General features: G+C 65.9%; 57 protein-coding genes and 1 tRNA gene (2 of these 58 cut by a window edge). 22 read left to right on the forward strand and 36 right to left on the reverse strand.

The window, feature by feature from the left end:
• Window positions 1–236, forward strand: partial view of a sigma-70 family RNA polymerase sigma factor gene (locus ACZ1I2_RS11885; RefSeq protein WP_465174053.1) — the 3' end only. The gene continues 412 nt to the left of window position 1, outside the view; only the last 236 of its 648 coding nucleotides appear in the window; its start codon lies beyond the left edge, outside the window; the stop codon is at window positions 234–236.
• Window positions 237–255: 19 nt separating this feature from the next.
• On the opposite strand, the gene ACZ1I2_RS11890 is transcribed toward ACZ1I2_RS11885, so the two are convergent.
• On the reverse strand, window positions 256–486 hold the full coding sequence (locus tag ACZ1I2_RS11890) for a hypothetical protein (protein WP_465181645.1): 231 nt from the start codon (window positions 484–486) through the stop codon (window positions 256–258).
• Between the two features lie 36 nt (window positions 487–522).
• Here ACZ1I2_RS11890 and ACZ1I2_RS11895 point away from each other — a divergent pair, with 36 nt between their 5' ends.
• From ACZ1I2_RS11895 to ACZ1I2_RS11930, 8 genes are all read left to right on the forward strand, one after another.
• Window positions 523–3219 (forward strand): bifunctional [glutamine synthetase] adenylyltransferase/[glutamine synthetase]-adenylyl-L-tyrosine phosphorylase, encoded by a 2697-nt coding sequence (locus ACZ1I2_RS11895; protein ID WP_465174051.1) that lies wholly within the window; start codon window positions 523–525, stop codon window positions 3217–3219.
• A complete protein-coding gene (locus tag ACZ1I2_RS11900; RefSeq protein ID WP_465174050.1) occupies window positions 3219–3689 on the forward strand; it encodes a peroxiredoxin in 471 nt (156 codons plus the stop codon). Before ACZ1I2_RS11895 ends, ACZ1I2_RS11900 begins: the two co-directional genes overlap by 1 nt.
• A gap of 8 nt (window positions 3690–3697) precedes the next feature.
• Window positions 3698–4489 (forward strand): ferritin-like domain-containing protein, encoded by a 792-nt coding sequence (locus ACZ1I2_RS11905; protein WP_465174049.1) that lies wholly within the window; start codon window positions 3698–3700, stop codon window positions 4487–4489.
• A gap of 110 nt (window positions 4490–4599) precedes the next feature.
• Entirely contained in the window at window positions 4600–5793 is a 1194-nt protein-coding gene (locus ACZ1I2_RS11910; protein WP_465174048.1) for a peptidoglycan DD-metalloendopeptidase family protein, read from the forward strand.
• Between the two features lie 59 nt (window positions 5794–5852).
• Window positions 5853–6194, forward strand: coding sequence for an iron-sulfur cluster insertion protein ErpA (gene erpA, locus ACZ1I2_RS11915; RefSeq protein ID WP_465174047.1), 342 nt, complete (start codon window positions 5853–5855; stop codon window positions 6192–6194).
• 5 nt (window positions 6195–6199) lie between these two features.
• Window positions 6200–6970 carry an exodeoxyribonuclease III gene (xth, locus tag ACZ1I2_RS11920; protein WP_465177148.1) on the forward strand — a complete coding sequence of 257 codons (771 nt, stop codon included), beginning with the start codon at window positions 6200–6202 and terminating at the stop codon, window positions 6968–6970.
• A 6-nt stretch (window positions 6971–6976) separates the two neighbouring features.
• Entirely contained in the window at window positions 6977–7123 is a 147-nt protein-coding gene (locus tag ACZ1I2_RS11925) for a hypothetical protein (protein ID WP_465174046.1), read from the forward strand.
• Complete coding sequence (locus tag ACZ1I2_RS11930; RefSeq protein ID WP_465174045.1) at window positions 7120–7908, forward strand: transporter; 789 nt, start codon at window positions 7120–7122, stop codon at window positions 7906–7908. Before ACZ1I2_RS11925 ends, ACZ1I2_RS11930 begins: the two co-directional genes overlap by 4 nt.
• Window positions 7909–7939: 31 nt before the next feature.
• On the opposite strand, the gene ACZ1I2_RS11935 is transcribed toward ACZ1I2_RS11930, so the two are convergent.
• Window positions 7940–9100 carry an N-acetyltransferase gene (locus tag ACZ1I2_RS11935; RefSeq protein ID WP_465174044.1) on the reverse strand — a complete coding sequence of 387 codons (1161 nt, stop codon included), beginning with the start codon at window positions 9098–9100 and terminating at the stop codon, window positions 7940–7942.
• Between the two features lie 148 nt (window positions 9101–9248).
• Between ACZ1I2_RS11935 and ACZ1I2_RS11940 the strand changes: the two genes are divergently transcribed.
• Entirely contained in the window at window positions 9249–10355 is a 1107-nt protein-coding gene (locus ACZ1I2_RS11940) for a fatty acid desaturase family protein (RefSeq protein WP_465169481.1), read from the forward strand.
• 366 nt (window positions 10356–10721) lie between these two features.
• Here the strand turns inward: ACZ1I2_RS11940 and lptG are convergent, their stop codons facing one another.
• From lptG to ACZ1I2_RS11965, 5 genes are all read right to left on the reverse strand, one after another.
• Complete coding sequence (lptG, locus tag ACZ1I2_RS11945) at window positions 10722–11819, reverse strand: LPS export ABC transporter permease LptG (RefSeq protein WP_465169480.1); 1098 nt, start codon at window positions 11817–11819, stop codon at window positions 10722–10724.
• Complete coding sequence (gene lptF, locus ACZ1I2_RS11950; protein ID WP_465169479.1) at window positions 11816–13027, reverse strand: LPS export ABC transporter permease LptF; 1212 nt, start codon at window positions 13025–13027, stop codon at window positions 11816–11818. Before lptF ends, lptG begins: the two co-directional genes overlap by 4 nt.
• A gap of 93 nt (window positions 13028–13120) precedes the next feature.
• Window positions 13121–15061, reverse strand: coding sequence for an ATP-binding protein (locus tag ACZ1I2_RS11955; protein WP_465177089.1), 1941 nt, complete (start codon window positions 15059–15061; stop codon window positions 13121–13123).
• 54 nt (window positions 15062–15115) lie between these two features.
• Complete coding sequence (spt, locus tag ACZ1I2_RS11960; RefSeq protein ID WP_465169477.1) at window positions 15116–16378, reverse strand: serine palmitoyltransferase; 1263 nt, start codon at window positions 16376–16378, stop codon at window positions 15116–15118.
• Window positions 16379–16382: 4 nt separating this feature from the next.
• Window positions 16383–16625 (reverse strand): acyl carrier protein, encoded by a 243-nt coding sequence (locus ACZ1I2_RS11965; protein ID WP_465169476.1) that lies wholly within the window; start codon window positions 16623–16625, stop codon window positions 16383–16385.
• Between the two features lie 248 nt (window positions 16626–16873).
• Here ACZ1I2_RS11965 and ACZ1I2_RS11970 point away from each other — a divergent pair, with 248 nt between their 5' ends.
• A complete protein-coding gene (locus ACZ1I2_RS11970) occupies window positions 16874–17335 on the forward strand; it encodes a Pycsar system effector family protein (RefSeq protein ID WP_465177088.1) in 462 nt (153 codons plus the stop codon).
• Here ACZ1I2_RS11970 and ACZ1I2_RS11975 read toward each other — a convergent pair whose 3' ends face one another.
• From ACZ1I2_RS11975 to ACZ1I2_RS11995, 5 genes are all read right to left on the reverse strand, one after another.
• Window positions 17336–18235 (reverse strand): NAD-dependent epimerase/dehydratase family protein, encoded by a 900-nt coding sequence (locus ACZ1I2_RS11975; protein WP_465177087.1) that lies wholly within the window; start codon window positions 18233–18235, stop codon window positions 17336–17338.
• Between the two features lie 115 nt (window positions 18236–18350).
• A complete protein-coding gene (gene proB / locus ACZ1I2_RS11980; protein WP_465177086.1) occupies window positions 18351–19481 on the reverse strand; it encodes a glutamate 5-kinase in 1131 nt (376 codons plus the stop codon).
• Between the two features lie 45 nt (window positions 19482–19526).
• The gene (locus ACZ1I2_RS11985; protein WP_465177085.1) at window positions 19527–20396 is read right to left on the reverse strand and encodes a hypothetical protein; all 870 of its coding nucleotides are present in this window, start codon (window positions 20394–20396) and stop codon (window positions 19527–19529) included.
• A gap of 69 nt (window positions 20397–20465) precedes the next feature.
• Entirely contained in the window at window positions 20466–21512 is a 1047-nt protein-coding gene (obgE, locus tag ACZ1I2_RS11990) for a GTPase ObgE (RefSeq protein WP_465169471.1), read from the reverse strand.
• 47 nt (window positions 21513–21559) lie between these two features.
• Window positions 21560–22144 (reverse strand): TetR/AcrR family transcriptional regulator, encoded by a 585-nt coding sequence (locus ACZ1I2_RS11995; protein ID WP_465169470.1) that lies wholly within the window; start codon window positions 22142–22144, stop codon window positions 21560–21562.
• 67 nt (window positions 22145–22211) lie between these two features.
• Between ACZ1I2_RS11995 and ACZ1I2_RS12000 the strand changes: the two genes are divergently transcribed.
• Window positions 22212–23072: a metal-dependent hydrolase gene (locus tag ACZ1I2_RS12000; protein WP_465169469.1), complete on the forward strand. Its 861-nt coding sequence runs from the start codon at window positions 22212–22214 to the stop codon at window positions 23070–23072.
• A 33-nt stretch (window positions 23073–23105) separates the two neighbouring features.
• Here ACZ1I2_RS12000 and ACZ1I2_RS12005 read toward each other — a convergent pair whose 3' ends face one another.
• From ACZ1I2_RS12005 to hspQ, 6 genes are all read right to left on the reverse strand, one after another.
• Window positions 23106–25574 (reverse strand): TonB-dependent receptor plug domain-containing protein, encoded by a 2469-nt coding sequence (locus tag ACZ1I2_RS12005; RefSeq protein ID WP_465177084.1) that lies wholly within the window; start codon window positions 25572–25574, stop codon window positions 23106–23108.
• Between the two features lie 177 nt (window positions 25575–25751).
• The gene (locus ACZ1I2_RS12010) at window positions 25752–26309 is read right to left on the reverse strand and encodes a GNAT family N-acetyltransferase (RefSeq protein ID WP_465177083.1); all 558 of its coding nucleotides are present in this window, start codon (window positions 26307–26309) and stop codon (window positions 25752–25754) included.
• A 169-nt stretch (window positions 26310–26478) separates the two neighbouring features.
• The gene (gene rpmA, locus ACZ1I2_RS12015; RefSeq protein WP_465177082.1) at window positions 26479–26748 is read right to left on the reverse strand and encodes a 50S ribosomal protein L27; all 270 of its coding nucleotides are present in this window, start codon (window positions 26746–26748) and stop codon (window positions 26479–26481) included.
• Between the two features lie 12 nt (window positions 26749–26760).
• Window positions 26761–27138 (reverse strand): 50S ribosomal protein L21, encoded by a 378-nt coding sequence (gene rplU, locus ACZ1I2_RS12020; protein ID WP_465173954.1) that lies wholly within the window; start codon window positions 27136–27138, stop codon window positions 26761–26763.
• Window positions 27139–27313: 175 nt separating this feature from the next.
• Window positions 27314–27973, reverse strand: coding sequence for a glyoxalase superfamily protein (locus ACZ1I2_RS12025; protein WP_465169465.1), 660 nt, complete (start codon window positions 27971–27973; stop codon window positions 27314–27316).
• A 123-nt stretch (window positions 27974–28096) separates the two neighbouring features.
• The gene (gene hspQ / locus ACZ1I2_RS12030; RefSeq protein WP_465169464.1) at window positions 28097–28477 is read right to left on the reverse strand and encodes a heat shock protein HspQ; all 381 of its coding nucleotides are present in this window, start codon (window positions 28475–28477) and stop codon (window positions 28097–28099) included.
• A gap of 149 nt (window positions 28478–28626) precedes the next feature.
• On the opposite strand from hspQ, the gene ACZ1I2_RS12035 reads away from it, so the two are divergent.
• Window positions 28627–28716, forward strand: a tRNA-Ser gene (locus tag ACZ1I2_RS12035).
• A 200-nt stretch (window positions 28717–28916) separates the two neighbouring features.
• Here the strand turns inward: ACZ1I2_RS12035 and ACZ1I2_RS12040 are convergent.
• The 4 genes from ACZ1I2_RS12040 to ACZ1I2_RS12055 all read right to left on the reverse strand — a co-directional run bounded on the left by ACZ1I2_RS12040 (window position 28917) and on the right by ACZ1I2_RS12055 (window position 32189).
• Entirely contained in the window at window positions 28917–29231 is a 315-nt protein-coding gene (locus ACZ1I2_RS12040) for a hypothetical protein (RefSeq protein ID WP_465169463.1), read from the reverse strand.
• Window positions 29228–30373 carry a class I SAM-dependent methyltransferase gene (locus tag ACZ1I2_RS12045; RefSeq protein WP_465177081.1) on the reverse strand — a complete coding sequence of 382 codons (1146 nt, stop codon included), beginning with the start codon at window positions 30371–30373 and terminating at the stop codon, window positions 29228–29230. The genes ACZ1I2_RS12040 and ACZ1I2_RS12045 overlap by 4 nt, the downstream gene beginning before the upstream one ends.
• Window positions 30373–31305, reverse strand: coding sequence for a VOC family protein (locus tag ACZ1I2_RS12050; protein ID WP_465177080.1), 933 nt, complete (start codon window positions 31303–31305; stop codon window positions 30373–30375). The genes ACZ1I2_RS12045 and ACZ1I2_RS12050 overlap by 1 nt, the downstream gene beginning before the upstream one ends.
• Window positions 31306–31433: 128 nt before the next feature.
• Entirely contained in the window at window positions 31434–32189 is a 756-nt protein-coding gene (locus ACZ1I2_RS12055; protein ID WP_465177079.1) for a GntR family transcriptional regulator, read from the reverse strand.
• A 71-nt stretch (window positions 32190–32260) separates the two neighbouring features.
• On the opposite strand from ACZ1I2_RS12055, the gene ACZ1I2_RS12060 reads away from it, so the two are divergent.
• Window positions 32261–32659, forward strand: a complete 399-nt coding sequence (locus ACZ1I2_RS12060; protein WP_465177078.1) for a GlcG/HbpS family heme-binding protein — start codon at window positions 32261–32263, stop codon at window positions 32657–32659.
• A 23-nt stretch (window positions 32660–32682) separates the two neighbouring features.
• Here the strand turns inward: ACZ1I2_RS12060 and ACZ1I2_RS12065 are convergent, their stop codons facing one another.
• The 7 genes from ACZ1I2_RS12065 to ACZ1I2_RS12095 form a co-directional block, all read right to left on the reverse strand.
• Window positions 32683–33534 (reverse strand): SDR family NAD(P)-dependent oxidoreductase, encoded by an 852-nt coding sequence (locus ACZ1I2_RS12065; RefSeq protein WP_465177077.1) that lies wholly within the window; start codon window positions 33532–33534, stop codon window positions 32683–32685.
• Between the two features lie 11 nt (window positions 33535–33545).
• Window positions 33546–35522 (reverse strand): oxidoreductase, encoded by a 1977-nt coding sequence (locus tag ACZ1I2_RS12070; RefSeq protein ID WP_465169457.1) that lies wholly within the window; start codon window positions 35520–35522, stop codon window positions 33546–33548.
• A gap of 14 nt (window positions 35523–35536) precedes the next feature.
• On the reverse strand, window positions 35537–35836 hold the full coding sequence (locus ACZ1I2_RS12075) for a hypothetical protein (RefSeq protein WP_332717809.1): 300 nt from the start codon (window positions 35834–35836) through the stop codon (window positions 35537–35539).
• Window positions 35837–35910: 74 nt separating this feature from the next.
• Entirely contained in the window at window positions 35911–38268 is a 2358-nt protein-coding gene (locus tag ACZ1I2_RS12080) for a TonB-dependent receptor (protein ID WP_465177075.1), read from the reverse strand.
• Between the two features lie 222 nt (window positions 38269–38490).
• Window positions 38491–39084, reverse strand: coding sequence for a glutathione S-transferase family protein (locus tag ACZ1I2_RS12085; protein WP_465177074.1), 594 nt, complete (start codon window positions 39082–39084; stop codon window positions 38491–38493).
• A gap of 8 nt (window positions 39085–39092) precedes the next feature.
• A complete protein-coding gene (locus ACZ1I2_RS12090) occupies window positions 39093–39908 on the reverse strand; it encodes an alpha/beta fold hydrolase (protein WP_465177073.1) in 816 nt (271 codons plus the stop codon).
• The gene (locus ACZ1I2_RS12095; RefSeq protein ID WP_465177072.1) at window positions 39908–41320 is read right to left on the reverse strand and encodes an FAD-dependent oxidoreductase; all 1413 of its coding nucleotides are present in this window, start codon (window positions 41318–41320) and stop codon (window positions 39908–39910) included. Before ACZ1I2_RS12095 ends, ACZ1I2_RS12090 begins: the two co-directional genes overlap by 1 nt.
• Before the next feature lie 214 nt (window positions 41321–41534).
• Here ACZ1I2_RS12095 and ACZ1I2_RS12100 point away from each other — a divergent pair, with 214 nt between their 5' ends.
• Window positions 41535–42485, forward strand: a complete 951-nt coding sequence (locus ACZ1I2_RS12100) for an alpha/beta fold hydrolase (RefSeq protein ID WP_465177071.1) — start codon at window positions 41535–41537, stop codon at window positions 42483–42485.
• Window positions 42486–42542: 57 nt separating this feature from the next.
• On the opposite strand, the gene ACZ1I2_RS12105 is transcribed toward ACZ1I2_RS12100, so the two are convergent.
• Genes ACZ1I2_RS12105 through ACZ1I2_RS12115 form a run of 3 tightly spaced genes read right to left on the reverse strand, consistent with a single transcriptional unit; the run spans window position 42543 to window position 45907 of the window.
• The gene (locus ACZ1I2_RS12105) at window positions 42543–43316 is read right to left on the reverse strand and encodes an IclR family transcriptional regulator (RefSeq protein ID WP_465169450.1); all 774 of its coding nucleotides are present in this window, start codon (window positions 43314–43316) and stop codon (window positions 42543–42545) included.
• Window positions 43317–43357: 41 nt separating this feature from the next.
• Entirely contained in the window at window positions 43358–44683 is a 1326-nt protein-coding gene (locus ACZ1I2_RS12110; protein ID WP_465177070.1) for an MFS transporter, read from the reverse strand.
• A 39-nt stretch (window positions 44684–44722) separates the two neighbouring features.
• Window positions 44723–45907, reverse strand: a complete 1185-nt coding sequence (locus ACZ1I2_RS12115) for a class I SAM-dependent methyltransferase (protein ID WP_465177069.1) — start codon at window positions 45905–45907, stop codon at window positions 44723–44725.
• Window positions 45908–46108: 201 nt separating this feature from the next.
• Between ACZ1I2_RS12115 and ACZ1I2_RS12120 the strand changes: the two genes are divergently transcribed.
• From ACZ1I2_RS12120 to ACZ1I2_RS12150, 7 genes are read left to right on the forward strand one after another with little or no spacing between them, the layout of a single operon-like run.
• Window positions 46109–47293: an FAD-dependent oxidoreductase gene (locus ACZ1I2_RS12120; RefSeq protein ID WP_465181646.1), complete on the forward strand. Its 1185-nt coding sequence runs from the start codon at window positions 46109–46111 to the stop codon at window positions 47291–47293.
• The gene (locus ACZ1I2_RS12125) at window positions 47290–48063 is read left to right on the forward strand and encodes a maleate cis-trans isomerase family protein (protein WP_465177067.1); all 774 of its coding nucleotides are present in this window, start codon (window positions 47290–47292) and stop codon (window positions 48061–48063) included. The genes ACZ1I2_RS12120 and ACZ1I2_RS12125 overlap by 4 nt, the downstream gene beginning before the upstream one ends.
• Before the next feature lies 1 nt (window position 48064).
• Window positions 48065–49531 (forward strand): aldehyde dehydrogenase, encoded by a 1467-nt coding sequence (locus tag ACZ1I2_RS12130; RefSeq protein WP_465177066.1) that lies wholly within the window; start codon window positions 48065–48067, stop codon window positions 49529–49531.
• The gene (locus ACZ1I2_RS12135) at window positions 49528–50895 is read left to right on the forward strand and encodes an MFS transporter (RefSeq protein ID WP_465177065.1); all 1368 of its coding nucleotides are present in this window, start codon (window positions 49528–49530) and stop codon (window positions 50893–50895) included. Before ACZ1I2_RS12130 ends, ACZ1I2_RS12135 begins: the two co-directional genes overlap by 4 nt.
• The gene (locus tag ACZ1I2_RS12140; protein WP_465177064.1) at window positions 50892–51803 is read left to right on the forward strand and encodes a hypothetical protein; all 912 of its coding nucleotides are present in this window, start codon (window positions 50892–50894) and stop codon (window positions 51801–51803) included. Before ACZ1I2_RS12135 ends, ACZ1I2_RS12140 begins: the two co-directional genes overlap by 4 nt.
• Window positions 51800–52276 carry a nuclear transport factor 2 family protein gene (locus ACZ1I2_RS12145; RefSeq protein WP_465177063.1) on the forward strand — a complete coding sequence of 159 codons (477 nt, stop codon included), beginning with the start codon at window positions 51800–51802 and terminating at the stop codon, window positions 52274–52276. The genes ACZ1I2_RS12140 and ACZ1I2_RS12145 overlap by 4 nt, the downstream gene beginning before the upstream one ends.
• Window positions 52273–53130: an alpha/beta fold hydrolase gene (locus ACZ1I2_RS12150; RefSeq protein ID WP_465177062.1), complete on the forward strand. Its 858-nt coding sequence runs from the start codon at window positions 52273–52275 to the stop codon at window positions 53128–53130. Before ACZ1I2_RS12145 ends, ACZ1I2_RS12150 begins: the two co-directional genes overlap by 4 nt.
• A 10-nt stretch (window positions 53131–53140) precedes the next feature.
• Here ACZ1I2_RS12150 and ACZ1I2_RS12155 read toward each other — a convergent pair whose 3' ends face one another.
• The 4 genes in view from ACZ1I2_RS12155 to ACZ1I2_RS12170 are tightly spaced (each overlapping or abutting the next) and all read right to left on the reverse strand, a layout consistent with a single transcriptional unit that may run on beyond the window.
• A complete protein-coding gene (locus ACZ1I2_RS12155; RefSeq protein WP_465177061.1) occupies window positions 53141–54064 on the reverse strand; it encodes a polysaccharide deacetylase family protein in 924 nt (307 codons plus the stop codon).
• Window positions 54064–54990 carry a polysaccharide deacetylase family protein gene (locus ACZ1I2_RS12160; protein WP_465169439.1) on the reverse strand — a complete coding sequence of 309 codons (927 nt, stop codon included), beginning with the start codon at window positions 54988–54990 and terminating at the stop codon, window positions 54064–54066. Before ACZ1I2_RS12160 ends, ACZ1I2_RS12155 begins: the two co-directional genes overlap by 1 nt.
• Complete coding sequence (locus ACZ1I2_RS12165; protein ID WP_465169438.1) at window positions 54990–55673, reverse strand: isochorismatase family protein; 684 nt, start codon at window positions 55671–55673, stop codon at window positions 54990–54992. Before ACZ1I2_RS12165 ends, ACZ1I2_RS12160 begins: the two co-directional genes overlap by 1 nt.
• Window positions 55670–55803 carry the final stretch of a hydroxymethylglutaryl-CoA lyase gene (locus ACZ1I2_RS12170; RefSeq protein ID WP_465173953.1) on the reverse strand. It continues 823 nt past the right edge of the window, so only the last 134 of its 957 coding nucleotides appear in the window; its start codon lies off the right edge, out of view; the stop codon is at window positions 55670–55672. The genes ACZ1I2_RS12165 and ACZ1I2_RS12170 overlap by 4 nt, the downstream gene beginning before the upstream one ends.

Here is a 55803-nt window from a genome sequence, read left to right on the forward strand (position 1 = left end):
GTGAGGCGTTGATCCTCGTCGGCGCGGGCGGCTTCGCCTATGAGGAAGCCGCCGAGATCTGCGGCGTCGCCGTTGGTACGATCAAGAGCCGTGTGGCGCGTGGGCGGGTCGCGCTCGAGACGATCATGAACGACAATTCGCTGCCGTCGCGGCGCAGCCACAGCAACGAGCCTGGCATGACCGCGCTCGATTCGATCATGGGCGAAGTCGAGGATCTGAGCCGGGATCGCGGCTGACGCCGCGAAACCCATTACCTCAGCAGCGTTGTATGGTCCGATCGGCGACATCGATCTGACGGAGCAAGGCGGCAAAATCGGTCGCCTGGGTATCCTGGGCCCCGAACGCGGCGCGCAACGCGCCGCTGATCATGTCGCTCGTCTTCGGCGCGGCCACGACATATTCTTGTGGCACGACGTCTTCCGTAGAGGGCGTAATCTTGATCGACATGAACCAAGAACGAACGAGCAACCCGATTGTTGCTTGCACCTGTGTTAATTAAACGGAATTATCCATAGTTGCCGCATGCATGACGCCTATCCCGAAGAATTGATCAAGGACGCGGTTCGTCGTGCGCGGACCGAATCGCCATTCCTGACTCTGCTGCTCGATCGCGAACCGGCACTTGCCGATGACCTTGATCGGGGCATGCTGCCTCCGCTTGCGGGGGTGCCGATACAGGATCAGGCCATGCCGGTGATGCGCCGGTTGCGGCTTGAGCGGCGCAGGCTCGCGCTGCTTGTCGCCATCGGCGATCTGGCTGGTGTCTATGACCTTACAGCCGTCACTGGCGCGTTATCCGATTTCGCTGACCGGGCGCTCGATGCCGCGATTGCCGCTGCCATCGCTGAACGAACGCCGGGCGCTGCGCCCATCGGTTTCGCGGCCATCGCGCTCGGCAAGCAGGGCAGTCATGAACTCAATTATTCGTCCGATATCGACCCGATCCTGATCTTCGATCCCGCCACCCTGCCGTGCCGGCCGCGCGAGGAGCCCGACGAGGCGGCGGTACGGATCGGGCGCCGGGTGGTGGAGATTCTGCAGGCGCGTGACGGTGACGGCTATGTGCTGCGTGTCGATCTGAGATTGCGCCCGTCGCCGGAGGTGACTCCCATCGTTCTTCCGGTGGACGCTGCGATCTCCTATTATGAATCACTGGCGCTGCCATGGGAGCGCGCCGCGTTCATTCGGGGCAGGGCAGCCGCCGGAGACCTGACGCTCGGTGCGCGCTTTCTCCAGACGATCCGGCCGTTCATCTGGCGCCGTGCGCTCGATTTCGGGGCGATCGGCGAGATCCGCGGCATCTCCCGCCGAATCCGCGATCATCATGCGCAAGGCCAGGCCTTCGGCCCGGGATTCGACCTCAAGCGCGGGCGGGGCGGCATTCGCGAGATCGAGTTCTTCGCGCAGATTCACCAGCTGATCCATGGCGGGCGCGATCCATCGGTGCGCGCCCCTGCGACGCGCGATGCGCTGGCGCGACTGGCCGAGGCCGGATGGATCGACCCTCGGGTCGCGGCGGCGATGACGGAGGCTTACACCGTGTTCCGCACGATCGAGCATCGGGTGCAGATGGTCGACGACCGTCAGGCACACCATCTGCCGACCGGACCGGCGCTCGACGGGCTGGCGCGGCTTCATGGCGTCCCCGATGGCGCGGCATTGCTCGACCTGTTGCGGCCGCATGTCGAAGCGACGGCGCTGACCTACGACGCCCTCGACCCCGATGATGGAGGGGCGTTGTCGCAGGACGGCGAGCATCTCGAAGACCAGCTTGCCGAAGCCGGATTCGCCGATCCACCAGCGGCCGCGCGTAGGATCGAGCAATGGCGTTCCGGGACCTATCCCGCACTACGCAGTCCGGCCGCCCGGGAAGCGCTCGAGGCGGTGCTGCCGGGGCTGATCGAGGCGCTGGCCAGGGCGCCCGATCCGCAGGGGGCGATCGTGCGGCTCGACGTCATGCTGGCGAAGCTGTCGAGCGCGATCAATTTCTTCCGCCTGCTCGAGGCGCGACCGGCGCTGGCGCGTCTGCTCGGTGCGATCCTGAGCCATACGCCGACCCTGGCCGAGGCGCTGGGCAGGCGTCCGGAACTGTTCGACGGGCTGATCGATGCCAGTGCGCTCGACCCTGTCGGCTCGGTCGACGCGGTGGCGCAGGAGATGCGCGAGGAGACCGGGGACTATCAGGCGCAGCTTGATCATGTCCGCCGGGTGGTGGGCGAGAAGCGCTTTGCGCTTGGCACGCAGATCGTCGCCGGCGTCAGCGATCCGCTCGAGGTGTCGGCCGGTTATGCGCGGGTGGCGGAGGCGGCGATCGTGACTCTCGCGCAGGCGACGGTCGCCGAATTCACGCAAAAGCACGGCGTCGTGCCGGGATCCGAACTGGTCATCCTGGCGCTGGGGCGGATGGGCGGCGGGGCGCTGACTCATGCCTCGGACCTCGATCTGATCTATCTTTTCACCGGCGACTACATGACCGAGTCCGATGGTGAAAAACCTTTGGGCGCGGTACTTTACTATAACCGCCTCGCACAACGGGTGAGCGGGGCGCTCTCCGCGCCGACGGCGTCCGGTCCATTGTACGAGATCGACACGCGGCTGCGTCCCTCGGGGACTCAGGGGCCGCTGGTGGTCTCGCTCGACGGCTTTGCCCGCTATCAACGCGAGGATGCCTGGACCTGGGAGCATATGGCGCTGACGCGCGCGCGGCCGGTATTCGGCTCGGCGCATGCCCGGGCGGCGACACAGGCGGTGATCGACGCCGTATTGCGCGGGGATCGGCCGGCGCGCGACGTGGTCGCCGATGCGATCGGCATGCGCGCCGAGATGGCAGCGCACAAGCCGCCGGCCGGGCCGCTCGACGCCAAGCTGTCACCAGGCGGTCTGGTCGATCTCGAATTCGCGGTGCATGTCGTGCAGCTCACCCGCCATGCCGGCCTCGATCCTCACCTCGCCGTGGCAATCCGCGAACTGATCGAGGCCGGGCTGGTGCCCGCGCCGATCGCGGCCGCGCATGATTTCCTCACACGCCTGCTGGTCACGTTGCGGCTGGTCGCACCGGACGCGCAACCGCCGGCCCAGGCGACCCGCGACCTGATCGCGCGCGCGCTCGATGTCGCCGATTGGGAGGCGGTGGTTGCGTGCTTCGCGACGACGCGGCAGGAGGTCTCCGATTTCTGGGCCGCGGTAGCCAAGGCTGGAACAAGGACGGGAGACGAATGATGGCGGCGATCGGCGAGGGCGACTCGCTTCCGGATGTGGCGCTGACGACGCCGGACGGCGGCAAGATCAACCTGCGCGGCTATCTCGGCAAGCCATTGGTCCTGTATTTCTACCCCAAGGACGACACGGCCGGCTGCACCCGCGAGGCGCAGGACTTCAGCGTGCATTATCCCGAATTCCAGGCGCTGGGTGCGGAAGTGCTCGGCGTATCGCGCGATACGCCGAGCAAGCACCAGAAGTTCATCGGCAAATATGACCTGACCGTGCCGCTCGCGACCGATGACCAGGATCAGGCCATGGTGGCGTTCGGCGTCTGGGTGGAGAAGCAGCTGTACGGCAGGACCTATATGGGCATCGACCGGTCGACCTTCCTGTTCGATGCGAAGGGCGTGCTGGTGCGGGTCTGGCGGCGCGTGCGGGTGCCCGGGCATGTGGCCGTCGTGCTCGAGGCGCTGAAGGAGCTCGGCTGATCGGCACGATGAGCATCGCGCAGGCAGTGCGGGGCGTGCTGGAGACCGGCGACCCAGCGGCCAAGGTTCGTGCCGCCCGGGCGGCGGCACGGGCGTGGCGTCGCGGGCACCTCGCACCGATATTCGATGTCGCCATGCCCGATCGTCCGGCGCGCCCCGCTCACCCGGAACTGCTGGCGCCCAGCCAGATGCCGAAACGCGGCAAGGGCGGTTCGGAACGGGGGCGGATCGCGCTGCTCCACGCGTTGGCGCATATCGAGTTCGTCGCGATCGATCTGGCCTTCGACATGGTCGGGCGCTTCGGCGCAGAATTCCCGCGCGGCTTCACGGACGACTGGATATCGGTGGGCGCCGACGAGGCGATGCATTTCGCACTGCTCGACCGGCGGCTGCGGGCGCTTTCCAGCCATTACGGCGCGATGCCCGCGCATGACGGCTTGTGGGAATCCGCGACGGCGACGGCGCTGGATCCGCTCGCCCGTCTCGCGGTCGTGCCGATGGTGCTCGAGGCGCGCGGACTGGATGTGACGCCGGAGACGATCCAGCGCTTCCGGTCGGCGGGGGACGAACCGAGCGCGCGCATCCTACAGCGCATCCTGACCGATGAGATCCGGCATGTCCGCGCGGGCACCATCTGGTTCGAATTCGGCTGCTCCGCCAAGGGATTCGCGCCGGAATCGCATTGGCGTTCGCTTGTCGCGCGCCACTTCCGGGGGGTGATCAAGCCGCCGTTCAACGACTCGGCGCGCAACTCAGCCGGTTTGACGCGAGAATATTACGGCGCGCTTGCCCCGACCTGAAAAACTAGGTCAATTGCGACATGTCCGGGGCGTGGAGGGGCTGCGACCAGGACATCAGGGGCGGGCGCTGGATTTCCCGGCAATCGCATTCATTTGGTCGCCGGGGATAAATGAACAAATTTTCCATCGCGTCGAGCGCGCAGTTTGCGTCGCGGCTGAAGACGCACTTCACCACCCGGGATTTCATTTTTCACGACGGCCGTGATCTGCGCCGCTTCAGCGTCGGGGGGCGCACCCAGGCGCTGATGGCCGGCGTCGCCGGTGTCACGCTGTGCTTTTCGGCTTATGGCGTTGCCCAGGCAGCCGTTGGCGCCGTCGCGATGAGCGGTATCGTCGATGCCCCGTTGTCGCCGGAAGCCAAGGTCGCGCAGATGCAGGCGAAGGTCGCCGCGATGCAGGCCGATGTCGAAACCATCAAGCAAGCCGCCAAAGCCCATGCCGTCCGCGTCGAGCAGCGCCAGGCGCTGATCTCCGCCGTCATCACCGGCAAGGGCGATCCCCGCGCGCTGGCGCTGGTCGCGCCGACGATCGACAGCCATGCCGACCAGCTTGCCGCCGACGTGCTCGCGCCGCTCAAGAAGGTCGAGCAGCGTCAGGTCGCCATGGCGGTCAAGGCGCGCCAGGCCGCTGAGCAGCGTTATGCCATGACCGTCGCGCATGTGCGCAAGCTCGGTATCGGGCCGGAGCGTTTCGCGGCGCGCATGCCGGCGATGGGCGGGCCGTTCGAAGCCGCCGACAGCGTCGAAGCCGAAGCCGATCTGCGCGCCGACATGCAGTTCCGGTCGCTGTTCATGACCTGGAAGAAGCTCGATTCGCTCGAGCAGGGGGTGATCGCGATCCCGTCGGCCCAGCCGGTCGAGCGCCTTGCCTTCACCAGCAATTATGGCGTCCGCTCCGATCCGTTCCGCGGCACCGCCGCGATGCATGCGGGCGTGGACATTCCCGGCCCGGTCGGCACTCCGATCTACGCGACCGCCGACGGCATCATCGATCGCGCCGAGCGCTCGGGCGGTTACGGCAACATGGTCGAGATCAACCATGGCAAGGGCATTCAGACCCGTTACGGCCATCTCTCCAAGATCCTCGTTGCGCCCTTCACCCGCGTGCACCGCGGCCAGCTGATCGCGCTGATGGGCTCGACCGGTCGTTCGACCGGCCCGCATCTCCATTACGAGGTCCGGATCGACGGTCACGCCGTCAACCCGATCCCCTTCCTGCAGACCGCCGACTATCTGCTCGCGGTGCAGGATCGCGCGCTGAAGACGACTCAGGTTGCGGTGGGCGGCCCGGCTGCGGCCGACTGATCCATCCAGGTGCCCGGGCATCGGTTGCCGATGATCCCGGGAACGCCTATCTGCCAGTCATGGCAACCGTGACAGCTCCAGAAATCGCCCTCACCGATTCAGCCGCCGCGCGCGTCGCGGCGATTGCGGAAAGGCAGGGCAAGCCCGCCATCCTTCGGCTTTCAGTCGATGGCGGCGGTTGTTCGGGCTTCCAGTACAAGTTCGGCTTTGCCGATGCGGTCGACGCGGACGACGCGGTGGCCGAGAATCACGGCGTGAAGCTTGTCGTCGATTCGATCAGCCTCGATCTCGTGCGCGGCGCGGCGGTCGATTATGTCGAGGATCTGGGTGGCGCCGCGTTCAAGGTGACCAATCCCAATGCCGCGTCGGGTTGCGGCTGCGGCTCCAGCTTCTCGGTCTGATCCGCTTGAGAATCGTCACCTACAACGTCAACGGCATCAAGGCGCGCCTGCCGCGCCTGCTGGAATATCTCGCCGAGCAGGCGCCCGACGTGGTGTGCCTGCAGGAGCTGAAATCGAGCGACGATACCTTCCCGGAGGCGGATATCCGCGCGGCCGGCTATGGCGCGGTGTGGCACGGGCAAAAGGGTTTCAACGGCGTCGCGGTGCTGGCCAGGGGCAGCGACCCGGTCGAGCGGCACCGCGGCCTCGCCGGCGATCCCGAGGACGAGCATAGCCGCTATCTCGAGGCGGAAGTCGACGGGGTGGTCATTGCGTCGATCTATCTGCCCAACGGCAATCCGCAGCCGGGGCCGAAATTCGACTATAAGCTCAAATGGATCGAGCGCCTGTCCGATCGGGCGCACGCACTGCTGGCCGAGGAAAAACCGGTGGTGCTGGCGGGTGACTATAATGTCATTCCCAATGACGACGACACTTTCTCGGTCCGCGCGATGCAGGACGATGCGCTGATGCAGCCGGAGAGCCGTTCCGGCTATCGCGCGCTGGTCGGGCAGGGCTGGACCGACGCCTTGCGCACGCGGCACCCCAAGGGCGGCGTCTGGACCTTCTGGGATTACCAGGCCGGTGCATGGCAGCGCGATGCAGGCTTCCGGATCGATCACCTGCTGCTCAGCCCGATCGCTGCCGACCGTCTTGCCGATGCCGGCGTCGACAAGGACTATCGCGGTCGGGAGAAGGCGAGCGACCACGCGCCGACCTGGGTACGGTTGCGGTAGCGCCCGGTGACGTTCGATCTCCAGAAGATGCTCCACTGCAAGGGCGAGTTCGAAAGTGCCCGCCTCGGCGATGTCGGGTTCGGCATCCGCGCCGTGAGGATGCGCATGGTGCGCGACGAAATGGCGGATCCATCTCCGGTGCGGCTGGCATGAAGCGGCTGGCGGTCGCGCTCCTGCTGCTGCCGGGCGCTGCCCTGGCCGAGGAGCGCGACTATTGCCCGACGCGCCCTGGGCTGGGAACGCCGCCCTGCACGATGGCGCCGGGCCGCGTCTCGGTCGAGATGGGGCTGGCCGACTGGACTCGCGACGACTCGCCGGACACGCGCGACGACACGATCCTGATCGGCGACACGCTCGTCCGCATCGGCCTGACCGACCGGATCGAGGCGCAGGCCGGCTGGACCGCGTTCGGCCATGATCGCACTCGGGACAAGGCGAGCGGATCAGTCGACGCGGCGAACCGCACGGGCGACGCGCTGCTCGGGCTGAAGGCCAATCTGCGCCACCCTGACGGCAGCGGCGTTTCCGTCGCGGTCGAGTCCTTCGTCACGGTTCCGGTCGGCCGCAGGCCGATCGGGGCGGGGGACTGGGGTGCGGGCGTGCTGGTGCCGGTCAGCTTCGACCTCGGCCACAAGCTCAGCCTGCAACTGTCGCCCGAAGTCGATGCCGCGGTGGATCAGGATGGGCGAGGGCGGCATTTCGCCGCCAGCGGTACGGTCGGGCTCGGGGTCGAGCTCAGCGACAAGATTACCGGGACGATCGAGGTTCAGGAAACTTGGGACGATGATCCGTCCGGGCATATGACCACAGCGCTAGCGTCGGGATCGCTCGCTTGGGCGCCGCGCAAGGACTGGCAGTTCGACGTCGGCGCCGTGGCGGGGCTGAACCGCGACGCGCCGAATGTCGAACTCTATATCGGCGTTTCCCGGCGGCTCTAGCAATCTTCGAGCGTGGCCGTTGCCGCCCGTTTCACAGCGTCTTCTGATAGATCTCGTAGGTCTTGTTGACCCGACTCTGGATGGTCTCGGCGATGGCGTTCATGCCCTGATTGTCGTCGAGCACCCACCCGATCTCGCCGCGGCTCGCACCGTATCGGGTGATGGCCGCGCGCCGGATATATTCGATCATCATGAAGGCAAGCTGGCTCGCCATGCGCGAGGACTGGAGTTCCTTCAGGACGCCCATCAGCGGCACACGCATGGTGCGCACCTGGGGCTTGCGCAGCCAGAGCAGCAGCTTGGCCCAGCCGAACGGCAGCAGGCTGCCGTTGAGCGGCTTGATCGCCTCGTTGAGATCCGGAAGCGTGATCATGAACGCGACGGGCCGTCCGTCCAGTTCGGCGATGCGGATCAGGTCGTTGAACACGATCGGCTTCAGCTTGACGCCGACATCGGCGATCTCCGGCGGGGTGAGGGGGACGAAGCCCCAATTGTCCGACCAGGCATCGTTGAGGATCGCGAGGATGATCGCCGCTTCCTCGTCGAACTTCGATTTGTCGACCTCGCGGATGCGGATGCGGGGATTCTTCTCGCCCGACTGGATGATCCGCTTCACGATCGGCGGGAATTCCTGGGTAATATCAAGATCATAGGTATAGAGCGTCTTGGCGGGACTATAGCCGGCCGCCTCGATCCAGCCGCGATATTCGCGCTTGGCATGGCCCATCATGATCGTCGGCGCATGATCATAGCCCTGGATCAGCAGCCCCGGCTCTTCCCAGATCGACATGCTGATCGGGCCGAGCACCCTGGTCATGCCCTTGTCGCGCAACCAGCCCTCTGCGGTGGCGATCAGCGCCTGCGCGGTTTCCGGGTCCTCGGCATCGAAGAGGCCGAACTGGCCGCAGCCGGGGCCGAAGCCCTGTTCGGCCGGCATGGTCAGCGCGAGCGTGTCAATATGAGCGGAGATGCGCCCGACGGCCCGGCCATCGCGCTCTGCGAGGAACAATTGCGCCTCGGCGTGGCTGAACCAGCCATTCTTCTCCGGCGTGATCAGCCCCAGCGCTTCGCCCTTCAGCGGCGGCACCCAATGGGGATCGTCCTTGTAGAGTCGGAAGGGCAGGTCGACGAATTTCTTGCGATCGGCCTTGCTGCTGATCGGGCGGATGGAAAGCGGGTGCGTGGTAGCCAAGACGACAAGCCTCTCTGTAAGAACTGCGCACTCCCGCCTGCGGCACAAGCTGTCAAGCGCGCTCCTGTCAAGCGCGCGGGCGCAGGGGCAACGACATACCCTGTTGCTGCCACCATATAGCCACTATCTTTGTGCAATGCCGCGAACCATGAACACATCGCTTGCCTTCGATCCGCGCGAGACCGTGTCGGGCTCCAGCACCGTCCTGCGCGCGCCGCGGGAGCGCATCGCCGACGACAAGGCGATGCTGCGCGCCGCCGCCGAACTGACCCGCGACCTCAACGCGCCGAAGCCCGCCATCTACTGGACCGACCTGATCCTGTCCGCGGTGCTTGGCTATGCGGCGCTCGCGGCCACGATCCTGGCACCCTCGACGGGCTGGGCGATCGTCGCGGGCGCCGTGGCGATTCTCGCTCTGTACCGCGCCGACAGCTTCATCCACGAAATCACCCATATCAAGCATTCGGCGCTGCCCGGCTTCCGGCTGGGCTGGAACCTGATCGCGGGCATCCCGATGATGGTGCCGTCCTTCATGTATGAAGGCGTGCACAACCTCCACCATGCGCGCACGCGCTACGGCACGTCGGAAGATCCCGAATATCTGCCGCTCGCGCTGATGAAGCCCTGGACGCTGCCGCTGTTCGTCGTCACCTCGCTGCTCGCGCCGGTCGCGCTGTTGTTGCGCTTCGCGGTGCTTGCCCCGATCGCCCTGTTCTTCCCGAAGATGCGGGCCATGCTCGACGAGCGCTATTCGAGCTTGTCGATCAACCCGTCCTTCCGCCGCCGCCCGCCCGAGGGCGCGTTCAAGACTCATTGGCGCCGGATGGAGGCGGCCACGAGCGTGTGGGCGATCACGCTGCTCACCCTGACCGCGACGGGGATCATTCCGGTGCGCGCCTTGCTGACCTTCCTCGGGATCACGTCCGGCGTGGCGATCCTCAACCAGGTGCGCACGCTGGTCGCGCATCTGTGGGAGAATGAAGGGGAGGCGATGACCGTCACGGCGCAGTATCTCGATACCGTGAACGTGCCGCCGCCGGCGCTGCTGCCGGTGCTGTGGGCGCCGGTGGGCCTGCGCTATCATGCGCTTCACCATCTGCTGCCCGGTGTTCCCTATCACGGGCTGGCCGAGGCGCACCGCCGCCTTTCCGCCGCCCTGGGCGAGCAGTCGCCCTATCACAAGGCAAGCTATCCGGGCCTGCCGGGCCTGGTCGATCGGCTGGTGCGCAGCACGATGGGCCGCCGCCCGGCCTGACCTCTGAGCGCGCCCCTCTGCGCGAACACTGATGTCCCGCCTGCCGCCGGTCCGCGCTCCCTGTTCCGCCCCTGTTCTTCCCTGTTATTTTTATTTTTTCGTTTTTTGCCACGATTCAGGTCAAAAAACGGCAGTTTTATCTTTCTAAAATAATACCTTAATCGCATCTTCCCTGTTATCGCGGAACAGGGAACACGCGAGCCCGTAACAGGGGGTGCGTGATAACAGGGTGACTGTGTCGTTGCCGAAACTGAGAAAGAGCCGGGCGGTGCGACGGGAAGCGCCACGCGCGACGACGATCTGCCATAAGAAGCCGGCACATTGAATCGAGGGCGCGATATCGACCGCTTCGATCGACCCGTGCGGTTACTCCTCGGTGCGCACCAGCACTGCTTCGCCGATCAGGAAGAACAGCAGAAACGGCGCCCAGGCGGCGAGAAAGGGCGGGTAGGCGCCCAGATTGCCCATCGCGAGCGCGAAATTGTCGGCCACGAAATAGGTGAAGCCGAGCATCATGCCGATGACGGCACGGAGGAACAGCTTGCCCGACCGCGCGAGGCCGAAAGCCGCCACCGCGCCGAGCAGCGGCATCAGCACTGAGGACAATGGCCCGGAAAGCTTGTGCCACAACGAACCCTCGAGCGCCTTGGTCGGACGCCCGGCATCGGACAGATCGGAGATCGCCGAACTCAGCGCGCTGAACGATAGTCCGTCGGGATCGACCGTCGACAAGGTGAACTGATCGGGGCGCACCCCTTTTGCGACGGTGATCGTGCCAAGCGCCGTCTTCTTGCCGCTCTTCACGTCGAAACGGCTCGCGGAGTCGATCTGCCAGGCGTCGCCAGCGCGCTTGCCGGTCGGGGCGCTGATGATGCCGATCAGGTTGCCGCCCTGGCGATCATATAAAGTGATGTTGGCAAGCGTGGCCGCGTTGCCCCGCCCACGGATCTGACCGACCTCGATAAGATCGTCGCCGTCACGCACCCAGACGTTCGAGCGGTCGCCGCGGTCAATCGGCACGGGTGCATATTCCGCCTTCTGCCACTGATCGAGCGTGCCCGTCGCTCGGGCGACGATTCGGTCGTTGAAGGTGAAGGAAATGAGGGCCACGCCCAGGCTGGCGACGATCAGCGGCGCCAGCACCTGATGCGCCGACAGGCCCGATGCCTTGAGCGCGACGATCTCGCTGTTCTGGTTCAGCGTCGTGAGGGTGATGATCGTGCCGAGCAGCACCGAGAAGGGCAGGAAGCGCGCGATGATCTCCGGCGTGCGCAGGCTGACATAGCGCCAGATCTCCGCATCGCCATTGCCGGCATAGGCGAGGATCCGTCCCGATTCACTGAGCAGATCAAGCGACTGAAGCACGAGCACCAGGGCGGCGAGGATCGCGAAGGTGCGCACCAGGAACATGCGGCCCATGTAAAGCGACACAGTGCGCGACGGGAAAAGCTGCAACGCGATCATGTCGTAGCCGCCTCTTCCTCTTGAGTCTTGGGTCTGGCGCCGGGCAGCCAGCGACCGACCAGCTTGCCGGCCTTGGAGAAGACGCGTTCGAGCGCGCCGATCGGCTGACCGCCGGGCACATAGGCGATGGTATAGTACATCCAGAAAATCAGCGCCGCGAAGATGATGAAGGGTCCCCACAGGGCAATCAGCGGGTCGACCTTGCCCATCCCGCCAACGTCCCGGGCATATTCGTTCACCTTGTGATAGGTGACGAGCATCACGATCGACAGGAAGACGCCCAGCGCGGACGTCGATCTCTTGGGCGGCACGCCAAGCGACAGCGCCAGAAGCGGTAGCAGGAACATCGTCGCCACTTCCACCACGCGGAAATGGAAGGCGGCACGGCTGGTGTCGCGCAATTCCTCGGGCGCGGCACGATTGCCGCCGATCCGCGCCAGCTCGGGCAGGGTCAGCTCGTTCCTGCCCTCCCGATTACGGAAATTCTCATATTTCGGCAGCGCGATCGGCAGGTCGTGAAGGCTGAAGGTGAGCACGCGCGGTGTCGCCACGCCCGGTTCATTGCGCACCAGCGTACCGTTGGTCAGGCGGAAGACGATCTCGTCGGGATTGTCCGTCGCGAAGAACTGCCCGTGATCCGCCGTCACCGCATAGTCGCCGCCCTTCTTGTCGACCATGTGCACGAAGATGCCCGACAGCTTGCGACCCTGTTCGCGGCTCTGCTCGATGCGGATCGTCATCTTGTCGCCGAAATGCGTGAATTCGCCGACCTTGATCGACGCCCCCAGGGCGCCGGTGCGCAGCTCGAAGCGCAGCTTCTCATAGGCGTAGCGCGCATCCGGCTGAACGAAGCCGACGATCGCCAAATTCACGATGGCAAGCCCGATCGTGTACATGAAAGGCACCCGCAAGAGGCGGGTATAGCTCATGCCCACGGCGCGGAGCACGTCGAGTTCTGAGGTGGTGGCAAGCTTGCGAAAGGCGAGCAGGATGCCGAGCATCAGGCCGATCGGAATGCCGAGCCCCAGATATTCCGGCAGGAGATTGGCCAGCATCTTCCACACGACGGCGACCGGTCCGCCTTCGGTAGCGACGAAATCGAAGAGCTTCAGCATGCGATCGAGTACCAGCAGCATCGCGGAGATGATGAGGGTCGAAAACAGCGGCACCGCGATCAGCCGGGCCATGTAGCGGTCAATGGACTTCATGGAGCTAGCGGCGACGGCCTTTGCGAGAGGGCAGGGTAAACACGCCCGGTCGGGCGGCTATATCGGGGGAGGGGCGCGGCGTCAGCTACCAAATCACTCTGCGGCGATACTGGTGGATTCGATGCCGCGCGGCGCGGCCACCGCCGCGGCGATCGCGCGCTCGAGCCCGGAGATGGTGAACGGCTTGCGCAGCACATGCTGGCCGCCAAACGCCGCTTCGCTCGCCTCGCCGGCAAAGCCGGTGACGTAGAGGACCGCGACATGGGCATAATCGTCGGCCAGCGACGCGATCAGTTCGGGGCCGGTCTGCGTCGGCATCAGCACATCAGTGACGATCAGGTCGATGCTGCTCATCCGGTCGAGCAGGGCCCGCGCGAGCAGGGGATCGTCGCAGGCGAGCGGACGGTGGCCCAATTCGGTCAGCGCGGCCATGGTCGCGCCGAGCACGCGCGGGTCGTCCTCGACGACCAAAATGTCCAGCGATGCCGCCGCCGCGACATCGACCAGCTCCTCGCGCTGCGCCTCGACGATGGCGGCGCCGATATGGCGCGGCAGATAGAGCGTGACGGTCGTGCCCTGGCCGGGTTCGGACGCGATGCCGATCTCTCCATCGGCCTGGCGGACAAAGGCGAAGATCTGGCTGAGGCCGAGGCCGGTGCCCTTGCCGACGGGCTTGGTGGTGAAGAAGGGCTCGAAAACCCGCTCCAGCACCTCGGGCGACATGCCGCAGCCGGAATCGGTCACCGCGATCGTCACATAGTCGCCGGCCGGGCAGGTGCCGACCTGCTCGGCGGCGAGCACGGTGCGGGCGGTGGTGATGGTCAGCCGGCCCCGGCCCTCCATGGCGTCGCGCGCATTGACCGCCAGGTTCAGCAGGACATTTTCGAGCTGGTAGCGGTCGGCCCGAATCTGCCAGCCATCGCCGGCGTCGCAAGTGGTCACGGTGATGGCGTCGCCGAGCGTCCGGTCGAGCAGGTCGGACATGCCTGCGACGAGCGGGCCAGGCTCGATCGGTTCGACTTTCAGCGCTTCCTCGCGCGAGAAGGCAAGCAGGCGCCGGGTCAGCGCGGCGGCGCGGTTGGCGCCTTCCATGGCATTGTCGATATGGCGCCGGACCTGGGCGGCATCGGCGACATTGCGGCGCGCCAGTTCGAGTCCGCCAAGAACGACCGCAAGCATATTGTTGAAATCATGAGCGATGCCGCCGGTAAGCTGGCCGACCGCCTCCATCTTCTGGACCTGGCGGAGCCGCGCTTCCTTTTCGAGCAATTGGGCCGTCGCCTTGGCGACCGCCTCCTCCAGATCCTCCGCGCGTTCGCGTTCCGTCTCTGCTTCCGCATTGGCGATGGCGCGTTCGCCCAGCGCGCGCACCGTCATCCAGCCCAGCACGATCGCGCCGAGCACGATGAGGATGCCGAACCCGCCGAGCACCCGGGCGACGCGAGTCGATTGGGCGACCGAACGCAACGCCTCGCCCGTGCGCGCGTCCAGTACGGTGCGCTCGCGGTCGATGATCTGATCGAGCAGGCTGTTGATCTGGCCCAGCGAGGCCGCCTCGCGTGCCTGGTAATAGCGCGCCAGCGCCTGGTCGTTCTTGTGATAATTGGTGCTGAGCGCGATCAGCGCCAATTCCCGGCCGCGCACCTTGTACGCCTGCTGCAGACCATCAGTCAGCTTCTGCTGGTCGGGGTTGTCGCCGGTCACCCGATCCAGCTTGGCGATCTGCCCGCCCGCGACGCGCCACTCGTCGTAAAAGCGGCGGCCGAGCGACTTGTCGCCGCTGATGACGTAGCGGCCGAGCGACGCTTCCGCCCCTGAGATGGTACCGGACAGCGTGCGCGCCAGAATCATCACTTCGAAGCTGTGAGTCTGCAGGCGCAGCGCCCGGTCGCGCTGGCCATTGGCATCATTGAGCGTCAGCATCAGGGCGACAAGCACCAACGCGCCCAGCAGCCCCATCACGACAAGCATGATGACCCGCCAGGCGCCTCCAGGCTCCTCGGGAGCCACGGCGTCGCCTTCGTTCCCGCTCATTGGCCGCGATTCTACCCGCAAGCGCGACTCCTGAAAAGCCGCCGCATTTTCGGCTCAGCTTATCGCGCCGGTGGCCTGTCCCGCGGACCTGAACATCTCGATGATCGTTTCGATCTGTTCGGCGCTATGTTCGGCGCAGACCGAGCAACGCAGCAGATAGGTACCGGCCGGCGTCGCCGGCGGGCGCGCCATGTTCACATAGAGGCCGCCTTCAAGCAGCGCCTGCCACATCGCGACTGCCTGGGTCTGATCCTCCAGGATCACCGCGACGATCGCCGATTCCGGCGTGGCGGTGCCGAGCCTGAAGCCCATTTCGGTCAGGCCGCCGTGCAGCCGCTTGCTGTTCTCCCACAGATGCGCGCGCTTGTTATGGGCGTGCATCAGCTTGCGGATCGAGGTTGCGGCAGTCGCGACGACCGAGGGCGGGAGCGAGGCAGTGAAGATATAGGGGCGGCTGACGAAGCGCATGATCTCGAACTTCGGATGGTTCGAGACGCAGAAGCCGCCGACGGTGCCGACCGACTTGGAGAAGGTGCCGACGACGAAATCGACCTGGTCCTCGAGCCCCTGGTCCTCATAGACGCCGCGGCCATTGGGGCCGAAAAAGCCCATCGAATGCGCTTCGTCGACCAGCACCATGGCGCCGTGCTTCTTGGAGACGGCGACCATTTCCTTCAGCGGGGCGATATCGCCCATCATCGAATAGACGCCTTCGAGCACGACCAGCTTGCCCGGTTCCGGGGGCAGGCGGCCGAGGCGCTTGTCGAGATCCTCGACCGAATTGTGGCGGAAGCGCACGACCTCGGCATTGCCCATGGCGCAGCCGTCATAGATCGAGGCGTGGCTGTCGGCGTCGAGGATGATATACTCCCCCTTGCCGGCGAGCGCGGAGATCATGCCGAGATTGGCCTGATAGCCGGTCGAGAAGACGATCGCACCGGTGGTGCCGTAGAATTCGCGCAGCGCCGCCTCGACATCGGCATGGTCGCGAAAGGTGCCGTTGAACACGCGGCTGCCGTTGGTGCCCGAGCCGTACTGGTCGAGCGCGTCCTTGCCGGCCTGGATGACGTCGGGATCGAACGTCATGCCCATATAATTATAGGTGCCGAGCAGGATCGTCTCCTTGCCCTTGATCACCGCGACGGTCGGCGACTTCACTTCGTCCATCACGATCGCGAACGGATCGCGCACGCCGGTGTCGAGCAGCGCCTGGCGCTCAGCGATCAGCGGGTCGTATTTGGTGAACAGGTCGCGCTCGGGCGCGATGACGGGCGGGTCGATCGGCGGTGCGTCGGCAGTCTGGGCGGAATCGGTCATCGGGTCAGGCTTTCAGCTTCATCACCGCATCGACGAGCTGCCCGACCGTCTCGATCTCGGCCTGCATGTTCATCGTTATGATGATATCGAATTCGTCCTCGATCGCCGCGACGAAATCCATCACCGTCAGGCTGTCCCACTCCAGATCGCCCTGGAAGGTGGTCGCGTCGGAGAGTGCGACACCCTTTTTGTTGAAGGGTTCGATCAGCCCGGTGACGGTGTCGAAAACGTGTGCGCGGTCAGTCAAGACATGTCCTTCGAAGAGTGGAGCCAAGCCCTGCCAAGAAAATGCGGCGGCTTTCTGACGATCCTATAGCAGCCCCGAACGGCGATGCCACCGGGGCAGTTCGCTCGCGGTCGAGTGCCGGGTCGAATCGGTGCTCATAAGTCACTCTGACCCCTTTTTGGGGGCGATTGGCAAATCGGGGGAGGGCGTGGCACTCTCCCGCCATGGAAACCCGGCCGCCCCGTCGTTTCGCGCCCAATGCGGTCCATATGGTCCGCACCGCCCAGGCGATTCATGTCCAGCTGAGCGCGATGGCGGACCAGAAGGCGAGCATCCTGATGGGCGCGAGCTTCGTGATCTTCACCATCACGATCAACCAGAGCCACGGTACGCTGCCGCCGCTTCCGCTGCTGGTGCTGGGCAGCTTCGCCTTTGTCAGCGCGGTGCTGACGGTGCTCGCGATCATCCCGAAGACCAGGGCACCGGCGGACGGCCCGGTCAACCTGCTGTTCTTCGGATCCTTCACCCGGTTGCCGGAGGATGAGTTCGTCGACCGGATCGTGGACGCGATGGCCGACGAGGAAAGCATGCTGCGTACCGTCGCGGCGGACCTCTACAGCAACGGCCAGGTGATGCAGCGGAAGAAATATCGCCGGCTGGAATGGGCGTACAAGATATTCCTGACCGGCCTGGTCGCGTCGGCGGTGATGTTCGTCGCCCAGTTCGTCTGATCAGAGCAGGCCGTTCGCGCGGTACCAGGCGGCAGTGGCGGCAAGGCCGCGCGGCGTCGGTACTTCGGGCTGCCAGAGCGAAGGGGCGGGGCGGCGCGCGGGGTCGATCGTCCAGTCGGGGTGCGAGAGATAGCCGACCCGATCGGCGGTGAGCTTCGCCTTCGGGCCGCGGAACAGCCCGTCGCCCTTGGCCGCGAGCGACAGCAGGGCCTTGGGCAGCGCAAGGGGCAGAACACGCTGGCCGACCGCCGCGCCGATCGCGCGGGCGAACGCGTCGTGAGTCCAGCCGCCCTCGACGCCGTCATCGGCCTCGAGGATCACGCGGCCCGGATCGGTCGCGACCAAGGCGAGCAGCAGGCGGGCGAAATCGCCGACTTCGATCACCGAAATCCTGCCTGGCGGCGGCAGCAGCGCTAGGCCGCGCTTCGCCAGGCGGAACATGTCGCGCATTTCCATGTCGCCCGGGCCGTAGATCGCGGTGGGGCGGACGATGGTCCAGTCGAGCGAGGAGGCCTCGACGACATGCTCGGCGCCGGCTTTCGACCAGCCATAGGCGGACAGAGAGGGCTCGCGGGCGGCGAGGGAAGACACGTGGATGAAGCGGCGAGCGCCAGCGCCGGTCGCGGCATCGACCACGGCCTGGGTGCCGGCGATATTGCCGGCGGCAAAGCCGTCGCGGTCAGGCGCATTCACCACGCCCGCGACATGAATCACTGCGTCGGCGCCGCGCACCAGGCTGGTCAGCGCCATGCCCGTGTCGAGCGCGCCGGAGACCCAGGTGACGCGCGGCATGTCGGGCTGCGGGCGGCGGGTGAGGGCGCGGACTTCGTGCCCGGCCTCTACCGCCAGCTCGATCAGCTTCCTGCCGACGAATCCGGTGCCGCCGGTAATGGCTAGCATGAGGTAATCTCCCCAACCGTTCGCCCTGAGCTTGTCGAAGGGCTGTACTTTCTGGCCCGAAGAAAGAGCAGGGCCTCGACAAGCTCGGCCCGAACGGGGTGAGGGGAGAGATTCCTCACAACAGCGCCATATGGTTGCGGTGGACCAGCGCGGCGCGGGGCGCGTAGCCGAGGATGGCGGCGAGCGCGTCGCTGCGGCGGCCGATGATCTTGCCCGCATCGGGCGCGTCATATTCGGCGAGCCCGCGCGCGATGGGCTTTCCGTCCGGCCCGCAGATCGCGACGAGGTCGCCGCGCCGGAATGTGCCCTCGATCCGCACCGCGCCGGCGGCGAGCAGGCTCTTGCCGCCGAGCAGTGCCTTCATCGCGCCGGCATCGATATGGATTTCGCCCTTGGCGGTCAGGCCGCCCGCCAGCCAGGCCTTCCGCGCGGGCGCGGTCTTTTCGGCGACGAACACGGTGCCGCGGCCGGTCTGCGCGAAGGTCGCGAGCGGGCTGGTCTGGTGGCCGGAGACGATGGCGAGATGCGCGCCCGCGGCGGTGGCGATGCGGGCGGCGGCGATTTTCGACACCATGCCGCCCGACCCCATGCCCGAGCCGGAACCGCGATCGGCCATCGCCTCGATCCTGGCGTCGATCCGCTCGACCCGGTTGATCATGATCGCGTCTGGATTGGTGGTCGGGTTGGAATCGTACAGGCCATCGACGTCGGACAGCAGGATCACGCCCTGCGCGCCCGCCGCCTGGCCGACCCGGGCAGCGAGCCGGTCATTGTCGCCGAAGCGGATTTCCTCGGTCGCGACGCTGTCATTCTCGTTGATCACCGGCACCACGCCCAGCGCGAGCAGCCGGCTGAGCGTGGCGGCGGCGTTGAGATAGCGGCGGCGATCCTCGAGATCGTCGAGCGTGATGAGGATCTGCGCCGCGGTCAGCCCCTCGGCGCCGAGCAGTTCCGCCCAGACCTGGCTCAGCGCGATCTGGCCGGTCGCGGCGGCAGCCTGCGCGTCCTCCAGGCTAGCGCGCCCGCCCTTGGGCAGCTTCAACCGGCGCGCGCCGAGCGCGATGGCGCCGGAGGAGACCACGGCGATCTCCTGGCCGGCCTTTGCGCGCGCGGCGATGTCGGCGACGAGGCTGGACAGCCACTCGCGTCGCACCGTGCCGTCAGGCGCGACCAGCAGCGCCGAGCCGACCTTGACGATCAGGCGGGGGCATCTGGCCGGGGAGAAGGAGAGCGGGGCGCTGGTCATCGCTCAAGCGCTTAGCGACGGTTGCGCCCGCAATCCACCGGCACGTCACACGATCGACGGGCGCCCGATATCGCTGCGATGCCCGGTCGGCGTAGCGGCGAGCCGCGCCACGATCGCGTCGCGCGTCTCTTCGTCGCCGGCGCGGATTTCGCCCAGCTCGGCGGCAGTGAGCAGCACGACCGGCACGATGCGCACGGGCGACAAGGGCATGTCCTCGATCAGCGTGGCGAAATCGGGAGCGGGGCCGCCGATGAGAATGCCGATCGCATCGTCCGCGGTGACGAAATCCTCGGGCAGCTGGTTTCCGATCGCGTGGGACGAGGAGACACCGGGCACCTCCATCGACAACACACCATAGCTTTCGAGCTGCCGCTCGATCCCGCCGGCGCCGGCCACCGTGCCGGCGACATTCTGAAGCAGCTCGAGCATCCAGCTCCGCGCGAGCGGGGATATGTCGCCTGGCGTGCCGGCGAGGTCGGCGGGCAGGTCGGCGCTTTCCACGAACAACTCCAGGTTGAAGCCGTTGGTATCGCCGCCCCGGTCACCCGCGTCGTCGAACGGATCGGACAAGCCGTCGGTCGCGATCAGGATCGATCCGTTCGCCCGGCGGATCACGCGGTAAGCCTGGCGGGTGGTCGGCCAGGCGGGGCCGCCCATCAGGCCCGGGCTGACGAGATGCGTGAGGACGTCGCTCTCGACGGTGCCGACCGTTGCCCAGAACGCGTCCCGCCGCGCTGCCGAGCGCTGGACCGTGTCGAGCTCGACCGGCTCGGGTTCCACGGCCATTTCGGGGTCGACGGCTATGGGGTCGGCAATCGCTTCAGGTGTAGCAGGCGCTTCGGTAGCGACGAGTGCCGGCTGCGATGGAGCGGGCGCGCGGCCGAACAGTTTCCGGATCAGATCGAAAAGCGCCATGTCCACATCTCCGTTCGGTTTCCAGGGCGACGGCCCCGAATCGCTACGGCGTGATCGCGCGGATATGCTTCACAGCGGTGACCATTCGATCGTATCTTCCGCCCCGTCGTCGCGCACCGGCGCCGTTTCGGCCGGGCCGATCGCTTCGAGTAGCCGGTCGAGCACTGCTTCCAGCCCTTCGCCGCCCGCGCCCGACATGGGCAGGACGTCCGCCTTGCTGGCGCGCTTGAGCTTGGTGATCAGCTTCTTGGCATCGGCGGGCTCGATCGCATCGACCTTGTTGAGGCCGATCACCTGGGGCTTGTCGATCAGGCCGGCGCCATAGGCGTCGAGCTCGCCGCGCACGATGCGATAATTGCCGACCGGATCCTCCTCGGTCGCGTCGACGAGATGGAGCAGCACCTTGCAGCGCTCGATATGGCCGAGGAAGCGGTCACCGATGCCGGCGCCGTCCGCCGCGCCTTCGATCAGGCCGGGGATGTCGGCCACGACGAACTCGCGATTGTGGCGGCTGACTACGCCGAGCTGCGGCCGGACGGTGGTGAAGGGATAATCGCCGACCTTGGCCTTGGCATTGGTGACGGCATTGATGAAGGTCGATTTGCCGGCATTGGGCAGGCCGACCAGCCCGGCATCGGCGAGCAGCTTCAGCCGCAGCCAGACCCAGGCCTCTTCCGAGGGCCAGCCGGTGCCGTGCTGGCGCGGGGTGCGATTGGTCGAGGTCTTGTAGCTGGCATTGCCGCGCCCGCCATCGCCGCCGCGCAGGAACACCTCGCGCTGGCCCGCCACGGTGAAGTCGGCGAGCACTTCCTCCTTGTCCTCGGACAGGATCTGGGTGCCGACGGGGACCTTGATCACCAGATCCTCGCCGCCAGCCCCGGTCATGTTCTGGCCGGAGCCGCCATGGCCGCGCGGTGCCCGGAAATGCTGGGTGTAGCGGAAGTCGATCAGCGTATTGAGACCGGCGACCGCCTCGAAGATGATGTCGCCGCCCTTGCCGCCATTGCCGCCGTTCGGGCCGCCATATTCGATGAACTTCTCACGCCGGAAGGCGACGGCGCCGGGGCCGCCCGCGCCCGAGCGGACGAAGATCTTTGCTTGGTCAAGAAAATGCATGGCCGCTCTCTAGCGGAAATCGTAATTTTATCCAGTACGGGCGTGGATCAGGCGTTTTCGCTCTTGTGCGACGCCATCAGCGCATTGGTGGCGAGCTCGCGCGCCTTTTCCCGGGGCAGGCCGAGCGCCTTCGCCATCGGACCGCCGAGTAGCGCGTCGCCCAGCGCGGTCAGCACCAGCTGGAGCGTTTCCTCATGGATCGTCATGCGGCTGGCCTCATGGTCCTCGGACAATTCCTCGACGAGGTTGTGGATCGCCTCGAGGATCGGATCGAGCGCATTCTGGTTGCCGGTCAGGATCATCCAGCTCGCCATCGCGCCCGCGCCACGGGCGAAGGCGTCGAAGGTCATGTCGACCACTTCGCGCGGATTCTGGTCGGTCTCGCGCGCGCGCTTTGCCGCGGCGCCGATCTGTGCGGTGATCTTGTCGGCGAGATGCTTGATCAGCGCGCGTTGCAGATCCCCGGCCGAGCCGAAATGATGGAGCAGATTGGCATGGGTCCGCCCGATCCGCGCCGCGACCGCCTTGAGCGTCACCGCCTGCGGCCCTTCCTCGACCAGCAGCGCGCGTGCCGCCTCGATCGCGGCATCGCGTGATTCTTCCGGGCTAAGGCGTTTGCGAATTATTGACACTAGTGTAAGTAAAGCCTATTGACAATCTTGTAAGCGACCCATTTCCCTACCCTGTTCGGAGGTTTTCGTGGCGAAAGCAACCACTCCCGGTGACCTGACGATCACGCCACGCGATCGCCGCTTCGGCCGCGAGACGCGGATGGGGCGCTGGTGGCTCAACAACGACCCTTATGCCACGGCCTTCTACAACGCGCTGTCGGTGACGTTTCCGCGCGGCGAGGCCTTTTTCGTGGAGAGCGTCCGCGCGTTTCGCGACGGCACGCCGCCCAAGCTGTCGGGCGAGATCCAGGCGTTCATCAAGCAGGAAGTGATGCATACGCGCGAGCATGTCGCGTTCAACCGCCATGTCGTCGACCAGGGTTATGACATCGCCGGGCTGGAGGCGCGGGTGCAGAAGGGGCTCGACCTGACCAAGGGGCGCCCGCCGATCGCCAATCTGACCGCGACGATGGTGCTCGAGCATTTCACCGCGATCATCGCGCACGAACTGCTCGCCAATCCGCGCCATCTCGCCGGCGGCGAGGAGGAATTCGCCAATCTGTGGCGCTGGCATGCCGCCGAGGAGATCGAGCACAAGGGCGTCGCCTATGACACCTGGCTGCATGCGACGCGGAACTGGAGCGAATGGCAGCGCTTCAAGGTGAAGGCGCTGGTGATGCTTCGCGTCACCGCCAATTTCACGCGCGGACGGACGCGCGGCATGCTCGACCTGCTCGCGCAGGACGGGCTGACAGGTCCCAAGGTGTGGGCGAAGATGTTCTGGTACGCGTTCGGCCGGCCCGGCATGGCGCGCAAGATCGCGGGGCAATGGCTCGCTTTCTTTCTGCCGAGCTTCCATCCGTGGAACCATGACGATCGCAAGCTGATCGGCATGTACGAGAGCGAGTATGAAGCGGCGGTGCTGCCGCGCGAGACGGTCGCGGCCTGAAGGGGAGGGCCGGCGAACCGGCCCTCCGTCTTCTTACCAGGTTACGCCGAGCCGCGCGTAGAGATAGCGCCCGTTGAAGCCGAACGGCGAGTAGTAGGGGAAGCCGACCAGGCCGGTGCTGTTGAGTGCCGTTCCCCGCGACGAAGCGAGCTTCACATAGTCGGGATAGGTGTCGAACAGATTGTTCGCGCCCACCGCCAGATTGACGTTGCGGATCACCTGATAGCGCGCCTCCAGATCGAACACCGCGTGGCGGCCGGTATGGATGTCGTCCTCGGCAAAGCCGGTGCTGCTCGGCTGGGTCACGTCACCATAATAGGATCCGCGTGCGGTGACGCCGAGATCGTCGAGCGACCAGTCGACCGTGCCGACGACCTTGGTGCGCGGCGTACCCTGCTCGAACGAGATGATGCGCTGGCGGCTGAAGATCGGCAGCGTGACGCTGGTCGCGCCGCTGGTGATCGTCGCCGGCGCGGGGGCGCGCGTGATCTTGATGTCGTTGAAATTGCCGGCGGCCGTCAGATCGAACGTTCCGATGCCATCGGTCTTCACGCGGTAATGGGCGACCACGTCGATGCCCTTGGTGGTCGAGCGGATGCCGTTGAGGAAGAAGCGGCCGGCGGTGACGCCATAGGGCTGGAGCAGCGACACGACCACCGCGCCGCTGAGATTCTCCGACAGCGCGATCTGATCGCGCACCTTGATCTGATAGGCGTCGACCGACAGGTCGAACCCCCCCGAACGGACGACCAGACCGGCCGAGAAGTTCGTCGCCTTTTCCGGACGCAGCGGCTTGCCGCCGAGAGCGGAGCCGACGGGGCTGATCGACGGGAACAGACCCGTCTCCACGATGTTGCCGTTGCTCAGCACCGAGGCGGTCGAGGTGAAATATTGCTGCTGCAGCGAGGGCGCGCGGAAGCCGGTGGAGGCAGTACCGCGGATCGCAATCCAGGGCGCGAACTCGTAGCGCGCGCTGACCTTGCCGTTCACCGTCTCGCCGAAATCCGAATAGCTCTCACCGCGAACGGCCGCGCCGATCGTCAGCTGCTGGACCGGGTGTGCCTCGATATCGAGATAGCCGGAGACGTTGGACCGGTGGGCATCGACCCGGTTCGACGGCTGGAAGCCGGGAAAGCCCTGGGCGCCGGAGCCGAGCGTGGTCGGCGCCGGGGTCGGCAGGCTCGGATTGCGGTCATAGGATGCCGGTTCGCCCGCGCCGATCTTGAAACCCTCGCGACGAACCTCGCCGCCGCCGGCAATGTTGATCGTGCCGTCGCCCAGCGGCAACTCCTTGGAGATATCGAGGCCGCCGACGATCTGATCGTAGATCAGTTGCCCGTCATAGAATTCCCGCGCGGAATTGGCGCCGTACGTCGCGTTGCCCGAATTGCGGGTGTAGAATGTCAGCTTGTTCCGGCCGTAGGACAGGTTCAGGTCGACCTTCCAGCCGGAGATCTCGCCGCGCAGGCCTTCGGTGAGCGTCACATCCTCCGACTTGACGTTGATCAGCGGCGTGAAACCGTCGGGATAAAGGGCGGCGAGGGCCGCCGCGCTGAGATTATTGTCGGTGCCGCCATTGATGCGCGGGGTGGCCGCGCTGGTGCTGTCGCGGTGCTGATAGCCGCCGAATCCGTAAAGCTCCCAGCCGCTATCGCCCAGGCCATAGCCGGCATTGGCATAGATGCTGTACTGCTCGACTTCGGGGTCGCCGAAGCGCGAGCGCACCCGGATCGGGCTCTTGCGCGGGTCGAAATCGCCGCGGCTGGTGGCGTTGCGGTTCAGATATTCGGCGGAGAGCGTGAGGAACCCCTGCGGCCCCAGGGCGAGGCCCTGCCATCCGGAAACGGTGACGGTCTCCCCGTCATGCTCGTTGCGCTGCCCCCGCGCGGTCTGCACGTCCGTGATATACTGGCCATAGGTCACGGTCGCGCCGCCGCCGCTGCGCGCTTCCCGCAGGCGGAGATTGACCACGCCGGCGATCGCGTCGGAGCCATATTGTGCGGCGGCACCGTCACGCAGCACTTCGATCCGGTCGAGCGCCACCGAGGGAATGGTGTTGAGATCGACCGCCGCGGAGCCGCGACCCACCGAGCCATTGGTGTTGAGCAGCGCCGAGGTATGCGCACGCACGCCGTTGATCAGCACCAGCGTCTGGTCGGGTGAGAGCCCGCGCAAGGTGGCGGGGCGGATCGAATCGGTGCCGTCCACGGCGGACGAGCGCGGAAAGTCGATCGAGGGCACGACCGCCGAGAGCGCGGCGCCGAGTTCGGTCGTGCCCTGGCGCTGCAGCGTCGCGTTGGTCAGCACATCGACAGGCGAGGCGCTGTCGAAGCGCGAGCGGCCGGCAGTGCGGGTGCCGGTGACGACGATATCGCCCTGGTCGACCGGTGCGGCGGCGTCAGCCGAGTCGGCGGGTGCGGATACCTCCTGCGCGGCGGCCATCGAGCCATGGGTGAGAGCAATGGCGGATACGGCCAGGGCCAGAGCGGATCGCGACGTCATGGATGGAAACCCCTTTATTTTGTTTCCCGATCCGTAATCTGGCCAAAGGTTGCGCCACGGATCAGCGGGTTACCATAATCCTCCCGTTCGATAGGAATTGATGCGAAGAAATCATTTTCGCATCTAAAGCCGGTGCCGAAAACGGACATGTCCTCCCTTGGTCGGGGAGAGGACTGGTCATGCCGCTATCTTCACGTCGCACATTCGGTCCCCGTCCACCTCCGGGTCGAGGTCGAGCGTGAACACGGCGCACGGTACGTCGACGCCGCGCGCGCGCGAATGGCGCGGCACGATATCGCCGGTAGGCCGGAAGCCGAGCTTGGAAAGCACCCGGCCGGAGGCGGGGTTGTCGACGAAATGCCCGGCGCGGATGTGCTTCACGCCGAGCGCGTGGCGCCCCATCTGCAGCACGATGCGCCCGGCTTCGGTCGCATAGCCGCGGCCCCAGGCCGAGGGGGTCAGCCAATAGCCGAGCTCCCAGGCATCGTCCTCCACCCACATCCCGATCGTGCCGACGATGCGCGGATACTCCGCCTCATGGCTGAGGATCATGAAACGCGCGTCGTCGGCCGCACGGGGGCGGGCGAGGAATTCCTCGGCGTCGGCGAGCGTATAGGGCCAGGGCGCGCGCGCCAGGTTGGCGACGACCGCTTCATGCGCGATCGCCTGAGCCAGCGCCGGGGCATCCTCGGGCCAGCCGGGGCGCAGCGTCAATCTTGCAGTCCGAGCGAACATTTTACTCTCCTCGTCGGTCGCATTGCCGCTCGCACGTCGGGATGACGTGAGGACGACAATGAGTGGGAGGGAGCATGAAAAAAGGGAGCCGGGGCGACCCGTCTCCCTTTTTCGGTTCTCTTGCGAAAACCCGGGTCGCCCAAGTGGGCAACCCGAACGGTTACCCGTGTTATTCGGCGGCAGCCGCCATAATCTCTACCGAGCAGAACTTGCGGCCGAGCTTGCCTTCCTTGAACGACACGCGGCCGTCCACGAGGGCGAACAGGGTATGGTCCTTGCCCATGCCGACATTGACGCCCGGGTAGAACTTCGTGCCGCGCTGACGCACCAGGATGTTGCCCGGAACGACGGTTTCGCCACCGAACTTCTTCACGCCGAGACGACGGCCGGCCGAATCGCGACCGTTGCGCGAGGAGCCGCCTGCTTTCTTATGTGCCATCTAAACTACTCCTTACGCCTGAGCGGCCGGGGCTTCGCCCTCAGCTGCTGCGGGGGCTGCGTCAGCCTTCTTCGCCTTGGCCTTCTTTTCCTGCTCGCCGATGGCGAGGATCTTCAGGATCGTGTGCTGCTGGCGATGGCCGTTCTTGCGGCGATAATTGTGGCGACGCTTCTTCTTGAAGATGATGACCTTGTCGGCCTTCGCCTGGGCGATGATCTCGGCGGAGACCGTCAGGCCCTCGACCGACTTCAGCTCCGACCCTTCGCCTGCAAGCAGGACGTCAGCGAGCGTGATCGACGCTCCCGCTTCGCCGTCGAGCTTCTCGACGACGATCTTGTCTCCAGCGGCAACGCGATATTGCTTGCCGCCTGTGCGCACGATTGCGAACATGGCCCTCATCACTTTCAAAATGCATATGCCCGCGCAGGCAAGCCCGGCGGGGGAAGGGGCGCAGCTAAGGGAGGCAGGCGATTCTGTCAACGCCGAATTGCCCTTCCGCCGGTCAGCGGGGCCACGCCGGAGCGATATAGGGGTTCGAGCGCGAGTCGTCCACGCACCCTTGCCGTCAGGGGATGGCCGCCTGACGATATTGCACGAAGGAGAGAACGTTCCCGTCCGGGTCGCGGACATGGAAGTCGGTGCCACCCCAGGCCTGTTTGACCAGCCTCTGTGGGAATATGACGCCGCGGGCATCGAACTCCTCGAAAAGTGCCTTGATATTGCCCGTCTCGATCGTCGCCAGGATGAGCGAGCCTTCGTGTGCCGCCAGCTCGGCAAAATTGGGCTGGTGAACGAATCGCAGATGCAGACACGCGCCGTCGCGCGAAACGGCGCCGTAGAATGGCGGATTGCCGTGGAGGAAATCCACCGCGAAGCCGAGCTTCTCTTCGAACCAGGTCGCCGCCGCCGAGACGTCGCGCACGAACAGGATGGGGGTGATGGCCTTCAGGACCGGGGGCCCAGGCTCAGTCCGTGGTTGGAATGGGCTGCTCAAGCCCGCCTTGAGCGCGGCCCAGGTCGGGAAGCCGGCTTCGACTGCGACGACCTCCTGCGCGAGCGTGAGTGGCAGCGGCATGTCGAGCGCTTCGCGATCGGTGAGGCGGCTGAAGCGCTCCAGCAGGCGCAGCTTGCCGCCCACGGAATAATTGCCCTCGCGGTGCCAGCGCAGCAGCAGCTTGGCGTGCTTGCGATAGGCTTCCAGGGCGGGATCAGGGGAATCGGACATAGGCAGGCTCCGGCTGAGAATGTCAGCGGGCGGGCCTTGCCCTTTCGGCACCATGCCGATGCACCCCGGTGGAGCAATGCGAAACTAGATTCTGTGCCGGCCGCCTGTCAATCGGCTGCAGGCTCAGTGCTTGTGCTCGCGGCGCAGCTGATAGCGTCCGTCGGCGAAATCGGTGAACAGGTCCGAGATCGCCGGATGATCGATCGGCTCGTCGGTGTCGTCAGCCACCAGATTCTGCTGGCTGACATAAGCGACGTAACTCGACTCCATGTTCTCGGCGAGCAGATGGTAGAAGGGCTGATCCTTGCGCGGCCGGATATTCTCCGGGATCGCCTCATACCATTCGGCGCTGTTGGCGAAGATGGGATCGACGTCGAAGATCACCCCGCGGAAATCGAACATGCGATGCCGCACGACGTCGCCGATGGCGAAGCGCGCATGAGAGACGGGCGGCAGGGGAATCGTCGCATCGAAGGGGTGAGCGGGGATATGGGCACGAGGCATGATGTCAATCTAAGGACTCTTTTGCGCTGCACAAGCGGATTGCCCGCGAAGCGGTGCTTGTGCGACGTTTAGCTTTGCGTTAGAGGCGCGCGCTCTTCGACCGGCACCCCTTGCTTTCATTGGCCCGGGTTGCTTGCAAAGACCTCTGCGGAGAGGTGCCAGAGTGGTCGATTGGGACGGTCTCGAAAACCGTTGTGCCCTCACGGGTACCGTGGGTTCGAATCCCACCCTCTCCGCCACGAGGCCCCCCAAAAGGGGGCCATGCCGGGCTATCGGTATCGAGTTTTTCCTCCTGAAACCGATGCTTAGTCGATCAGTTCACCACGGCCGTTCGTGTCCTTCCGGCGAATTTCGGAGACTCAAACATAGCCAAGCCGCGGACCAGGCCCCGCGCGGCTCGATTACCGGCTACGCGACCTCGATGTCACCACAAGGCATTTCAAGAGGTTTCGGCCGCGCGGGGATCGACCATGACGCGCAACACGCGCAACTGCAGTGCTTCCAGTGATTCCTGACGCTCGGCGATAGCGGCGTCGGTGAGCCGGGCGTCCCGAAATTCTTCGAGCGTCGTTCCACGCAAGTCGGCGACTTCGCGTTCGAGGCGGTCGATTCGGTCGTTCGACACCGACAGTTCGACCAGCAATGCCAGTGCGATCGCCAACACCCGTTCGGTTTCGACATTGTCGAGGCTCGTCGGACGGGCGCCCCGGCCCGCTGCGATCACCGCATGGATCGCATCCGTGGCGCTCGTCATGCGGCAACCAGCGGCTTGCGGCCGCTGATCACGTACCAGCGGTTGAGATTGCTTACAGCGGCGACGTTATGTTCAGCGACATCGGCAGCGGCGAAACCCGCGGACAGCATATCGGCCTCGAGATCGGACTCGGTATAGGTCTGCCAGAATATCTCGCCATTGAAGCGGGTGTCCCAGTTCTTCTCGACGCGGTGGACATCGCTCGGCGCGAAGCGGGTGTCGACGTCCTGGAAGATCACCAGCCCGCCCGGCCGCACCACGCGCAGCGCCTCGGCCATGGCGCGGCGGCGTTTGTCGGCGCCGATTTCATGCAGCATGTTATGCGAGACGACGAGGTCGAAATGATCGTCGGGATATTTCAGGTCGGCGGCGTCCATCTGGCTGAAATGCACTGCCACATCGAGCGCTTCGGCGCGAGCGTGCGCATAGCGGAGCATGCCGGCGCCGATGTCGATCGCATGCACTTCGGCGTCGGGGAAGCGATCGGCATAGGCGGCGGAAGCTGCGCCGGCCGAGCAGCCGAGATCGAGGATGCGCTTCGGTTCGAATCCGGCGAATGTCTCGTCGAGCAGGCGGAAGATGACGCCTGCCTTGCTGTCGCTCTTGCCGGCGCCCTGGCCGAAGGAGAACACGTTGCCGCCGGTTTCGTAAAAGGCGCCGGCGACGACATCGTCGGGCCCGTCATCGCGGGCATAGCCGCCAGGCTGGAGATGAACGTCAGTGCCGGCCAGTTCGGGCGAGGGATCATAGGACGGGTCGAGCGTCAGGCTACCCTTGCGGTCGGGGGAGGTCGCGAGATCTCGCGCGGCCGCCTGCATCCGGTCGCGATCGCGGAAGAGCGGTTCGCCGACCGAGACCCAGATCATCTCCTGGGCGGCGCGATTGGCGGCGCTCCACAGGCGGTAGCCGGGGGATTCGAACAAAGCGGCCGAGATGTCGTCCGGCGACTGCGGCTGGCGCTGGTGGCGCGCGGCGAAGGCGGGCGCACCCTCGTCATGAAACCGGCGGACATTTTCCGAACGGACGCGGGCGTTGAGCAACTTGCGCAGCGACACCACGGCGCGCTGGCGGCTCAACTCCTCGGCCGTGGCGCGCGGCAGGACGGGGTGCTGCACGTCCCGGACGTTCATGGCCTTGGTCATCACGTTGCCTCCTCGATGAATTCGATCAGTTCGCCCGCCGGCCCGCGTACCGTGCAGGCGAGCCGCCCGTCATAGCCGGGGCCGTCGCGCCGCACCGGCGGCGTGATCGCGAGCGGGGCGATCCGGTCCATCGCGACCGTCGCGATGCTGGCCATCGCGCAGCCCGGCGGGAGCATGCCCGGCGCGCAGGGGCGCGGCCCGGCGATCAGGCCGGGGCCCGGGGGATATTCGTCGAATTCGAACAGATAGCCATGATCGCGCAGGCCCGCCGTGGTCATCCGCGTCACCGTGTCGGGGGAGAGGCCCTGGGCGGTCTGCACCAGCGAAATCCGGCTGTCGCGCAACGGGCGGCGCTTGAGATCGAACAGGTCGCAATACCAGTTGCGGAGCGCGTCGAAGTCCGGTCCCGCCACGACCAGGATGAAGGGGCGATCGATCAGCGAGCGCGGTTGCGGGAGGATCGAGGTGGCGCGGTCGCCGCTTTCCATGGTGAAATAGAGGCATTCGCCGGATGGGCCGACGGCCTGCATCGCGACGATCGAGGGCATGAACTGCAGTGGCCGGGGCTCGCCGATGATGGTGAAAGCGGAGGCTTTGAGGCGATCGTGCACTTCGTAGACATCGTCGACGATGATCTCGAACGCGGCCCAGCCATAGGTGGTCAGGGCGCGGTATCGCGACACGGGAACAACCTCCACGAGGCGGAGATAATCGTCGCTGGCGCCGGCGGTGCTGAGGGTATGACAACGTTGTCCGGCCATGGCGGGGGTGCCCCAGCTGGCGGCGAGATCGGGGGCGATCGTGCCGCTGTCGCGGACGATGTAGCCGAGCGCGGCATAGTCGGCGACGCAGCCGTCCAGATCGGGGGTGGCGACCGTGGCGAAGCGGAACCGCGTCAGCAGCGGATCGCCGTCCGAGGTCCAGTCGGTCATGTCCGCATGCTCTTCATGAGCGGCAGATTATCACCAATTACACTTATTTCTATATCAAATGAGCAATTCGTGGCAAAAGCATCAAGATGTGCGCGAAACCCGCAGATTCCCGACCTTTTCGACGTCCGTCAGGGCCGCGCGGAATGCAGGTCGAGCTTGATCTGATAGAGATCCGGGCGGAATTGGGCGAGCACATACTGGACCGGGCGGTGCGCGGTATCGAACACCGTGCGGTTCACGCGCAGGATCGGCGAGCCGATATCCACTTCGAGCAGATTGGCGAGCGTCCCGTCCGCCAGCGACGCAGAGATCGTCTGACTCGCCGCGCCGATCTGCACGCCGGCCTGTTCGAGCAGCGAGAGCATCGGCGTGGTCTTGAGCGCGGTCCGGTTCATCGCGCCGGCAAGATCGCCGGGGACGTAGCTGACGAGATGGCTGATCGGCTGGTTCTCGAGCCAGCGGACCCGGTCGACGCGCAGGACCTCGCTATCGACCGGCAGCCCGAGGGCATCGCTGATCGGCGGGCGCGCCGCGATCATGTCGAGCTCGAGGATGCGGACCTGAGTCTTGCGGCCATAGGTGATCAGCGATTCGAGCGCCTGTTCGAGGCTGCCCTCGATCGGCCTGGCGGGCGACTGATAGGTGACATGCGTGCCGACGCGGCGCTTGCGTTCGACGAGGTGCGTGTCGGCGAGCTCGGCCAGTGCCCGGCGCGCGGTGATGCGCGAGACGCCGAAGTTTTCCGACAATTCCTCCTCGGTCGGCATGCGCGATCCGAACGCACGGCTGCCGTTGATGATCTCCTCGCGAAGCTGGAGGAAAATCTGATGATAGAGCGGGATCGCCTGCAGGCGATCCACCTGGTCTTCGTTGCGCTTGCTCAAGGCCGATCGTCTCCCCCGTTGCACCTGCGCTTGTCACTTAACCACCAGCCCACCAAGAGGGAAAAGACTTCATGATTACCAAATTTTGCCTGAGTGCCGCCGAACTGGATCGGATGCTGGCCGCCGCGAGCGCGAAAGCCGCGGAGCTGGGGCTGGCTGCCTCGATCGCGATCGTCGACGAGGGCGGCTATGCGTTTCGCCTGTATCGCGGTGACAGCGCCGGGCTGATGACGCCGGCGGTCGCGCAGGCCAAGGCCCGCACCGCGGCCCTGCTGCGCGCGCCGAGCGGGGTGCTGACCGCCCGGCTCAAGGACCAGCCGGAATTGCTGCGGCTGACCGAATATCTGCCGATGCCCGGCGGCTTGCCGGTGCGGTACGAAAACAGCGTCGTCGGCGCGGTCGGGGTATCAGGCGGCTCGCCGGACCAGGATGAGGCGATTGCCCAGGCCGCCCTGGACGCATTGGGCTGACATGGTGCGGAAGGGCGGGGGGATCAGTGCATCTCCTCGCCGCCCGACACGTTCATCGCCTCACCGGTGATGTAGCGCGCCTGGCCCGAGCAGAGGAACGCACAGGCATTGGCCGTGTCCTCGGCCGTGCCGACTCGGCCGAGCGGGATCCGCCCGCGCATCGCCTCGAGATATTCCTCGATCGTCTGACCGCGCATCTTCGCCATATACTCGTTCTGCCACGATCCGAGCCCGGTGGTGACATGGTTGGGGCAGACCATGTTCACGTTGATCTGGGCCGACCCCATCTCGATCGCGACCGAGCGGGTCAGACCGACCAGCCCGTGCTTCGAGGCAATGTAGGAGGAGGTCAGCGCCGAGCCCGATTTCGAGCCGCGGCTGCCGATCGACACGATCTTGCCCCGGCCCCAATCGGCCACTTCGTCCTGCTTCAGCATCTGACGGATCGCGTGCTTCATCGCGAAGAAGGCGCCGCGCAGGTTCACGTCGAGCACGGTATCCCATTGCTCCTGAGTCTGCTCGATGAACGGGCCGAACAGATATCCGACGCCGGCATTGTTGACGAGGATGTCGAGCCGGCCGAATTCCGCGACGGCGCGCGCGACCAGCCCCTCGACTTCGCTCTCGACCCGCATGTCAGCGGTATGCGTGACGATGTCGGGATGGATCGCGCGCAGCTCGGCCGCGATCTCCTCGAGCTCGGACGCCTGGGCAACGCCATGTTCGGGCGCCATCGCGCCCTTGGTCGTGCCGAGATCGTGGAGCACGAGGCGCACGCCATCCTCGGCCAGCTTGCGGGCGATCGCCGCGCCAAGACCGCCATGGCGGCCAGCGCCGGTGACGATCGCCACCTTGCCTGCGAGATCGGGATACATCGGCAAACTCCTCAGAATGACATGGCGGCGTGATAGCCTTCGGATGTCGCGGCGAGCACCGTGCGGGGCGCATAGGCATCGCCGATCGTGCGCACGTCGAGACCCGCCGCGAGCAACGGGGCTTCGAGCGCGAGATCGGGAATGCGGGCGGTGGCATAGGTGAACAGCGCGATATCCGTCAGCACGGTTTCCCGCCCGGAAAAAACATCGGCATAGGCAAGCTCGCCTTCCTCGAAGCGCGACGTCGCGAGGGGGCGGACCGAAGTGACGAAGTCGATGCCCTTGCGGCCGAAACGCGCATAGACGCCCTGGCGCGTGACCATCGCTTCGTCCGCCGCGAGACGTTCGCGGTCCGTGAGGATCACGACTCGCTCGAAGCGATCGTTGAGCAGTTCGGCCGCCGCATAGACGAACGCCGTACCATCGGAATCGTGAATCACGGCCGTGCCCGTCTGCCGTCCCGGCCGCTGGGCGAGATCGGCCATCACCTCGCGCAGATCGGGAAAGAAGCCCTCACCGCGATATTCAGCCGGCAGATAATCGGGCCAGGCGGGCGTGGCGCCAGTGGCCAGCACGACATGATCGGGGGCGAGGGCGATGATGTCGGCGGCCGTGGCCGGCATGTTCCAGCGGAAGACGGCGCCGGCACGTTCGGCGGCGAGGCGCTGGTAATCATAGATGCTGCTGAGATTCTCGCCGCCGGGCAGCAGGGCGTGGAGCCGCGTCTTGCCGCCGGCCTCATCGGAGGCGGCAAAGACGGTGACATCATGGCCTCGCGCCGCGGCGACCCAGGCGGCCTCCATGCCGGCGATCCCGGCGCCGACAATGACGATCTTCCGCCGCACCGGCGCAGACTCAGGCTGCCAGTCCGCTTCGTCGGGTGCGCCGACGCGCGGATTATTGTCGCAGTGCAGGCCGCGCCCGACATTGATCATGTGCCAGCACGTGTTGCACGACACGCAATAGCGGATCTGTGCCTCGCGCCCGGCCTCGGCCTTGATCCCCCAGGCGGGATCGGTGACCAGCGGACGGCCGAGCATGACGAGATCGGCGAGACCGTCCCGCACGATGCGTTCGCCCTCGTTGGGATCGGTGATCAGGCCGAGCGCGCCGAGGGGCGTACCGGGCGCGGCGCGGCCAAGCGCGGCGATGCGATCGACATAGGGTGTGCGGAGCCCGTGCAGATCGGGGAGATGTTCGTAGAGCGTGTCGCCGTGGGCGCCCCAGCAATAAGTGAGATAATCGACCTGCCCGGTGGCGTGGACCAGGGTAGTGATATCGGCCGCGGCGGCGAGATCGATGCCGTCGGGCATGCCATCCTCGGCGGGCAGCTTGGTGCCGATGATGAAGTCGCTGCCGCAGGCCGAGCGCAGCGCCGCGATCAAGTCGAGCAGCAAGGTGGCGCGGCCAGCGAGATCACCGCCATAGCGATCCTCGCGCACGTTCGAGCGCGCGGCGAGGAACTGGTGGAAGAGATGGCCGTGGCCTGCCGAGATCTCGACCCCGGCAAAGCCGGCCTGCTGAAGTGTCCGTGCGGACTGAACGAATTCGGCGATCATGCGCTCGATCTGACCGATCGAGAGCGCGTGCGGCACGGTACCGCTGAGATCGTCGGGCAGGGCCGACGGACCGAACGCATTCGGATTGCGAAAGCCAGACCGGAAGCCGCGCCCGTTATCCTGAATCTGGCCGAGCATCAGGCTGCCATATTCGCCCACCGTATCGGCCCAGCGCGTCAGTTCGCCGGCATTGATGCCGGAGAGGATCGCCGGGCGAGTAGGCAGATTCTGCCAGGAGAGCATTGCCATCGGCTCGCTGACCAGCATCGACGCGCCGCCTCGGGCACGATTGGCGTAATAGTCGATGAGGCGCGGCGTGACCCGGCCGGCCACTGCATAATGAGTCGACATGGATGCGTGGACGATGCGGTTGCGCAGGGTCCGCGGGCCGATCGTCACCGGCGAAAAGAGATGGGGGTAGGCGGTCACGGCTGGCGGTGCGTTCATCCCGGCGCGTGCATCCGCATCACGCGCTGGAAATAGGCGTTACGCCATTCAGTCCGCTCGGCCTCGACGGCTGCGTCGGCGCGGTAGGCTTCGATGTCGGCACGCGACACCAGGCCCTTGTCGTCGAGCAACCGCTCGATCGTGTCGGTGCGTTCGCGCAGCACCGCGACCTCGGTCATCAGCTCGAAAAAGAAGGTCATCATCTGATCGATCGACGGATCGTCGAAGAAGTTCGGGCGCTGGCCCTTGCTGCTGCGCGGGAGCGAGACATCTTCCGGACGACGGGCTTCGGACATCGGATCAATCCTGCGGATAGGGAAGTGCGAGGGGCGGGACGCAATGTCTGCGCCCCGCCCCTCGGTATTGGCAATCAGAAGTCGAAGCGCGCACGCACCGTCCACCGACCCGGCTCGTTGAGATACGGGAAGATAAGGAAGGACGCCACGTACCGCTTGTTGAAGCAGTTGGTGCAGTCGGCCGACAGGCTCCAGCCCTGTTCCCGGTTACGCAGGGTGAGGCCGCCGTTGAACAGGCTGTGCGCCTTCTGATAGCCGCGCACATCATTCTGTGCTGAGGGATAGCTGCCGTCGGTATAGGCCCAGGTGACCGACGGAATCAGCTGGAAGCTGCCCCCGAGATCAGCGGTATAGTTCGCCCCCAAGGTGGAGTTGAACGGCGCCACGCGCGAGGGCAGGGCGATATTGCCTGCCGCCGTGACGATACCCTGGTTGCAGTTGGTCGTTGCGGCGATACCCGCTTTGCAGTTCGCGGCCTGGGTCAGCACCGAAGGATCGACATTGACGAAGCGGGCATGCTGCAGACCAGCCGTCCAGAAGATGTTGAACCCACGAGCCGGCACGATCGTCAGTTCCGCTTCCAGACCGTAGTTGCGCAGATCGGCGAAGTTGCGCGTGACATAGATGATCTGGCCCGGGACCAGCGGGTTTTCGCGACCGGCTGGCAACTGGTTGTCATAATCGTTGAAGTAGAAACCGGTCAGGTTCAGACGAACCTTGCGGTCGAAGAATTCCGAACGCAGGCCGCCTTCATAGGACCAGATCGTCTCCGGCTTGAAGGCGAACATCCCAGCGGCGTTATAAGAGCGCGATACCCAGCCGCCCGATTTGAAGCCCTTGGTCGCCGAGGCGTAGACCGAGATGTCCGGCGTGATCTTGTAGTCGAGCGCGAAACGCGGGGTCCAAACCTTGGCGGTCTGCTTCACCGGATTGCCCGCCGCGATGATGTCGGCCGTGGTGAAGGGCTGGTTGATCCCGACGGGGGTCAGCGGAGTCGCGTTTGGCTGGAAATGAATGTCCTTGAATTCCGCGGTGTAACGGATGCCGGCGGTGAAGGTCAGTGCCGGGGTGATCTTGTAGTCGCCCTGGAAATATCCGGCGATGGCATCGGTGTTGTTGTACATGGTGCGATCGGCCGAGAGCGTGCCGACGCCCGCCGCAGTGATGGAAACGTTGGCGAAGCTCGTCTTGTTGTCCTCGCGGATATAATAGACGCCGGCGGTGTAGTTCAGCTTGCCACCGAGCCCTTCGCCGTTGATCTTGAATTCCTGGCTGAACTGCCCGTGCCAGCTGTCGTTCGCGAGCACCGAGGTCGAGCCCATCACCGGCGTGACGATATCGCCCGGATAGGTGTAGACCGTGCTTGCGCTGGCCAGGCTCATCGCGCTGTCAGTGAGGTATTCGTTATAGATGTGGCGATAGCCGGTGATGAGGTTGATCGTCAGGTTGTCGCCCGCGTCGATCTGCACGTTCGAGGTCGCCGACCATGAGGTGGCGGTGTTGCCAAGCTTGTTGTCGGCGAGCCCGGGCGACAAATAGTTGCGGCCGCCGAACACCTGCGAAACGGTCGAATCCTCGCGCAGCCGCGTGTAGCTGACCCGATCACCGGTCGCGGGATCGTAGAAGTTCGGGAAGTTGGCGTAGCTCTGGGAATTATAGTCGCCAGTGATATCCCAGCTGGTGTTGCCGGCGCCGAGCAGGCGGAGCGCGCCGCGGAAGCCGTAGCTGTGCTCCGAATTCAGCTTTTCGCCGGTGACGCGGTTTTTCACATAGCCGGCATCGTCGATATAATAAGCCTGGAACTTGCTGAGCAGCTTATCCTTGATGATCGGAATGTCGACCGAGCCGCGCGCCTGCACGCGATCATATTTGCCGTAGCTGACTTCGCCGAAGCCGCCGAAATCGGCGCCCGGCTTCTTCATGATGACGTTGATCGCGCCGCCGGTCGTGTTGCGGCCGAACAGCGTGCCCTGGGGGCCGCGCAGCACTTCGATCCGCTCGACATCGAACAGCGAGAAATTGTTCGCGCTCTGCCGCGACATATAGACGTCGTCGACATAGGTGCCGACCGGCAGATCGAAGGTCGAGATCGTCTCGTTGTTGTTCAGGCCGCGCATCGAATAGCTGTTGGCGGTGCCGACCGAGGTGTTGTTGTGGCCGATCAGGTTCGGGACATAGGACAGCAGGTCGATAGTGCGCGTGATCTGGCGTGTCTGAAGCTCCTGCGCGGTGAACGCGGAAATCGCGATCGGCACCTCCTGCAGCTTCTGTTCGCGGCGCTGCGCGGTGACGACGATATCTCCAACGCCGTCGGATTCGTCAGCGGCCTGAGTGGCGACGGGCGTTTCGGTCTGGGCGTGAGCCTGGGTAGCGACGGCGATCGCATAGAGACTGAGGCCGAAAGCAGTGCTGTATCGTAGCTTCTTGGTCATCGTTGAACCCTTTTCCAAATGCCGCCGACCGGCGTTTTCGCCTTGCCGACCCCACGCCCGAACGCCGGGCAATACGATCCCGTCTCCGCCAACCCGAGGTCAGCGGCACGCCTGCAAACTTCATTTCTTATTTGTTATAGAGCTATGACATATACTCGGCGCTGTCACGTGAATTATGCGTTAGCCCGAGGGATCGTCCGGAGTGTGTCGTGATTGCAACAATCACCCATTATAGGCCGGGCGCGCCACGGCCCGATCGAGCCAGCCAGCCAGGTTGGCATATGAATTCAGGGACACTTTCGACGGCTTTGCCAAGGCTGCGATGGCCGCGAGATTGACGTCGGCGACGGAAAATTCCCGGCCCAGCAGCCATGGGCGACCGGCGAGCGCGGTATCGAGCACTTTGAGCGGCGCCTGCAGATCCCGTTCGGCCTGCTCGGCGGCGCCCGAGTCGCGATCGGCTTCCGGCTTTATGACGCGTTCGAACAGGCAGACCGTCAGGTTGCGTTCGAGTTCGTTCAATCCCCAGAAGCTCCACTGCCAGACCAGCGCTTCCTGCTCGACAGTCTCGGGATAGAGGCGGCCGGTGCCATATTTCTTGGCGAGGTAAAGGCTTTCGGCGAAGGATTCGAACAGGGTGAAGCCGTTATCGACCAGCGCCGGCACCTTGCCGTTGGGATTGATCGCGAGATAGGCAGGCTGCTTGGTCTCGCCGGCGGCCGGTTCGATATTCTGCACGTCGAGTCCGAGCTCGCGCGCGACCCACAAGGGGCGGCGGGCGCGGGATCCGGGGCGGCCGTAGATGGTAATCGTCATTCGGTTGTTCAGCCTTTGCGTTGCAGGAAATCCAGGATCGGTGCGGCCCATTCGGCGGCGCGTTCGAACACCATGCCGGCGCCGCCCGGCAGCTCGGCATAAGCCCAGCCGGGACGACGCTCGACGAGCTGCCGGCCCATCGGGAACAGCCGGTCGGTGCGGCTGGCGATGACGAGCGTCGGGCAGGTAATTGCATCGAGATCGGCTTCGAGATCATAGGCCGGCGCAGCGCGGTGACCGTCCTCCTTCCACGGGCCGTTCGCGAAATAGGCGACGATGCCGACATGCACCGTCTCGTCGCTCCACGCCGGATCGGCGATGCGCCGCACGGTGGCCCAGCGATCGGTGAAGTGACTGCCGTCCGCCTTGATCTCCTGCGCATCGTGCAGGCCGGAAGCGCGCTCGGCGCGCTGTTCCGCAGTGTAATAAGGCATGTTGTCCGTGATGAGCGCGGCAATCCTGTCGGGCCGGGTCGCGGCGACCCGCGCGGCGACCAGGCAACCGCCATGGTGGCCGGCGATCGCGACCCGGTCGAGCCCGAGCGAGTCGATCACCGCGGCTGCGGCTGCGGCATAGCCCTCGATGCTTGCCTCGGTGCGCGGCGGATCGGACATGCCGTGGCCTGGCATGTCGGGAACGATGACCTGATAACCAGCCGCCGCCAGCACCGGCATCGCCTTGCGATATTGAATGGAACCCCAGGGAGCCTGGTGAATCAGCATGATCGGCGTGCCGGTGCCGAGAATCCGGCAATGAACCTGTCCGTCCGGGCCATCGACGTACAGCCGGCGCTCGCCGGGGATGAGGTTTACCGAAGGCAGCATCACCTGGCTCCCGAAAGGCGCTGGCCGAGCAGGCGGCCGAAGGTGAGCGCCGGGGTGACCATCATGCCGCCGCACGCCGCCTTGCCCATCGTCTGGCCGGATCCGAGCAATTCGCCGGCGGCGTAGAGATTGCCGACCGGCGCGCCATCCTGGCGGATGACCTGGAGATCATCATTCACGGCAAGGCCGATCGCGCCGGTGATCGCGCCGCCCTGCATGCGGATCGCGTAGAACGGACCTTGGGCGATGGGGGCAGGGGCGCGCGCGCGACCGAGGAAATCATTGCCGGTCTGCACGCCGTAGTTGAAGCCGGCAACGGTGGCGGCGAGGCCGTCTGCGTCGATCCCGGCAGCCTCGGCCAGCCCCGCGATGCTGTCGGCCGAGGCGAAGGAGGGACCGTTTTCGGCGAATTTCGCGGCCAGATCCTCGCGGGTCCAGCCGACGACGATCGGCGGCGCGCTATCCAGAATATGCTGGTCGAATATGATCCAGTAGCGCCGGTCCGGCTGGTAGCTCAGCGCCATCTCGCGGGCGTCGACGCTGCGGATGTCCTCGCGGACGAAGCGCTGGCCAGCCGCGTTGACGTAGATTTCCCAGGGCTCGCGCCGTTCGGGGAAATGCTCGACCGTGCCGATCGCGCGCGCCGGAAAGGTCGCGCTGTTGTAGAGCGTGCCGAAATTGTTGAACACCTTGTCGTGCCCGCGCAAATAGCCGCCGACCGACTGGCCGAGCTTCAATCCCGCGCCGCGCGAAAAGGGATAGGGTGCAGCATTGTACAGCGGATAGCCGTTGAGTTCGGCGAACAGCGCCGGATCGGCCGTGTAGCCGCCCGAGGCGAGGACGACGTTGGCGGCATCGAAATCATGGGCCTGGCCATCGGCGTCGCGCGCCGTGACGCCGGTAACGCGGCCGTCGGCGTCGGTGCGCAGCGCCGTGACTTCATGGCCGAGCTTCAGCGTCACCGCGCCGCTTTCGGCCAGCCCCTCGACGATCGGCACCAGCACGTTCTTCACGCTGATGCCCCCCTCAGGTCCCCAATAATAGCGCTTCTCCCGATACGGCTCATGGCCGAAACCGGTGACCGGGTGATCGGGCAGCGGCTCGAAGCCACGGCTCATCAGCCAGTCGAACGTATCGGCGGCATTGTCGATCGCGAGCCGGGCAAGGCCGGGATCGATCGTGCCGCGGCTAATCCGGATCACATCCTCGAAATGCGCGTCGGGCGTATCGGCAATGCCGTTCGCTGCCTGCAGCTGCGTGCCCGCGGCGCTCATCTGGCCGGTCGCGACCCAGAGCGTGCCGCCGAGCTTTTCAGCGGCGTCGACCAGCAGGACCCGCGCGCCGTTTTCAGCCGCGAAGATGGTCGCCGGCAATCCCGCAGAGCCGCCGCCCACCACAATCAGGTCCCACATTAGGCGTCTTTCCACTTGTTCTGAATAATGGAACATCGTTCTATAATGATGCTATGCCGGGCAATGAGGCATGGTCAAGCGCCAATTCGCGGACCGCCCGAAACAAAGTTACGCGCCGTATCGTGCGCCGGTCCGTCAGCATTGACTCGCCCGCTTCGCGGCGTCAGTCTTCATTATGGAACGGTGTTCTATATAGTGATACAAGGAGATTTCGGTGGTGATACGCAGCCTGATCCTGCTCGGCGTACTTTCGGGCGCAAGCGCGCTTGCCGCCAACGAACCCGCGGCACCGCCGCCGACCGCGCGGGCCGCCGCCTGCGTGCCGCCATCGATGCAGGATGCCAGCTGGGACGGGCTGGGCGTGCTGAAGGGCGGCAAGGGCTATGCGCCGACGCCGATGGGACAGGTACATTACCGCCTGATGGGGCCGAAGAACGGCCCGGTCGTCCTGCTGCTCCACCAGACGCCCTGGTCGCTGGTCGAATTCGCCGACATCCAGCCCTGCCTCGCGGCGCGGGGCATCCGGTCGCTTGCGATCGACACGCCGGGTTACGGCATGTCCGATGCGCCGGACGGGATGCCGACGATCCAGCAATATGCCGACAATGTCGCGCCGGTGCTGGACTATCTGAAGATCCGCAAGGTGATGGTTGCCGGCCATCATACCGGCGCCTCGATCGCCGCTGCCTTCGCCGCGCGCTTTCCGCAGCGGGTGACCGGCGTGGTGCTGCACGGCGCGCCCAATTATAACGACGCCGAGCGCGCGCAACGCAAGGCGCTGCCGCCTCCCGACCTGCAGCTGAAGCCCGACGGCAGTCATCTCAGTGCCTATTACGCCAAGCTGTTCAAGGCGCAGGGCGCCTATCCGCGCAACCTGGCGACGATCAACTGGTCGACCCTGAGCATCTTCCTCGCCGGCGCCTCCGACGTGGCGCATGCCGCGGTCTATGACAACGACATGGCGAGCGACCTGAACAGGATCACGGTGCCGTTGCTGGTGCTGTCGGACGGTGCCGACGCGCTGAATGCGATCGACCAGCGGACCGGGGCGATGAAGTCCAATTTCCGATACGAGAAATTCTCGGACGGATCGGCCCATATGCTGATCGTCGAGCCGGCCCGCTGGTCCGACATCGTCGCCGGGTTCGTGAAGGGCCTGAAATGAGCTGAGCGTCAGGCCGGATCCGGGCCGCGCCCGGATCCGGTCGACGGCACCGGGGATTCAGGCGACCAGACGGGCCTGCCCGGCAATCCGCGGGACCGAAGCCCCGAGCGCGCGCGACGCCTCGGCGGCAGCGGCCCGGACCTGAGTCACCAGGGTCGCGCTATTCTCTTCGCTGAGGCGCGACAGCGGCAGGGCCAGGCCCATTGCAGCGATGATCTGGTTGTCCGGGCCCCAGACCGGCGCGGCGATGCCGCCGACCGCGGTTTCCCATTCGCCGCGGTTCATCGCGATGCCCCCCTCGCGCACGGCATCGACCGCAGCGGTCAGCGCGTCGGGATCGACGATCGTGCGCGGCGTGTAGGCGCGCAAGGGGCGCTCGAGCGTTTCGCGCAGCGCGGTCGGATGAAAGGCGAGGAAGACCTTGCCGGTCGCCGAACAGTGAGTCGGCGCGCGCTCCCCGATCTCCGAAAAGGCGCGGACTGAATGCACGCCTTCCGACTTGTCGATATAGATCACGTCGGCGCCGTCCGAGATGGCGAGATGGACCGTTTCCAGCGTGGCGCGGGCGAGCTGATCCATGATCGGGCGGATCGAGCGGCGCAGATCCAGCCGTTCGATCACTTTCGCACCCTGCTGCCAGACCTTCAGCGTCGCTGTGTAGCGGCTGTCGGCAGAGGCCGCATAGCCCAGCGCGATGAAGGTCTGCAGATAGCGGTGCACGTTGCTTTTGGTGAGCCCGACCTGGCGCGCCAGTTCGGACACGCCCATCGGTTCGGGTGCGGCGACCAGCGCTTCGAGCACTTGCATGCCCTTGACGATCGTCTTGTCCAATTCCGTCTCCGCTCGTCTATCTGGCCCGGCAGGGGCGTTGTTCAATTATGCGCATGGGCGGGGGAATTCGCCAGTGCCAACTCAAGCTCGCTCACGGCGGCACGGTAATATTTCAGCCCGGCGATGCAGAGCAGGATCGATGGAATGCCGAGCACGAGAACATAGCAACCGAGCACGACACCGATCATCTTCGGATCACCGGTCATATCGGTAGCAAAGCCGATGATCGGCGGGCCGAGCAACGGCCCGATCAGCGAGATGAAGGTGTTGAAGATCGCCATCGATTGTGTGCGGACTTCGCCCGGGGTGATCTGCGCCATTGAGGCGGGGCCGCCGGCGGTCGCCACCGACTTGCCGATAAAGGCGACGAACATGAATATCACCGCGATCGGGGCGCTCGGCATGATCGGATAGAGCGCGCTGCACGGCACGCAGATCAGCAGGCCGAGGATCAGCACGCGCATCGAACCATCGACCCGGCCGATCGCGAAATGCCGCTGCGCCCAGACTGCGACGGCGGTGCCGATCGGGCCGGCGGTGAAATAGAACAGCCCGGTGACGAGGCCGGTCTCCGCGATGCCCCAGCCCCACAGGCGCGAGAAGAGCGGCACGTTCCACAAGGTCAGGGCGCTCAGGGCGAAATTGCAGGTCGAGCCGACGATCAGCGCGCCGAAGCCGCGCCAGCGCAGGCCCATATATTTGAAGGCGGCGCTGGCGGGGGGCCGCTCGGTCGTGGTTTCCTGGCGCACCGGCTCCCTGACCGTCATCATCAGACCGGCGAAGATGAAGCCCGGAATGCCGACCAGCACGAAGGTCGCCTGCCACGGCGCGAGCCGGCCGAAGATCGGCCAGTCGACATGGCCAAGCGTCTGCAGGTGACTGACGATCAGGCCTCCGAGCAGGAAAGCGAGGCCTGCGCCGAGATAGGGCCCGGCCATGTAGACGCTGATCGCGCGCGGCCGCTCCCGCCGATTGAAATAATCGCTGATGATCGAGACCGAGCAGGGGCTGACCACCGCCTCGCCGAGGCCGAGGCCCAGGCGCATCAGGAACAGCGGCAGGAAGGTCGCGACCAGGCCGCTGCCGACCGTCATCGAACACCAGATCACAATGCCGGCGAGAAGCAGATATTTGCGGTTCGAGCGATCGGCATACCAGCCAAGCGGAATCGCGACGAGCACGTGGAAAGTGGAGAAAGCCGGTCCGAGCAGCAGCCCGACCTCGAAATCGCTGAGCTTCATCGACGCTTTCAGCGGCTCGATGAGCAGGCTGAGGATGAACCGGTCGAAATAGGAAAGGATGAAGACGCCGAGCAGCAATATCACGACATACCAGCGGTACGCCGGGCCGTTCTTCTCAAGTGTCACGCGCGGCGCCCCCTTGTTGTCGTGTGCGATGAGTGAAGATCAGCCGGGCTTGCGGCTGCCGAAGACATACCAGCCGCCCTTGCCGTGCCGCGGCCGGCCGGGCTCGTCCCAGGCAAAGGCAGTGCCGCGATCGGGATAGGCCGCGATGTCCGGCAGGATGTGCGCGAAGCTCGCCTGCGGATCGAAGCCGGCGCCGGCCATCAGCGCGATGGGATCCTGGTTGCGCCAGGCGGTATAGGCCGGCTCGTTGTTGTTGCGGGTATCCCAGTTCCAGAAATAATTCTCCCACGCATCGACCAGATCATGGGCGGGCAGTTCCTGGTGGATCATCAGGCCGCCGGGTTTCAGCAGGCGATGGCATTCCGCCATCACCTTCTTCGACGCCCAGACCGGGATTTCGTGGAAGAAGAAGCTGGAGACGATCAGATCGAAATGCCCGTCGGGGAAATTGGTCTGCTCGGCATTCTGCTGGCTGAAATGGACGGGCAGCCCGTCATGCTCGGCCGCGGCATGGCCGTAGCGCAGCAGGGGCGCGCCGACATCGATGCCGTGCGCCTCCACGTCGGGAAAGGCCTGGACATAGGGCATCAGGTTCTTGCCCGAGGTGGTGCCGAGATCGAGCATCCGCGTGGGCGTGAAATCGGGGAATTCGGTCTTGATCCAGCGGCTGATGACCCGGGCGACGCCGCCCCAGCTGCGGTGGCTCTGCTGCGCGGTGAAGACGCGCGCGCCGAGGCTGACCACCGCGCCCTGCGCGACATCGTCGTCGGTCCATTCGCTGTGAAAGCAGCCCGGCGTCAGGTGCACGTCCAGATTGGTGACATAGGCCGGCACCTCGAACCCGGGCGTCAGGCGCAGCGATCCGCCCGCCGGGTTGCGCTCCGCCGCGTCGCGCGCGACGGCGATCAGCTCGGGCAGGGCGCGCTCCACTTCCGGCTGGACTGACTGGAAACACATCTCCTGCGCGTTGTAGCGCAGCGTGCTGTAGAAGCGGTAGGACGGCTCGTTGCGCATCGCGCGGTCGATGTCGCGCCAGTCGGCCGGGGCGGGCGCCTTGGGGGCGATGCGCTCGCGGTAATCGCTTTCGAGCGCGGTCGCGAAATCCTGGATCGCGTGACGGCGCAGCGTGCTGCAGAATCGCTGGCGGGCGATCTCGTCATGCGTCGGCTTTGTCACCGTTTCGATGTTGGCGACGGCGGAATTGGAAACCAGCGTATCGGTCATCTCGACCCTCCATTCCAACATTTAGAACACTGTTCTGAATGCACGCTAACATGCTCTTTCAGCCGTAGCAATGCGCCTGCGGCGATTATCCAATGCTTATTCGTACCCGCTCAGAAACCGCTTGCGCCCGCCCAATTCCTATTAGAAGTAATACAAATCATCCACGGGTCAACGGGGTCGGCGACGGGCATGGAAACGGGCGTGATCGTTGTCGGGGCAGGGCCGGTGGGGCTCACCGCCGCTTATCTGCTCGGGCAGCACGGCATCCCCTGCACGCTGATCGCCGAGGAGCCGGTGCTGGCGACCGACCTGCGCGCCTCGACCTTCCATCCGCCGACGCTCGACATGCTCGATACGCTCGGGCTCGCCGCGCCGCTGGTGGCGCAGGGCCTGCGCAGCCCGACCTGGCAGATCCGCCTTCACGAGACGGGCGAGCGCGCCGAATTCGACCTTTCGGTGCTGGCCGGGGACACGCGGCATCCGTTTCGCCTGCAATGCGAACAGTCGCGGCTGTGCGCGCTGCTGCTCGAGCGGCTGGGGGCGGAGGGCAAGGTGCGGTTGCTGCTCGGCCAGCGAGTCGAGCGCGTGGTGCAGGATGCGGACGGGGTGACGGTGACGGCGCGCCCGGTGGCGGGCGGCGATCCCGTCGCGTTCACCGCCCGCTATGTGATCGGCGCCGACGGATCGCGCAGCGTGGTGCGGCAGGCGGCCGGGATCGGCTTCGAGGGCAAGACCTATCCCGAGACGACGATCCTCGCGACGACGACCTTTCCGTTCCAGGATCATCTGCCGGGCCTGTCGAACGTCAATTATGTGTGGAAGGCGGGCGGCACCTTCTCGCTGCTGCGGCTCAGGCAGCTGTGGCGCTGCAGCCTCTATCCCGATCATGACGAGAGCATCGAGGACGGGCTGACGCCGGCCAGCATCGCGCGCAAGCTGCAGGAGATCGCGCCGAGCGATACGCCGCACGACGTGATCGAGACGCGCGCCTACCGCGTGCACATGCGCATCGCCGACGATTACCGCGCCGGCCGCATCCTGCTCGCCGGGGACGCAGCGCACGTCAATTCGCCCGCCGGTGGCATGGGCATGAACGGCGGCGTGCACGACGCGTTCGAGCTGGCCGAGACCTTGCGGCAGGTATGGAACGGGGCAGGGGAGGCGTTGCTCGACCGCTATACGCGCCGTCGCCGCCCGATCGCCGAGCAGGAGGTACTGGCGCAGGCCGACCGCAACCGCGCACGGATGCAGGAACGCGACGGCGACAAGCGCCGCGAGATGCTGAGCGCGCTGCAGGTCGTCGCGGCCGACCCGGAACATGCGCGCGCGCATCTGCTGCGCAGCTCGATGATCGCGGGGCTTCGGCGCGCGGCCGAGATCGCATGACCGCGGGCGGCTATGATTACGGCCGCGCGGGCCGCATCGGCATCGGCACGCCGCAGGCCAATCCGACGGTCGAGACCGAATTCGCCATCCTGCTGCCGCCGGCGGTCAGCCTGACCGTCACGCGGCTGACCAGCGGGGCGAGCGCACCGGCCGACCGGTTGCGCGCCTATCTGCTCGACCTGGCCGAGGATCTTGCGGCGTTCGACACGTTCCGCCCGGACGTGTTCGGCTTCGCCTGCACGGCATCGTCCTATCTGATTTCACCGGAGGACGTGCGCGCGACGACCGCCGCCTGCGAGGACCGTTTCGGCTATCCGATCATCACCGCGGCCGAGGCGATCCATCGCGCGCTGCAGCGGATCGGCGCGCGGCGCATCGCGCTCATCTCGCCCTATCCGGTGGCGCTGGCCGAGGCGGCGACGCGCTACTGGTCCGGGCTGGGGTATGAACTCGTCGCGGTCGCCGCAGCGGGTGATCTCGCACCGGACGCGGATACGCGCGGCATCTACGCGCTGGGTAGCGATGCCGCCGCGGCGGCACTGGCCCGGATCGATCCTGGCGCAGCGGACGCCGTGCTGCTGAGCGGCACCGGCATGCCCTCGCTGCCGCTGATCGCCAGCGCGACGGCGGGCGTACCGATCCTGTCTTCCAACCTCTGCCTCGCCGCGGCGCTCTGCGCGGCGGTGGGTGCCGGCGACCTGCTCGACCCTGCCGCTTCCCGCGCCTGGCATGCCCGCTGCGCGGCGGCGATCGACCCGAAAGGACAATGAGATGACCATGATAACCGCATGGATCGACGGCGAGACCGTCAGCACCGGCGCGGCACCGATCCCGGTGATCGATCCGGCCACCGACGCGCTGATCGTCGAATTGCCCGAGGCCGACGACGCGACGATCGACCGTGCCGTGGCCGCGGCGCGGCGCAGCTTCGACCAAGGGACTTGGCGGACCATGCCAGTCGAGAAAAGACAGGCAGTGCTGCGCACCTGCGCTGACCTGATCGATGCCGCGACGGCCGAGCTGGGCGATCTCGAATGCGCCAATACTGGCCTGCCGCTGGCCCAGATCAAGGGCCGATCGATCCCGCGCGCAGCGGACAATTTCCGCTTCTTCGCCGATTATATCGGTCAGAGCGCGGGCGAGCTGTTCGAGCAGAACCCGGACTATCTGACCTTCGTGCGGCGCGAGCCGATCGGCGTTGCGGCGCTGATCAGCCCGTGGAACTCCCCGCTGGCGCTGGGATCGATGAAGATCGCGTCGTGCATCGCCTTCGGCAATTCCTGCGTGCTGAAACCGTCCGAACAGGCGCCGCTCGGGATCAGCCGGCTGGTCGAGATCCTGGGCGCGGCGGGCATTCCCGAAGGCGTGGTCAACCTCGTCAACGGTCGCGGCGCGACCACGGGCGACCGGCTGATCCGCAACCCGGACGTCGATGTCGTGACCTTCACCGGCGGCACGCCCACCGGCCGCGTGATCATGCGCACGGTCGGCGAATTGCTCAAACCGGCCACGGTCGAGCTGGGCGGCAAATCGGCGAATATCGTGTTCGATGACGCCGATTTCGATCAGGCGGTGGACGGGGCGCTGCTCGGCATCTTCACCAACAATGGCCAGCAATGCCTGGCCGGATCGCGTATCCTGGTCCAGCGCGGGATCGCCGATCGCTTCATCGAAGCGCTCGTCGAACGGGCGAAGCGCATCCGGGTCGGCGATCCGCGCGATCCGGCGACGGAGATCGGGCCGCTCGTCTCGGCCCGGCACATGGCGCATGTGCTGAGCTTTGTGCCGCAGCCGGGCGAAGCGGGTGTCGCGCTGCTCACCGGCGGCAAGCGCCCGCCGGCATTCGAGCGCGGCTGCTATGTCGAGCCGACCCTGGTGCGCGCGGACTCCAATGATTCGCGCGTCTGCCAGGAAGAGATTTTCGGTCCGTTCGGCGCGATCCTGGTGTTCGATACCGACGAGGAGGCGTACGCGCTCGCCAATGCCAGCCGCTTCGGGCTGGTCTCCTATGTCTGGTCGCAGAGCCTGATGCGGATCATGGAAGCGCAGGAGCGCATCCAGGCGGGCATCGTGTGGTGCAACACGCCGATGATGCGCGAGCTGCGCGCGCCGTTCGGCGGCTGGAAGGAATCGGGCATCGGCGCCGACGGCGGACGGGCGTGCGAGGATTTCTACACGCGGCAGAAAGCGGTCACGATCCCGCGCCGGCCGATCACGCTCAGGAAGCTTGGCGCTTGACCGCCACGGCGGCCGCACCGACCCGGTTCCTGTGGCAACCATGGGCGGCGGTGCTGCTGCTGTTCTTCGCGCAGGCGCTGTCGCATCTCGACCGCTTCCTGCCGAGCCTGTTGATCAAGCCGATCAAGGCCAGCCTCGACCTCACCGACTTCCAGGTCGGGCTGATGCTCGGCCCGGCATTCGCGGTCTTCTATTGCACCATGGCGCTGCCGGCCGGGTACCTTGCCGACCGCTACAGCCGCCGCAAGCTGCTGGCCGGCGCAATCGCGATCTGGTGCGTGATGACGGTGATGGCTGGGTTCGCCCATAGTTTCGGCCTGCTGCTCGTTTCCAGGCTCGGCGTCGGGCTGGGCGAGGCGGCGCTGACGCCGTGCGCGCTGTCCCTGATCAGCGATTATTTCGACCGCAGCCGCCGCCCGCGCGCGATCGCGATGATGATGGCTGGCACGACTTTCGGATCAGCCATGGCGTTCCTCGGCGGCGGCCCGCTGGTCGCCTATGTCTCGAGCCTGCCGCCGGTGGTGATGCCGCTGGCCGGCGCGGTCGAGCATTGGCAGCTGGTGTTCCTCGTCGCCGGTCCGCCGGGCCTGCTTCTCGCCGCCCTGATCCTGCTGATCCGGGAGCCGCAGCGGACTGAACGCATCGGCGGCGCGATCGGCGCTGACGCACACAAGCATGTACCCCTACTGTCGGCAATCGGCTTCATGGCCACGCGCTGGCGGGCATTCGGGCCGCTGGTGCTCGGCAATGCCGGGTCGCTGACGCTCGGCACGCTGAGCCTGTGGAACGTCGCCCTGTTCGAGCGGACCTGGGGCTGGGACGTTCGGCGCTTCGGCGTGACGGCAGGGTTGATCTACCTGGTGGTCGGCGCGGTCGGCTATGTCTTTGCCGGCTGGCTGGCGAGCCGCGGGCTGAAGGCGGGCAAGAAGGACGGCACCCTGCGCGCCTTCCTGCTGGGCATCTGCATCGTCGTGCCGGCGACGATCCTCTATCCGCTGGCGCCGAGCGGCGAATGGGCAGCGGTCGGCTTCGCCTTCTTCATGTTCGGCCAATGCCTGTGCGGCACGTGCGGACCGGCATCGCTCACCATGTTGACGTCGAGCGACGTGCGATCGACCGTCACCGCGCTCTATTTCATGATCCTCAGTCTCGTCAGCCTGATCCTCGGCCCGCTGCCGGTCGGCTTGATGGTCGACTGGTTCGGCGATCCGGCCGCCCTGCGTTACGCCATCGCGATCGAGGCTGCGGTGATCGGTATTCCGGCGATCCTGATCGTCCTGTTTGGCTTCGGTGGCTATCGCCGCGGCGTCATCGAGGTCGAGGGGCTGATCGCCCTTTCCGCCGCAAGGGAATCCCGCGCATGACCGATCGACGCCGCCTGGGCGGAATCCGCGCCGTGACGTATTCAGTGCCGGACATCGTCGCGATGGAACGTGCCTATTGCGACGTGCTCGAATATTGCGTCGCCGATCGCGGCGTCGTGTCGGCCGGGCGGGCGGCATTCTGGAACGCACCCGAGGCAGCGGGGCGGCCCTATGTTTCGCTCGAGCCGGTAAGTGGCGAACGCGTGCCGCTGCGTTTCATCGAGACGCCCCATGTCGAGCCATGGCGGGCCCTCACCACGCATGGCTGGAATGCGACCGAGATCATCGTCGAGGACGTGAACGCGCTGGCCGAACGGATCGAGGGATCGCCCTTCCGCCGCATCGGCGGGCCGCGGCCGTTGACCAATTATCCGAAGATCAGTGCGATGCAGGTGATCGGGCCGGCCGGAGAATGCGTGTATCTCACCCATGCGCCACCGGGCTGCGGGATGAACCTCGGACCGGCAAAGTCGTTCGTCGGGCGAGTCTTCTCGGTCGTTGCCGGCGGGCCTGACATTGAGGCGATGAACGCCGCTTATGCCGCGCGGTTCGACAATCACGTCCGCCCGCCCAAGCCGACGCCGATCGGCATCATCAACGAGGCGAACGGCCTGCCGGCCGACCACAAGACCGATCTCGGGCTGGTCGAGATCGACTGGGGCACGGTCATCGAACTCGATGGCTATGCCGATGCGATGGGTCCGCGGCCGACCCGGCCAGGCGATCTGCCGCCGGGCATGGCGATCGTGACGCTCGACGTTCGGGCGGATGCCGACGGCTATGATCCGGACATTTTGGCCGCGCTGCCGCTTTCCGCCCCACCGGGGGAGGGCCTGTCGCTCTGGTCCGGCGCGGCGGGGGAGCTCATCGAACTCGCGGCCAGCGATCTTTCGAAGGAATCGGCATGACTATCGACCAGGAAATCTCTGCCTTCGTCGCTGATTATGTGCGGCTGTGGAACGCCTATGACGTGCCGGCGATGCGCGCGATGTGGGATGACGCGGAGGAGAGTCCGATCTATGTCGCCGAAGAGGCGGAGCCGATGATCGGATGGCCGGCCATGCATGCCTATTGGGCGATCGACCGCAGCAAATCCGACCGGCTGCTGACTCACGACCGGCTGACCGTGCGGCAGGCGGCAGACGATATCGCCATCGCCTTTTATCATATGCGCTGGAACGTCTTCATCCCGGGCAACCGGCTCTACCCCCGGCCGTTCGGCGGCGCGGTACGGGTGAGCGCGATGCTGCGGCGGCGCGAGGGCGTGTGGAAGCTGTTCCACTATGTCGAGGCCCCGCTCGCTGCGCTGATCCAGCTCCGGCACGCCGCCGAGGCGATGGTCGATCCGGCGCTGCACGAACGCATCGCCGCCAGGGCGTGACGCAGATCGACCGCGCGTTCGTGCGCCTGCCGCAGGGGCTGGTGCATCTGCGGCGCGTGGAGGGCGAGGGGCGGCCGCTGGTGCTGGTCCATGCCTCGCCCGGATCGTCGCGGGCGCTGGTGCCGCTGCTCGGCGCGCTGGGCACGGCGAAACATTGCCCGCCGCTGATCGCGCCGGACACGCCGGGCAACGGCGATTCGGATGGCTTCGCCCCGGCCGATCCGGCGATGGACTGGTATGCCGATATGCTGGCCGGCCTGCTCGACAGGATGGGGGTCGAACGGTGCGACCTGTACGGCACGCATACGGGCGCGCGGATCGCGATCGAGACGGCGGTCCGCCATCCGGATCGCATCGGGCGGCTGATCCTGGACGGTCTGACCGATTATCCGCCCGAGACGCGCGACCTGTTCCTGAAGCATTACGCCCCGGCGATGGCACCGGACGATTATGGCGGGCAGTTCGCCTGGGCCTTCAACTATATCCGCGATCAGGTCGTGCATTTCCCGCACTTCCTGCGCGATCCCGAGCACCGGCTGATGACCCGCGCGATGCCGTCCGCGGCGGACCTGCACGCCGCGACGCTCGATGTGCTGAAGGGGCTGACCTCCTATCACAAGGCATACCGCGCCGCGTTCCGCTATGCCGCGACGGAGCGCCTGCCGCTGGTGCGGGCCGAAACGCTGGTGTGGCGCGCGGAAGGCGAATTGCCCGAGTTGCGCGCGGCGAGCGAAGGGCTCGCCGCGTTGTTGCCGAACGGCCGGATCGAGGATGTCGGGCGCTCGGCCGCGGCCAAGGCCGCGTCCATCTTGCGGTTTTTGCGGCCCGGTGGACCGGGCGTACGTCCGGGGTGACGATCCAGCCCTAGATCACGCCCTTCGCCGCATCGACGATCTCATCGCCGCGCGCGAACCAGGTGGCCGGGCGGGCCGCGAGATCGGCGAGCAGGCGTTCGAACGCGTCGATCCGGTAAGGCAGGCCCATGATGTACGGCGTGAGGTTGAGCGGCAGCATGCGCCCGCCAAAGGTCGCGCTTTCGGCTTCGAGCAGGTCATAGGCGTCGGTCATCTGCTCGACATAGGAATCGACTGAATGCTGCTGGTTGACCAGGATCTGTCGATCCGACAGCTCGTGGTTGAGCGGCAGGTTGACGATGTCGCCCTGGGGTGTGGCGAAGCGATAGGGGAGCTCGTCGTTCACCCAATCGCACATATAGTCGAGGCCTGCCTCGACCAGCAGGCCGGGTGTGGCGAAGCTTTGCGAGCGGGCGATCGAATGCCAGCCGCGCGGGCGCTTGCCTGAAACCTTTTCAAGCGAATCGATCGACTTCAGGATCAATTCTTGCTCCGCATCCGAACCCATGCCGCTGGCGATGGTGCCGTTCATGTCAGTCGAATGCGCGACGATCTCATGCCCCGCGGCGACGATATCGGCGATGATCGAGGGATAGCGATCGGCAATGGCCGCGTTGACCGCGACCGAGACGGGCGCGCCGACCTTCGCGAAAGCATCGAGCAGGCGATAGAAGCCGACGCGCGTGCCATATTCGCGCGCCGTATAATGGCGATAATCGGGATAGGAGGTCTGCATGTGCCCCGGCGCGCGGAACGGCTTGTCGGCCGGGGTGATCGGAAACCATTCGAGATTGACCAGCATCCATACCGCGACGCCCTTGCCGCCGGGCCAGGCGAGCGGCGGTCGTTCCGTGATGCTCGACCACGGATAGGAATCATGGTCCATGCCGTGGCGGCGCCGGGAATATTCGAGATACGCGGGATCGAGCGCCATTACCGGCCTTTCGTCGTGTAGCGCGCCGCGTCAGCCATGGCGGCATCGTAATCATGGGCCAGGAAATGATCGGCGATGTCGCCGCTGCGGGTGATCCAGGCGCGCCCGTCGGCGGCGATGTGGCGCAGCACCTCCTCGAACGCGCCGATGCGGTGCGGCTGGCCGATCAGATAGGCGTGCAGCGGGATGCACATCACCGTGCCGGACTGCGCGCCTTCCGTCGCGAGGCGATCAAATTGGCGGATCAGCGTTTCGGCATATTCCCGGGGGGACATGTTGTAGACCGAGAAGCCGTAATGATCGTTCACTTCGAGGCTGTACGGCATCGACACCAGCCGGCCCGCGGCGACATGCACCGGCCCCGGCTGATCGTCATGATACAGATCGCAAGTATAGGTCAGGCCATATTCGGCGATCAGATCGAGCGTGCGCGGCGTGTGCGTAAGGGCTGGGGCGAGCCATCCCTTGATCGTCTGGCCGGTCGCCTCGCGGACCGTGCCGATCGAATCCTCGATCAGCGCGCGCTCCTGCGCCTCGTCCATGCCGTAGCTGTAGCGCGTGTTGTAGACGCCGTGGCTGAAGAATTCCCAGCCAAGCGCGTTGACCTGGGCGATAATCTCCGGGTGATGCTGGCACATCGCGACCGACAGCGAGACGGAGCCCCTGAAACCGTGGCGTTCCATGACGTCGACCAGCCGCTGGTGGCCGACGCGGTTGCCGTAATCGCGGTGGCTGTAGCCGACCACGTCCGGATGCGGCTTCGCCCAGCTCTTGCGATGCGGGTTGGCCGGCGGATCCAGTTCGTAGAATTCGATGTTCGGGGAGACCCAGACGGCGACTGTCTTGCCGTCGGGCCAGGCGATCTTCGCACGATCGCGGTAAGGGCGGAAATCGTACAGGCCGGGGTCGGCATCACCTTCCCGCATCAACGCGCCTCCAGCCAGTCGATCACGGTCTGGACCGGCTCGACATCGGCATATTTCAGCTGAAGATCAGTGAGGTTGGCGAAGTGATAGCTCTCATGCTTGTCGGCGCAGGTCTCGATCGGGACAATCGTGCGATAGCCGCGCGAAAGCGAGTCGACCGCGGCCGCGCGGACGCAGCCCGAGGTCGAGCCGCCGGTGATCACCACCGTATCCACCTTGTGCCACACGAGCAGGCTCTGCAGCGGCGTTTCGAAGAAGGGCGAGGGCATGCGCTTGGTGTAGATCGCGTCCTTTGCATGATCGATCTCGCAGCGATCGTCAAACGCGTGGCGGCGCGAGTCATATTTGATGTTCTGCAGCGAATCCGGGGTGTTGGTGCGCGTTCCCCACACACCGGCATCGGACGCGTCCTCGGCATAGGCGACGTGAGTCCACACCACCGGCATGCCCTTGGCGCGTGCCAGGCGGGAGAGGGTGTTGACGTATTCGATCTGGCGCGGATCGGTTTCATAGGCAGTCTTGAATTCGTCGATGCGGGTATAGGCGTTCTGGAAATCGACGTTCACGATCGCGAGCTTGTCGCCGAAGCCGAACTTGGCGCGCGCCGGGTTGGCCATCACCTCGTCGAACAGCTGTCGCGCGGTCTTGCCGTCGCTGACCATCTTCGTGCCGACGATATTCATGCAACCTCCTCGATCCGGCGCGCAGCGGCCGTCTTGAACCCGAGCGGCACGCCCGCATCGGGGATAAAACCATAAAGCGGCTCGCCCGGCAGGGCGTGCGCCAGAATCTCGCGCACCGCGGTCAGCCGAT

Source organism: Sphingomonas sp. BL-S-29, assembly GCF_055521495.1.

Coding starts and splice junctions, on each gene's coding strand:
- ACZ1I2_RS11895 (WP_465174051.1), top strand. CDS start 523: ATGCATGACGCCTATCCCGAAGAATTGATCAAGGACGCGGTTCGTCGT.
- ACZ1I2_RS11900 (WP_465174050.1), top strand. CDS start 3,219: ATGGCGGCGATCGGCGAGGGCGACTCGCTTCCGGATGTGGCGCTGACG.
- ACZ1I2_RS11905 (WP_465174049.1), top strand. CDS start 3,698: ATGAGCATCGCGCAGGCAGTGCGGGGCGTGCTGGAGACCGGCGACCCA.
- ACZ1I2_RS11910 (WP_465174048.1), top strand. CDS start 4,600: ATGAACAAATTTTCCATCGCGTCGAGCGCGCAGTTTGCGTCGCGGCTG.
- erpA (WP_465174047.1), top strand. CDS start 5,853: ATGGCAACCGTGACAGCTCCAGAAATCGCCCTCACCGATTCAGCCGCC.
- ACZ1I2_RS11930 (WP_465174045.1), top strand. CDS start 7,120: ATGAAGCGGCTGGCGGTCGCGCTCCTGCTGCTGCCGGGCGCTGCCCTG.
- ACZ1I2_RS11940 (WP_465169481.1), top strand. CDS start 9,249: ATGAACACATCGCTTGCCTTCGATCCGCGCGAGACCGTGTCGGGCTCC.
- lptG (WP_465169480.1), bottom strand. CDS start 11,819: ATGATCGCGTTGCAGCTTTTCCCGTCGCGCACTGTGTCGCTTTACATG.
- lptF (WP_465169479.1), bottom strand. CDS start 13,027: ATGAAGTCCATTGACCGCTACATGGCCCGGCTGATCGCGGTGCCGCTG.
- ACZ1I2_RS11955 (WP_465177089.1), bottom strand. CDS start 15,061: ATGAGCGGGAACGAAGGCGACGCCGTGGCTCCCGAGGAGCCTGGAGGC.
- spt (WP_465169477.1), bottom strand. CDS start 16,378: ATGACCGATTCCGCCCAGACTGCCGACGCACCGCCGATCGACCCGCCC.
- ACZ1I2_RS11970 (WP_465177088.1), top strand. CDS start 16,874: ATGGTCCGCACCGCCCAGGCGATTCATGTCCAGCTGAGCGCGATGGCG.
- ACZ1I2_RS11975 (WP_465177087.1), bottom strand. CDS start 18,235: ATGCTAGCCATTACCGGCGGCACCGGATTCGTCGGCAGGAAGCTGATC.
- proB (WP_465177086.1), bottom strand. CDS start 19,481: ATGACCAGCGCCCCGCTCTCCTTCTCCCCGGCCAGATGCCCCCGCCTG.
- ACZ1I2_RS11985 (WP_465177085.1), bottom strand. CDS start 20,396: ATGGCGCTTTTCGATCTGATCCGGAAACTGTTCGGCCGCGCGCCCGCT.
- obgE (WP_465169471.1), bottom strand. CDS start 21,512: ATGCATTTTCTTGACCAAGCAAAGATCTTCGTCCGCTCGGGCGCGGGC.
- ACZ1I2_RS12005 (WP_465177084.1), bottom strand. CDS start 25,574: ATGACGTCGCGATCCGCTCTGGCCCTGGCCGTATCCGCCATTGCTCTC.
- ACZ1I2_RS12010 (WP_465177083.1), bottom strand. CDS start 26,309: ATGTTCGCTCGGACTGCAAGATTGACGCTGCGCCCCGGCTGGCCCGAG.
- rpmA (WP_465177082.1), bottom strand. CDS start 26,748: ATGGCACATAAGAAAGCAGGCGGCTCCTCGCGCAACGGTCGCGATTCG.
- rplU (WP_465173954.1), bottom strand. CDS start 27,138: ATGTTCGCAATCGTGCGCACAGGCGGCAAGCAATATCGCGTTGCCGCT.
- ACZ1I2_RS12025 (WP_465169465.1), bottom strand. CDS start 27,973: ATGTCCGATTCCCCTGATCCCGCCCTGGAAGCCTATCGCAAGCACGCC.
- hspQ (WP_465169464.1), bottom strand. CDS start 28,477: ATGCCTCGTGCCCATATCCCCGCTCACCCCTTCGATGCGACGATTCCC.
- ACZ1I2_RS12040 (WP_465169463.1), bottom strand. CDS start 29,231: ATGACGAGCGCCACGGATGCGATCCATGCGGTGATCGCAGCGGGCCGG.
- ACZ1I2_RS12045 (WP_465177081.1), bottom strand. CDS start 30,373: ATGACCAAGGCCATGAACGTCCGGGACGTGCAGCACCCCGTCCTGCCG.
- ACZ1I2_RS12050 (WP_465177080.1), bottom strand. CDS start 31,305: ATGACCGACTGGACCTCGGACGGCGATCCGCTGCTGACGCGGTTCCGC.
- ACZ1I2_RS12060 (WP_465177078.1), top strand. CDS start 32,261: ATGATTACCAAATTTTGCCTGAGTGCCGCCGAACTGGATCGGATGCTG.
- ACZ1I2_RS12065 (WP_465177077.1), bottom strand. CDS start 33,534: ATGTATCCCGATCTCGCAGGCAAGGTGGCGATCGTCACCGGCGCTGGC.
- ACZ1I2_RS12075 (WP_332717809.1), bottom strand. CDS start 35,836: ATGTCCGAAGCCCGTCGTCCGGAAGATGTCTCGCTCCCGCGCAGCAGC.
- ACZ1I2_RS12080 (WP_465177075.1), bottom strand. CDS start 38,268: ATGACCAAGAAGCTACGATACAGCACTGCTTTCGGCCTCAGTCTCTAT.
- ACZ1I2_RS12085 (WP_465177074.1), bottom strand. CDS start 39,084: ATGACGATTACCATCTACGGCCGCCCCGGATCCCGCGCCCGCCGCCCC.
- ACZ1I2_RS12090 (WP_465177073.1), bottom strand. CDS start 39,908: ATGCTGCCTTCGGTAAACCTCATCCCCGGCGAGCGCCGGCTGTACGTC.
- ACZ1I2_RS12095 (WP_465177072.1), bottom strand. CDS start 41,320: ATGTGGGACCTGATTGTGGTGGGCGGCGGCTCTGCGGGATTGCCGGCG.
- ACZ1I2_RS12115 (WP_465177069.1), bottom strand. CDS start 45,907: ATGACCGATACGCTGGTTTCCAATTCCGCCGTCGCCAACATCGAAACG.
- ACZ1I2_RS12125 (WP_465177067.1), top strand. CDS start 47,290: ATGACCGCGGGCGGCTATGATTACGGCCGCGCGGGCCGCATCGGCATC.
- ACZ1I2_RS12130 (WP_465177066.1), top strand. CDS start 48,065: ATGACCATGATAACCGCATGGATCGACGGCGAGACCGTCAGCACCGGC.
- ACZ1I2_RS12140 (WP_465177064.1), top strand. CDS start 50,892: ATGACCGATCGACGCCGCCTGGGCGGAATCCGCGCCGTGACGTATTCA.
- ACZ1I2_RS12145 (WP_465177063.1), top strand. CDS start 51,800: ATGACTATCGACCAGGAAATCTCTGCCTTCGTCGCTGATTATGTGCGG.
- ACZ1I2_RS12155 (WP_465177061.1), bottom strand. CDS start 54,064: ATGGCGCTCGATCCCGCGTATCTCGAATATTCCCGGCGCCGCCACGGC.
- ACZ1I2_RS12160 (WP_465169439.1), bottom strand. CDS start 54,990: ATGCGGGAAGGTGATGCCGACCCCGGCCTGTACGATTTCCGCCCTTAC.
- ACZ1I2_RS12165 (WP_465169438.1), bottom strand. CDS start 55,673: ATGAATATCGTCGGCACGAAGATGGTCAGCGACGGCAAGACCGCGCGA.